Source organism: Pseudomonas sp. FP2335, assembly GCF_030687535.1.
In the GTDB taxonomy this organism is placed as follows: Bacteria; Pseudomonadota; Gammaproteobacteria; order Pseudomonadales; family Pseudomonadaceae; genus Aquipseudomonas.
This window is the reverse complement of the sequence record NZ_CP117437.1, coordinates 5467042-5523159: the sequence shown is the minus strand read 5'-3', so window position 1 is coordinate 5523159 and position 56118 is coordinate 5467042. Positions and strand designations below refer to the sequence as shown.

The window sequence follows — 56118 nt, the reverse complement described above, 5'->3', positions numbered from 1 at the left end:
GGGTTTTCAGTGAGACAACCTGGGCGCCATCGGCTTGCAGTTGCTGGCGCGCCTGGGCGAGGTCGCTGGCTTGCAGGCGCAGGGTCTGCAAATGGCCGTCACGGATGATGCGGGCGTCGATGTCGATCATGGTGCCGGCCTCGCCAGTTGCTCGCGCTGTTGCAGCAACGCGCCGTAGTAGCGCCATACCGCCAGCGCATAGCTGGAACGGCGCGCCTCACGATCCGGCCGGCCCCCCGCGTTGTAGGCCCCGACCGCCTGCCAGCCATAGCCGGTCTGTTGAATAAACCCGGCGAGGACCCATGCGCCGACCATCACGCTGGTGCAGGGCTGGCTGATCAATTGTTGTTCGGTAATGCCCCAGCGGGCGAGGGTGGGCAAGTGGCGGCTGTTGATCTGCATCAGGCCCAGGTCCTGGCTGCCGTCGCCGTTGAGATTGCGTGCGTTGGGGTTGAGGTTGGATTCGACCTTGGCGATGGCGTACAGCAACAGCGGATCGACGTGATAACGGCTGGCCGCCAACTGCCAACAGTCGGCCTGGGCGGTGCCCACGAGGCACAGCAAGGTCAGGGCGATCCGCAGCGTGTGCATGTCAGAGTCCGTAGACGATGTCGGCGTAGGTGTTTACACCGCCGGCCTTGCCATCGCGGCCCAGCGAGATGATCTCGGCATCGTTGGGCGGGGTGCCGGGGTTCTTGAAAATGTACGGGTTGCCCCAGGGGTCTGGCGGCAGCGTTTTCAGATACGGCCCCTGCCAGTTCGCTGCGTTGGCGGGGCGGGTAGTGAGGGCGTTGAGGCCCAGGGTTTCGTCGGGGTAGTTGCCGTTGTCCAGGCGGTACTGGTTCAAGGCATCCGCGATGGACTTCATCTGGCCCTGGGCGGTTTGGACTTTGGCCAGCTCGAGCCGGTCGAACATTTTGGGACCAACGTAGCCGGCGAGGAGCGCGATGATCAGCAGGACGACGAGCAGCTCCAGCAGGGTGAAGCCGTGTTGGGGGTTGTGGATAAGCGTGCGTGTGCGCATGGCGATACCCGACGGTTGTGTGTAACTCTTCCGGCCCGCAGGGGGAGCGGGCACCGCCGGTAGGACTGCGTTAGAACCAGTACTTATTTCAACTGTAGCGTCGGTCGATGTACGGCGCCGAAGGGCACCCTATAACGATTGGCACTTTTCTATATCGTTATTGTGAATAACAAGCCTTTTTGGAAAAGCGCCGCGAGGTTCTCGCGGCGCCTCAATGTTTACGCTAGGTTCTGTATGGCGTTGTCGGTGTGCTTATCTGGCGATCCAGGCATCGTCCCAATTAGATCCGGATCCTGGCTCGTACTGGGTCGCACTCGGCGTCCATATCGCGCACCACCCGGCGACGCTTCCCGGCTTGCATTCGTAAACCTTGCCATTTTTGGGTTGAAGTACGAGGGTTCCCGCTTTGTATGACTTCAATTGATCAGGGAATACGAAGTCATATTTTTGCGCTTCACCCGTGCCGGTCAGTGTGAGAGGGGCTGAGGACTGGCGTGACGTGCGGCCATCTTCGGTTGTTCCTGTCGCAATGAGCGTATGCAGCCCAGGCTGAGAACGGATAGCCATGTCCAGCCAGGCTCCCGTGTTGCCTACAACGCCTTTGGCGGTCCCTACTGCTTTGTTGGCAGCATCAAATAACGTGGTTTCCACGTTCATTGTCGGGTCGGCAATGACGGTGAACTTCAGATCATATTTCCCATCCGTCAGTTGGTTGTCAGCAGGGAGGGCGGATATGGTCATGCGCGCATTAGGATTTTCCTTGATGTCTTTCTCTATTTCGTAATGCGTTATCAAACTTGCCGGGGCGGCGTAAATATCATTTTCACCACTTTCGGGAACAATCGTTCCATCGGCTTGAGGCTTGCCTGCTTTGACCAATGTTTGCGTGTCATTGAATTTTTTCGCGAGAACACGAGGCCATTGCTCCGGCATCCCTTCTTCTGGCGTTCCGATCGTGGTCGAAACGGAATAAGTCTGGCTTTCCCCAGAACTACTGAACGCACGTGCCTTGACCGAATCTCCGGGCAGTAAGGTGTCTACGGGCAAAATACTGCCGATCTTTTTCATGCCCGGTACGCCCGGCCCGATCTCGATGTTCACGTCAATGGGTTTGTGAAATGCCATTGGGGTGTCATCAACGGTCCACTTCGCGAGAATAACGTGGTAGCCACTCTTGCCAGGGGGAATCACACAGTTGTGAGTGAGCCCCGTGGCGGGCACCACGTTGCCCGCGTTGATGCTACAGAACGGTGCGGGGTCGAATGACGCACGGGTGAGGGGTTGGTTCTGATTCCAGCCGTTTTTTGTAACGAAGTACTCATACATGGTGGCCCGGTGTGGCGCGGTAAAGGTCCATGTGAACGAGATATTCGAATCTGAAATATCCGTTTTATTCCATCGAGTGGCTGTCTGGGCGTCCAGGGCCGCGAAGCGCTGATTGCTGCCGCTGGCAATTTCGCCATCAACCGGGCCTTGCCCTGGTGCGCCGCCTTTGCCATTGGGAAAGCCCTTGTATGTTTCGCCTGTGCTTTGTCGCTCCCATTGTGCGCCGCCACAGTTAATGTTCTGTCCCTTGCTGCACTTGTCAGCGCGTGAACCGTCCACATCGCCATGGGCAAAAACGGTCTGTATGGGCATCAACATACAGGCTGCCAGCACGTACTTTTGAAGCACACTCATATATCGAAATAAGTTGTTCATGCTCTATTCCACCTTCAATTCAGATAAACAAGTTCCGAACTGCTGGAACGACCAGTTGTGTAAATGCATTCACGTCATCGATTCAGCTGATCTCCCATGGGAGCGGTGCGGGTTGGAGGGCTACTCTGTACAGAGCCATACAGAAACACCCACCCTTGATAACTGCCTTGCCCTGTAAAACTCTGATTGATCACTGCAAAGTTGCCTTGCTTGAACGGTGTGCCGTGGGCTTTGCTGAATACGCCCATGATGGTGTCACCCGGGCCAGCGACTACGCCCCAGTCTGTGGTGCCGCTCAGGGGGTCGTTGTAGAGCTTGCGCAGGTAGCGTTTGACGGTGGGTTGGCGGCGGTCCTGGACCAAGTCTTCGAGGGACTGGGGAAAGGTGTTGCCCTCGCGGTAATACAGGCCGATCGCCCGACGAATCTCGTTGCCCCGCGCGAGCAATTCCAGCTCACGCTCGCGCTGCAACACGCTGGACCACAGCGTGCCCACTTGCATCAACATCACGGCGACCACCGCCACCGTCACCAGCATGCCCATGAACACCGAGCCATGTTGGCGCTGCTCACCAGTCGGCATAGGCGCTCCCGTCGTTGGCAGTGCCGGGCGCGCCGCTGCGCACGTCACCCAGGCCTTGTTCGTCCGAGGGTTGCAGTTGCCAGGTGTCGCGGCTGCCGGTCACCGGGTCCCGGGGGATCTCACGCAAGTAGCGCTTATCCACCAAGGCTTGCAGGCTGTCGGGGTTGGCGCCGTGGTCTTCGCGGTATTGGTCCAGGGCCTGGCGGATCGACGACAGGTTGTGGCGCAGCACGGTTTCCTGGGCCTTGGCGTGCTGGCGGAAATACTGGGGTGTCACGAGGGTCATGAGGGTCGCGATGATGGCCATGACCACCAGCAACTCGATCAGGGTAAAACCCCGATTACCAGGTGTTGTAGGGCGTTCCATTCAAACTCTCCCGAGTGTTGCGCGATGAAACGTCGAAGACATCTTCCCCCTCTTGCGGGCTGTCGGCGCTGCTCTTGTAACTGCGCAGTTGCCAGGTTTTTTCAGGCGCAAGTTCCGCACACTCGCAGACTGGATCGCGAGGAATGCGCCGCAGGAAATAGAGTTTTTGGCCTTGCAGGTTGGTTTTGTCCGTCACGCCTTCCACCAATGCGTGCAAGGTGGGCGGGTAGCCGCTGTCGGTGACGCTCTTTTCAATGCGTCCGTCGTCGCTGGCTTCCTTGTAGGAATCGATGGCGCGCCGGATCTCCCGCAACGAGCGCTGCAAGTCGAGTTCACGATCACGTTTTCCCATCAGTGCTGTCAGCGGATATGCCACTGTCGCGAGCGTGGCCAGCAGGGCCAGCGTCAGTAGTAACTCAATCAGCGTAAAACCTTTGGCGCAGTGATGGCTGGTTTGACCCTGCCAGATCACCGTGGTCTCTCCTGTTGTTGCGCCAAGGACGTCCGCGTTAACCCAGGCTTGTGAGGTTGGATGCAACAGTCAGTGTAGATGCCGTATGTTTTTTGTACAGTTGCGCGGGTTACCCACAATCGCTGTGAGCGTAGCTGTGGATAAGGTGTTGGTGCTTGTCCACAGCCCACGCCAATCAACGGCTCCAGGCCCTTGTATGAAAACTGACCAGGCTAAGTCACGGTTTTTAAGGCAGTTTTCGTGTGGATAAGGCACCCGCGGGTTCTGGAGTTGCCCCCAAAGTCTGTTGGCGCTTCTGTGGATAAGATGTTTGCTATCGGCTACAGGCCAGGTGGATAGGGCGTTTCACGCATGTGATCATATTTTGATCAATTGCCGATAATTGTGCGCCCAATTCCCTCAAAGCCTCGATTTATGAAGCTTTGAGGTGGTTTTCCACAGCGCTTTCAAAGTTACACCCAAAGTCTGTTGGCGCTTCTGTGGATAAGGTGTTTGCGTACTGCTGCATGCCACGGATTACGTGGCCTGTAGGGTTATGATCAAAAAATGATCAGTGCGTGCTCAAAACCGTCTGACTGAATAAGTCACGGATTTTCTTCGGTTATTTTTGGCTGGGAGGCACAGTTGCCCACAATTGCTGTGGGTGGCTTTGTGGATAAGTTGTTGGGCAAAGGCTGGAGGGCCTATTGCTCGAGGCCTGTAGGCTGTATGGCTAAATTTTGAACAGTGTGCGGATCAAACTGTGGGAGATTCCATGGTTGAGGGGCAGCCTATCTGCCAGCGGCGCCGATCAACTGTGGGAGCGGGCTTGCCCGCGAAAGCGGTGTATCAGTCAACTTCATCCGTGACTGACACTGCGCCTTCGCGAGCAAGCCCGCTCCCATATCAAGCCCGCATGTTTGTTTATTCGTGTGCGGCCACGCCCTTGAGGTAAGGCGCCGGCGCCGCCCCCAGGTTGTTGAGCATGCGCTCGCTGTACCAATCCACGAAGTTCACCACGCCGAACTCATAGGTCTTGGAGTACGGGCCCGGTTGGTAGGCGGTGGAGTTGATACCGCGCTGGTTCTCTTCGGCCAGGCGACGGTCCTGGTCGTTGGTGGCGTCCCACACCTGGCGCATGCGCTCCACGTCGTAGTCCACGCCTTCGACGGCGTCTTTGTGCACCAGCCACTTGGTGGTGACCATGGTTTCCTGGGCGCTGATCGGCCACACGGTGAACACGATGATGTGGTCGCCCATGCAGTGGTTCCACGAGTGCGGCAGGTGCAGGATGCGCATCGAGCCCAGGTCCGGGTTCTTGATGCGGCCCATCAGCTTGGCGCAGCCCTGCTTGCCGTCCAGGGTCATCGACACGGTGCCCTTGAGCAGCGGCATGCGCACGATGCGGTTACGCAGGCCGAAGCTGGCGTGGGCGTACGGAATCTTCTCGGCGTCCCAGGCGGCGGCCGATGCGGCGACGTGATCCTTGAAGGCCTGGTCGGCGCGAGGGTCGGTGACGTCGTCCCATTCCAGCAGGGTCTTCAACAGTTCCGGGTGCGACGCGTTGCAGTGGTAGCACTCGCGGTTGTTTTCCAGCACCAGCTTCCAGTTGGCCTTCTCCATCAAGGTGGTTTGCACCGCCACCTTGGTGTTTTCCATGTCGTACGGTTCCATGTAATGGTTCAGCGTCGACAGGAAGTCATCGATGGCTGGCGGGTTCTCGGCCAGGCTGATGAAGATGTAGCCGCCAGCGGTCTTCACGTTCACCGGCTTCAAGCCATACTGCTTCATGTCGAAGTCAGCACCCATCTCGGTGCCGGCGAACAGCAGGCGGCCGTCCAGCTCGTAGGTCCACTGGTGGTAGTGGCAGACCAGCTTGGCGACCTTGCCCTTGTCGCTGGTGCACAAGCGCGAGCCACGGTGACGGCACACGTTGTGGAACGCATGCACCACGCCTTCGGCGCCGCGGATCACGATGATCGGGTTCTTGCCCACTTGCAGGGTCAGGTAGTTGCCCTTGGCGGGGATCTCGCAGGTCATGCCGGCGATCAACCACTCTTTCTGGAAGATTTCCTGCATGTCGATATCAAACAGTCGCTCATCAGAGTAGAACGGCTGTGGCAGCGAGAAAGTGCGCTCGCGCTCTTGCAGCATTTGCGCGGTGGCCTTGCGTGCGGGTTCCAGCGGATCGCCCAAGCTTAAGGTTGCGGTGACGTCCATCGTGTGTGTCCTCATGGCCATTCTGTGTGGCCGGCGAATAGTGGCTACGGTTGGTGCAGTGCAAGGCGTAAAGAAAGCGTCGTTGTTGGGAGCGAGTGTGGGGCCGCCGATGGGTTGAACCTTATCCATGGGCGACATGGCCCAATCTGTTCCCGACGCGCAAGCCTAGGTAGTTGGGGGCTGGTCGCGATAAGTATGTGAATGTCGCAGATAGGTAAATGGGCGGTTGCGACGTTACGCAGAATCGCCACCATAAAGCCGAACATCGGCAGTGGAGAATCAGCATGTCCAACAGCTTCCTGAATCCGGTAACCACCCAGACCTGGGCCAATGGTCGACACATTGTCCGTTGCGTCAAAGTCATCCAGGAAACCTGGGACGTGCGCACCTTCTGTTTCATGGCCGACCAGCCGATCCTGTTCTTTTTCAAGCCGGGGCAGTTCGTCACCCTGGAGCTGGAAATCGAAGGCCAGCCGATCATGCGCTCCTACACCATTTCCAGCTCGCCGTCGGTGCCGTACAGCTTCTCGGTGACGATCAAGCGCGTGCCGGGCGGCAAGGTGTCCAACTGGCTGCACGATACCTTGCACGAAGGCCAGGAGCTGGCGGTGCACGGGCCGGTCGGCCTGTTCAACGCCATCGATTTCCCCAGCCCGAAAGTGCTGTACCTCAGCGGTGGTGTCGGGATCACCCCGGTAATGTCCATGGCGCGCTGGTTCTACGACACCAACGCCAACGTCGACATGACGTTTATCCACAGCGCCCGCTCGCCCAAAGACATCATCTACCACCGCGAGCTGGAACACATGGCCTCGCGGATCGACAACTTCAGCCTGCACCTGATCTGCGAAAAGCACGGCCTGGGCGAACCATGGGCGGGTTATCGTGGCTACCTCAATCACAAGATGCTCGAGCTGATGGTGCCGGACTTCCTTGAGCGCGAAGTGTTCTGCTGCGGCCCGACGCCGTACATGAACGCGGTGAAACGCCTGCTGGAAGTCGCCGGGTTCGATATGGCGCGTTATCACGAGGAATCCTTCGGTGCCACGCCGGCGGAAGCGCGTGCCGATGCGGTAGAGCAAGCTGAACAAGCGGCGGATGCGCCGGAGATCGACCTGGCGGATCTGCATCAAGTGGAGTTCATTGCTTCGGGCAAAAGCATCCGCGTGGCGCCGGGCGAAACCGTGCACGCGGCAGCGGCCAAGCTCGGCCTGTTGATCCCGAAAGCCTGTGGCATGGGGATCTGCGGCACGTGCAAGGTGATGAAGCTGGGTGGCGAGGTGGAGATGGAGCACAACGGCGGGATCACCGAGGAAGACGAGGCCGAGGGTTACATCCTGTCGTGCTGCAGCGTACCGAAGGGTGACGTGCGCATAGAGTTCTGACAGCGGGCGCAGTTCAGAGTAGGAGCGGGCTTGTGTGGGAGCGGGCTTGCTCGCGAAAGCGGTGTGTCAGATCACTGATCTGGTGACTGATACTGCGTATTCGCGAGCAAGCCCGCTCCCACATCAGTGGTTACTGGGCGTAGATATGCACGACGAAGTGCTGACCAGATGCTGTCAATTCATAGACTTTATCGTAGATCCTCAACGTCCTTGATGGCTCGCGGATGGTGTCGCCGACTCTGGCGGATTTCCTGAACTCATCCCAGTCGATGACTGTGGTGTTGACGCCGTCGTCGCTTTGCAGGGTGGTAAAGCTGCTTTGATATTCCATGGTTTGGCTCTCTGCTGGATTTCCATTTCCGGCCGATGATTCGGCAGGCAGTTGTACCCGAAAGGTGGCCGCTGCAGCGGCCTTTTCCTTGCGGGTTCCAAGAGGCTAGTCAATGAAAATACAGTGTGCTGCTGTCAGAAATATCAAATAACAGACTCGGCATAGCGCCAGTATCCGCCTGGATCAGGCGCCCATCACTTTCCGAATATCCTCAGCCAATTCCCTTACACGTTCCTCTTCTGTGTCCCACGCACACATGAAGCGCGCGCCGCCTTTGCCGATGAAGGTGTAGAAGCGCCAGCCCTTGGCTGTCAGCGCCGCAATCGCCGGCTCCGAGAGTTGCAGGAACACGCCGTTGGCCTGCACCGGGAACATCAACTCCACGCCGGGAATATCCGCCACCAGGCTGCTCAACAGTTGCGCGCAATGGTTGGCGTGGCGTGCGTGTTTGAGCCAGGCGTCGTTTTCCAGCAGGCCTACCCACGGGGCAGACAGGAAGCGCATTTTCGACGCCAACTGGCCGGCCTGTTTGCAGCGGTAGTCGAAGTCTTCGGCCAGCTTGTGGTTGAAGAACAGGATCGCTTCACCCACGGCCATGCCGTTTTTGGTGCCGCCAAAGCACAGCACGTCGACGCCGGCCTTCCAGGTCAGGTCGGCCGGCGAGCAGCCCAGGAATGCGCAAGCGTTGGAGAAGCGTGCGCCGTCCATATGCAGGTTCAGCCCGAGTTCCTTGCAGGTGGCGCTGATGGCGCGGATTTCGTCCGGGGTGTACACGCTGCCGACTTCGGTGGCCTGGGTCAGGGTGACCACGCGGGGCTTGGGGTAGTGGATGTCCTGGCGCTTGAGGGCGATCTCGCGGATCGATTCCGGAGTCAGCTTGCCGTTTTCGGTACGGGCGGTGAGCAGCTTGGAGCCGTTGGAGAAAAACTCCGGCGCGCCGCATTCGTCGGTCTCGACGTGGGCAGTTTCCGAGCAAATCACGCTATGGTAGCTCTGGCACAGCGAGGACAGCGCCAGGGAGTTGGCGGCGGTGCCGTTGAAGGCGAAGAACACTTCACAGTCGGTTTCGAACAGGTTGCGGAAACCGTCGGCGGCGCGGTGGGTCCATTCATCATCGCCGTAGGCACGTTGATGGCCGTGGTTGGCTTGTTCCATGGCGGCCCAGGCTTCCGGGCAAATGCCGGAATAGTTGTCGCTGGCGAATTGTTGGCTCTTGTCAGTCATGGCCCATTCCTGTGGTCGATGTTGGTGCGCACTGTAACCAAGATTGTCGCGGGTGCGCACGCTCTGTAAATGCAAAGTCACTGGGGAATTATGCACGGCACTCACACCTTGCCTGTCGGACCCGTCCGAGATGGCGCTTTGGACTTGCTCAAGTGGCTGGCGCTGCTGTGCATGGTGCTCGATCACCTGCGCTATGTCGGGTTGAGCCTGGATGGTTTGTATGTGCCGGGGCGCCTGGCGTTCCCATGGTTCTGCCTGGCGATTGCGGCGAATCTGCACCGGGTGAAAGGGGCGCCGGTCAGCGGGCGCTACCTGGGCTGGCTGCTGCTGTTCAGTGTGATCAGCGAGGTACCGTATCGGTTGTTTATCGAGGATGCCGATACGTTGAATGTGTTGCCGACCTTGGCGCTGGGAATGCTGGTTGCGCGAGGATGGCAGCAGAAGACGCTTTTTGATCGAGGATTGGCGCTGATTGCCCTCACGATAGCCGGCGTGTTTTCCCCGTACCTGATGTTCGGATTTTTTGGCGTGCTGCTGCCGTTAGCGATGCTGCTGGTGTTTAGCCGTGCCTGGTATTTCAGTGTATTGCCGGGGTTGGTCTGCGTGGCGGCCAATCAATGGCAGGTGTTGCTCGATAGCGGCACGCTGTTGGCTTATTTGGGGCTCGCCACATGCCTGATCGCGCCATTGGCTGGCCTTGTCTTGTTGCGACATGGCAAAAAAGCGTCGCCACCGGCCATGCGCCGCTGGGCCTACACCCTCTACCCTCTGCATTTTCTGCTGCTGTTAACCGTCCGCAAAATCATTGCGTAACCCCCTGTGGGAGCGGGCTTGCTCGCGAATGCGGTGGGTCAGTCAACACATGTATTGGCTGGCCCACCGCATTCGCGAGCAAGCCCGCTCCCACATTTTTTCTGCGGCGCTCAATGAATGTCGTAAACGCACCTTTGCGTGGCGTGCGTAGGCATTTGATCTACAGGCGCCAGCCCTACCATCGCATCAAAGGGCCCTGCACCGGGCCTCAACAATACGAAAGGCTGGGAGAGACGCGATGTTCAGCAAACAAGACCAGATCCAGGGATATGACGATGCACTGCTGGCGGCGATGAATGCCGAGGAGCAGCGCCAGGAAGATCATATCGAGCTGATCGCGTCAGAGAACTACACCAGCAAGCGCGTGATGGAAGCTCAAGGCAGCGGCCTCACCAACAAATACGCCGAAGGCTACCCAGGCAAGCGTTACTACGGTGGCTGCGAGCATGTGGATAAAGTGGAAGCCCTGGCCATCGAACGCGCCAAGCAGCTGTTCGGCGCCGATTACGCCAACGTGCAGCCGCACTCCGGTTCGTCCGCCAACAGCGCCGTGTACCTGGCCCTGCTGCAAGCCGGCGACACCATCCTGGGCATGAGCCTGGCCCATGGCGGCCACTTGACCCACGGCGCCAAAGTGTCGTCCTCGGGCAAGCTGTACAACGCAGTGCAATACGGCATCAACACCGACACCGGCCTGATCGACTACGACGAAGTCGAGCGCCTGGCGGTCGAGCACAAGCCGAAAATGGTCGTGGCCGGTTTCTCTGCCTACTCCAAGACTCTGGATTTCCCACGCTTCCGTCAGATCGCCGACAAGGTTGGCGCGCTGTTGTTCGTTGACATGGCCCACGTCGCCGGCCTGGTTGCCGCTGGCCTGTACCCGAACCCGCTGCCGTACGCCGATGTGGTCACCACCACCACCCACAAGACCCTGCGCGGTCCACGTGGTGGTTTGATCCTGGCCAAGTCCAACGAAGAGATCGAAAAGAAACTCAACGCCGCCGTATTCCCCGGTGCCCAGGGCGGCCCGCTGATGCACGTCATCGCCGGCAAGGCCGTGTGCTTCAAGGAAGCGCTGGAGCCAGGCTTCAAGGCCTACCAGCAACAAGTGATCGACAATGCCCAGGCGATGGCCAGCGTGTTTATCAAACGCGGCTACGATGTAGTGTCCGGCGGCACCGATAACCACCTGTTCCTGGTCAGCCTGATTCGTCAGGGCCTCACCGGCAAAGAGGCGGATGCCGCCCTCGGTCGCGCCCACATCACCGTCAACAAAAACGCCGTGCCGAATGACCCGCAGTCGCCGTTCGTGACCTCGGGCCTGCGTATCGGCACCCCGGCGGTGACCACGCGTGGTTTCAAAGTGGCGCAGTGCATCGAACTGGCCGGCTGGATCTGCGACATCCTCGACAACCTCGGCGACGCCGATGTCGAGGCCAACGTGGCCAAGCACGTGTCTGCCCTGTGCGCTGATTTCCCGGTTTATCGCTGAGCGCGGTTTTGGAGTAATGACTATGCAACGCTACTCGGGCTTCGGCCTCTTCAAGCACTCCCTCAGCCACCACGAAAACTGGCAGAAGATGTGGCGCACGCCCACCCCTAAAAAGGTCTATGACGTGGTCATCGTCGGCGGCGGCGGGCATGGTCTGGCGACCGCCTACTACCTGGCAAAAGAACACGGCATCACCAACGTGGCCGTGGTCGAGAAAGGCTGGCTGGGCGGCGGTAACACCGCGCGCAACACCACCATCGTGCGTTCCAACTACCTGTGGGACGAGTCGGCGCACCTGTACGAACATGCGATGAAACTGTGGGAAGGCCTGTCCCAGGACCTGAACTACAACGTGATGTTCTCCCAGCGTGGCGTCTACAACCTGTGCCACACCCTGCAAGACATCCGTGATTCCGAGCGCCGCGTGAGCGCCAACCGCCTCAACGGCGTGGACGGCGAGCTGCTCAACGCCAAGCAAGTGGCCGACGAGATCCCGTACCTCGATTGCTCGAAAAACACCCGCTACCCGGTACTCGGTGCCACCGTGCAACGGCGTGGCGGCGTGGCCCGTCACGATGCCGTGGCCTGGGGCTTTGCCCGTGCGGCCGACGCCCTTGGCGTGGACCTGATCCAGCAGACCGAAGTGATCGGTTTCCGTAAGGAAAACGGCGTGTGCATCGGCGTGGAAACCACCAAGGGCTTTATCGGCGCCAAGCGCGTCGGTGTGGTCACGGCCGGTAACTCCGGGCACATGGCTTCGCTCGCCGGCTTCCGCCTGCCGATCGAATCCCATCCGCTGCAAGCGTTGGTGTCGGAGCCGATCAAGCCGATTATCGACAGCGTGATCATGTCCAACGCCGTGCACGGTTACATCAGCCAGTCCGACAAGGGCGACCTGGTGATCGGCGCCGGTATCGACGGCTACAACGGCTATGGCCAGCGTGGTTCGTACCCGGTGATCGAGCACACCATCCAGGCCATCGTCGAGATGTTCCCGGTGCTGTCGCGCGTACGCATGAACCGCCAGTGGGGCGGCATCGTCGACACCACGCCGGACGCCTGCCCGATCATCTCCAAGACGCCAGTGCCGAACATGTTCTTCAACTGCGGTTGGGGCACCGGTGGCTTCAAGGCCACTCCAGGCTCAGGCAACGTGTTTGCCGCCAGCCTCGCCAAGGGTGAAATGCACCCGTTGGCCGCACCTTTCTCCATCGACCGTTTCCACAACGGTGCGTTGATCGACGAACACGGCGCTGCGGCCGTCGCCCACTAACAGGAGAAATTCCTATGTTGCATATCTTCTGTCCTCACTGTGGCGAACTGCGCTCCGAAGAGGAATTCCACGCGTCCGGCCAAGCGCATATCCCGCGCCCGCTGGACCCGAATGCCTGCACCGATGAGCAGTGGGGCGACTACATGTTCTTCCGCGACAACCCCCGTGGCCTGCACCACGAGTTGTGGATTCACGCCGCCGGTTGCCGCCAGTATTTCAACGCGACCCGCGACACCCTGACCTACGAAATTCTTGAAACCTACAAGATCGGTGAGAAGCCCCAATTCACCGCCAAGGCCTCTGGAGAGAAGGTATGAGCCAGACCAATCGCCTGTCCAACGGTGGCCGGATCGACCGTAATAAAGTCCTGACGTTTACCTTCAACGGCCAGACCTACAAGGGCTTTGAAGGCGACACCCTGGCCGCCGCCCTGTTGGCCAACGGCGTCGACATCATCGGCCGCAGCTTCAAGTACTCGCGTCCTCGCGGCATCTTCGCCGCCGGTGCCGAAGAGCCGAACGCGGTGTTGCAGATCGGTGCGACCGAAGCCACCCAGATTCCCAACGTGCGCGCCACGCAACAGGCGCTGTACCAAGGCCTGGTCGCCACCAGCACCAACGGCTGGCCGAACGTCAACAATGACGTGATGGGCATTCTCGGTAAGGTCGGCGGCAAGCTGATGCCGCCGGGTTTCTACTACAAAACCTTCATGTACCCGCAATCGTTCTGGATGACCTACGAGAAGTACATTCGTAAGGCTGCCGGTCTTGGCCGCTCGCCGACCGAGAACGATCCGGACACCTACGACAACTTCAACCGTCACTGCGACGTGCTGGTGGTCGGCGCAGGCCCTGCCGGCCTGGCCGCCGCACTGGCTGCCGCACGCAGCGGCGCGCGCGTGATCATTGCCGACGAGCAGGAGGAGTTCGGCGGTTCGCTGCTCGATTCCCGCGAAAGCCTCGACGGCAAGCCGGCTACCGAATGGGTCGCCAGCGTCATCGCTGAACTCAAGGCCCTGCCGGACGTGGTGCTGCTGCCGCGCGCCACCGTCAACGGCTACCACGACCATAACTTCCTGACCATTCACGAGCGCCTCACCGATCACCTCGGTGACCGTGCGCCGATTGGCGTGGTGCGCCAGCGTATCCACCGTGTGCGCGCCAAACGCGTGGTGTTGGCGACGGGCGCGTGCGAGCGTCCACTGGTGTACGGCAACAACGACGTGCCGGGCAACATGCTCGCCGGTGCGGTCTCTACCTACGTGCGTCGCTACGGCGTGGCGCCGGGTAAAAAACTGGTGCTGTCGACCAATAACGACCACGCCTACCGCGTTGCGCTGGACTGGCTCGACGCCGGCCTGCAAGTGGTCGCCGTCGCCGATGTGCGCCACAACCCACGTGGTGCGCTGGTGGAAGAAGCCCGCGCCAAAGGTATTCGCATCCTCACCGGCAGCGCCGTGATCGAAGCCCGTGGCAGCAAGCACGTCACCGCTGCCCGTGTGGCCGCGATCGATGTGAAAGCGCACAAAGTCACCAGCCCAGGCGAATGGCTGGACTGTGACCTGGTGGCCAGTTCCGGCGGCTACAGCCCGGTGGTTCACCTGGCGTCGCACCTGGGCGGCAAGCCGACCTGGCGTGAAGACATCCTCGGTTTTGTCCCGGGCGAAGCGCCGCAGAAACGCGTGTGCGTCGGTGGCATCAATGGCGTCTACGGCCTCGGCGATTCCCTGGCCGATGGTTTTGAAGGCGGCGTGCGCGCGGCCAGCGAGGCCGGTTTTGCGCCGGTCGAAGGCACCCTGCCAAAAGCCCTGAGCCGCTTGGAAGAGCCAACGCTGGCGGTATACCAGGTGCCCCACGACAAGCCGACCGCACGGGCGCCGAAGCAATTCGTCGACCTGCAGAACGACGTCACCGCCGCCGCCATCGAACTGGCGACCCGCGAAGGTTTCGAGTCGGTCGAACACGTCAAGCGCTACACCGCACTGGGCTTCGGCACCGACCAGGGCAAGCTGGGCAACGTCAACGGCCTGGCGATTGCCGCCCGTTCGTTGAACGTGACCATCCCGCAGATGGGCACCACCATGTTCCGTCCGAACTACACGCCGGTGACGTTCGGCGCGGTGGCGGGCCGTCACTGTGGGCACATCTTCGAACCTGTGCGCTACACCGCACTGCAAGCCTGGCACGTGAAGAACGGCGCCGAGTTTGAAGACGTCGGCCAGTGGAAACGCCCATGGTATTTCCCACGCAACGGTGAAGACCTGCACGCCGCGGTGAAACGCGAATGCCTGGCCGTGCGCGACAGCGTGGGCCTGCTGGATGCGTCCACACTCGGCAAGATCGACATTCAGGGCCCGGATGCCCGTGAGTTCCTCAACCGCATCTACACCAACGCCTGGACCAAGCTCGATGTGGGCAAGGCGCGCTACGGCCTGATGTGCAAGGAAGACGGCATGGTCTTCGACGACGGCGTAACGGCCTGCCTCGCCGACAACCACTTCCTGATGACTACCACCACCGGCGGCGCTGCTCGCGTGCTGCAGTGGCTGGAAATCTACCAACAGACCGAATGGCCAGACCTCAAGGTGTACTTCACCTCGGTCACCGACCACTGGGCCACCATGACCCTGTCCGGCCCCAACAGCCGCAAGCTGCTGGCCGAAGTCACCGACATCGACCTGGACAAGGACGGCTTCCCGTTCATGACCTGGAAAGAAGGCCTGGTGGGCGGCGTACCGGCGCGGGTGTTCCGGATCTCGTTTACCGGCGAGCTGTCGTACGAAGTCAACGTGCAGGCCGACTACGCCATGGGCGTGCTCGAACAGATCGTCGCGGCGGGCAAGAAGTACAACCTGACCCCCTACGGCACCGAAACCATGCACGTGCTGCGGGCCGAGAAGGGCTTCATCATCGTCGGCCAGGATACCGACGGCTCGATGACTCCGGACGACCTGAACATGGGCTGGTGTGTCGGTCGCACCAAGCCGTTCTCGTGGATCGGCTGGCGCGGCATGAACCGTGAAGACTGCGTGCGTGAAGAGCGCAAGCAACTGGTGGGCCTCAAGCCGGTCGATCCGAAAGTGTGGCTGCCCGAAGGTGCGCAACTGGTGTTTGATCCGAAGCAGTCGATCCCGATGAAGATGGTCGGTCACGTCACTTCAAGTTATGCGCACAACTCCCTTGGTTATTCGTTTGCCATGGGCGTGGTCAAGGGCGGCTTGAAGCGCATCGGTGAACGGGTGTTCTCGCCACAGGCCGATGGCAGTGTGATCGAGGCGGAGATTGTGTCTTCGGTGTTCTTCGATCCCAAGGGTGATCGTCAAAATATCTGACGGACCGAGTAGCGGCCTTCGCGAGCAAGCCCGCTCCCACATTTGGAATGCGTAAACCCTGTGGGAGCGGGCTTGCTCGCGAAGACGCCAGTAGCCTCACAACAGAATTTGGATAGGTGCTTTATGACAGCAGCCAATGTGTACCAACAACGCCCAACCACCGGGGCCAAGGCCGAGTCGTCGCTGCACCATGCCGACCTCGCCAGCCTGGTTGGCAAGGGTCGCAAGAACGCCGGTGTGACCGTGCGTGAAAAGAAACTTCTGGGCCACCTGACCATCCGGGGCGATGGGCACGATGCAGCCTTCGCCGCCGGCGTGCACAAGGCCCTCGGCATCGAACTGCCCAGCGCCCTGACCGTGATCGTCAAAGGCGAAACCAGCCTGCAATGGCTCGGCCCGGATGAGTGGTTGCTCATCGTGCCAAGCGGTGAAGAATTCGCCGCCGAGAAAAACCTGCGCGAGGCCCTGGGTGATTTGCATATCCAGGTGGTCAACGTCAGCGGCGGCCAGCAGATCCTTGAACTGAGCGGCCCGAACGTGCGCGACGTGTTGATGAAGTCCACCAGCTACGACGTACACCCCGACAACTTCCCGGTAGGCAAGGCGGTGGGCACGGTGTTCGCCAAGTCGCAACTGGTGATCCGCCACACGGCCGAAAACACCTGGGAACTGCTGATTCGTCGCAGCTTCTCGGACTACTGGTGGTTGTGGTTGCAGGACGCCTCGGCGGAATTCGGCCTCAACGTCCAAGCCTGAGGAATCAGCCATGAGCCGCGCACCTGATACATGGATTTTGACCGCCGACTGCCCCAGCGTGCTCGGCACGGTGGACGCGGTCACCCGCTACCTGTTCGAGCAGGGCTGCTACGTTACTGAGCACCACTCGTTCGATGACCGGCTTTCGGGCCGGTTTTTCATCCGCGTGGAGTTCCGCCAGCCCGACGGTTTTGACGAGCAAGGTTTCCGCGATGGCCTGGCCATTCGCGGCGAAGCCTTTGGGATGATCTTTGAGCTGACGGCGCCAAACTACCGGCCAAAAGTGGTGATCATGGTCTCCAAGGCCGATCACTGCCTCAACGACCTGCTGTACCGCCAGCGCATCGGCCAATTGTCGATGGACGTGGTCGCGGTGGTGTCCAACCACCCCGATCTGAAGCCGTTGGCCGACTGGCACCAGATTCCCTACTACCATTTCCCCCTCGACCCCAATGACAAACCGTCCCAGGAGCGTCAGGTGTGGCAGGTGGTGGAAGACACCGGTGCCGAACTGGTGATCCTTGCGCGCTACATGCAAGTGCTGTCGCCGGAGCTGTGCCGCAAACTTGATGGAAAGGCCATCAACATTCACCACTCGTTGTTGCCGGGGTTCAAGGGCGCCAAGCCGTATCATCAGGCGTACAACAAGGGCGTGAAGTTGGTGGGCGCCACGGCGCATTACATCAACAACGATCTGGACGAAGGCCCGATCATCGCCCAGGGCGTGGAGGTGGTGGATCACAGCCACTATCCCGAGGATTTGATCGCCAAGGGGCGTGATATTGAAGGGCTGACGTTGGCCCGGGCCGTTGGGTATCACATTGAGCGGCGGGTTTTCTTGAACGCCAATAGAACGGTGGTGCTCTGACTGACGCCTTCGCGGGCAAGCCCGCTCCCACATTGGGAATGCGTACTCCTGTGGGAGCTGGCTTGCCTGCGATGAGGCCCTGACAAACAACGCAAAAACAGCATCTGTAACCCGAGCACTTAAACGCGCTGCCCAGCCAAAGGGCAACGCAGTTCCATAAAAACAACAGCGAGGTGAAAGCATGTCTGGTAATCGTGGTGTCGTGTATCTCGGCAACGGCAAGGTCGAAGTACAGAAAATCGACTATCCCAAAATGCAGGACCCCCGTGGCAGGAAGATCGAGCATGGCGTCATCCTGCGCGTGGTCTCCACCAACATCTGCGGCTCCGACCAGCACATGGTGCGCGGCCGTACCACCGCCCAGACCGGCCTGGTGCTCGGTCACGAGATCACTGGTGAAGTGATCGAGAAGGGCAGCGACGTCGAGAACCTGAAGATCGGCGACCTGGTTTCCGTCCCCTTCAACGTCGCCTGCGGCCGCTGCCGCTCGTGCAAAGAGCAACACACCGGCGTGTGCCTGACCGTCAACCCGGCGCGTGCCGGGGGGGCCTACGGCTACGTCGACATGGGCGACTGGACCGGCGGCCAGGCCGAATACGTGCTGGTGCCGTACGCCGACTTCAACCTGCTCAAGCTGCCGGACCGCGACAAGGCCATGGAAAAAATCCGCGACCTGACCTGCCTCTCCGACATCCTGCCAACCGGCTACCACGGCGCCGTCACGGCCGGCGTTGGCCCTGGCAGCACCGTGTACATCGCCGGTGCCGGCCCGGTCGGCCTGGCCGCTGCCGCGTCTGCCCGCCTGCTCGGCGCGGCGGTGGTGATCATCGGTGACGTCAACACCATCCGCCTGGCCCACGCCAAGGCCCAGGGTTTTGAAATTGTCGACCTGTCCCAGGACACGCCGCTGCATGAACAGATCGCCGCGTTGCTGGGCGAGCCTGAAGTGGATTGCGCAGTCGACTGCGTGGGCTTCGAAGCCCGTGGTCATGGGCACGACGGCGTCAAGGCGGAAGCCCCGGCCACGGTGCTCAACTCGCTGATGGGCGTGGTGCGCGTGGCGGGCAAGATCGGTATTCCGGGCCTGTACGTCACCGAAGATCCGGGTGCTGTCGACGCCGCCGCGAAAATGGGCAGCCTGAGCATCCGCTTCGGCCTGGGCTGGGCCAAATCCCACAGCTTCCACACCGGCCAGACCCCGGTGATGAAGTACAACCGCGCGCTGATGCAAGCGATCATGTGGGGCCGTATCAACATCGCCGAGATCGTCGGTGTGCAGGTCATCAGCCTGGACGACGCGCCAAAAGGCTACGGCGAGTTTGACGCAGGCGTGCCGAAGAAGTTTGTGATCGACCCGCACAAGCTGTTCAGCGCGGCGTAATCGACAGATAAGGGCGACTCAGGGTCGCCCTTATCTCATGGGTCAGTTTTTTATAAACAACCAGCTGATACACATACTGATGAAAGAGATGAAGCTGATCAGGGTGGGTATGACCATCCAGTACTTGAGATGCGCAGGTATTTTTTCGACATCCTCAACACGTACCAAATGCCTCCATTGAAATAGTGTGGGAACTAGAATGATGAGCGCCATGGCGACGAGACGAGAGGGCCGCCCTTCAAAGGGAGCATTACGAAGTGCACTCTTGTGCACGATGATATAGGCGCTGCAGTCCACATAGCGCTCTGCAGCATCGAGTTTTTTGAACATGGCGTAAAAGATCAGCGGGAAGCTAAGTAGCATGATGGCCCCCGAGCAGATGCCGATGTATTCAATGAACATCTAATCCCTCACAGTCTTGAAGAGAAATCTTCCAGTACTTTCCCCCAACTCGCTCCCCACCTTGCCACCGACCAGTCCGCCTGCTGCACCACCTACAATTGCGCATGCCAAGGCGCCGGCGAGTTCCCTGCGTTTAAACAAGAACTCATCTCTTGCCGCCAGGGTGCCCTTTCTCAAGTACTGCTTATGCAAATCATCGATGTCCTTGAGCGTTTTCTCGAGCTTTGCCAGGTGATTGCTCCAGGCACCACTGGTGCTGACAATGCCAAGAGAGGCCAGGGACATGATTACTTGTAGTTGATCGTAGTTTTTGACCAAGAATTGATCGACGGCAGAGTGCGCCAATAACGAGTGTTTGATGTTTTCGGCTGAGCGCATCAATCGCGCTTCTTCTGCCGTGCAGGACGCTGTTCGGTTATCTCCGATAATGACCAACTGCCCAGGCAACACCACGGTGTTGCGGATGTGCTGATTGAGGAAATCGAACTTTGTGTGCGTGTGCAGGTTGAGTGACAGGCTTAGTTTGAGCAGTGGATAAGGCTGAGGCCTTTCGTTGATGAATGCGTAGGGTCCTTGCATCGCGTACACCTCCAAGATTGTGGCGCACGACTATAAGAAGGCGCCACAGATGGAGTAAGACGCTAACTGGAGCATGGTTAACGTTTCAGAAGCGGACTACTCAAGTGTCCGCTCGTGCCTACAATGGCAGTGTGGGAAGGATCAGCGATTGGCCAACGCCCCTTGGTACACCGTCGGGCCTGTCGGTTGTTTGCTCACCGAGCCGCCTTTGGTTTCCGAACTCACCATCAGCGTGACCGGCTTCTTGATCGACTCTTGCTGGCGCGGGTTGAGGCCGATGATGCCTTTGCCGTCTTCCGGCAACAGGCCAAGGGACACTGGCACGCCGTCTTCGGGGATTGCCCACAGTTCCAGGCTCTGGTCTGGCGCAGGGGTGGCGGCGGCAATCGGTTGCACTTCCAGGTAGTCCTTGTGGGCCATGATCTGCGCAGCGGGCTGCTGGGTCGTGGTCACCAGGGTCGCGGCGGATTTGACCGAGTCTTGGGTGTAAAGGGCACCGCCGATACCAGCGAGCACCACAAGGCAGGCGCCCACGAACAGACGCGGGCCGTTCCAGAATGAGGGTTTGTGCTCAATCACTTGGGGGTCGATCGTAGTCATAGGTCTCTTCCTGACAAATTTTGTAGTCAACTCATGGACCTTGTGCAGGACGATGGGTTCCTGAACCCATCGCCCGTGATCTTCGCTAAAGTGATGCCAATTTGCCTTGATATAGCACTGGGCCAGTGGGCTGGCCGGTCGGTGAGCCGCCTTGTGGCTCCAGGCTCACGGCCAAGGTCAGTGGCGTGGAGAGCAGGGCTTTTTGTGCGTTGCTCAGCTGGATTTGACCTTTACCCGCTGTGGGTACCAAGCCCAGTGAAATCGGTTTGCCACCGGCGGGAATCGCCCACAGTTGCAGGGCACGCGCCGGTTCCACGGCGGCCAGGGCCAGGGGCTCGACCTGCAGTCGGTCACCCACCGCCTGCACCCGCAATGCCGGTTGCTGGCTGGCGTTGACCAGGGTGGCGTCGTACGTCACGCCTGGATCGCGGGGGTACAGCACGCCCACCAGCAGCGCCGCGCCCAGCACGCAAGCGGCCGCGAGCAAGCGCCAACTGATCCTGAACGCTTTCTTCGCCGGCATATGCAGCACCTGCGGTTCGATGCGCGCCTGGATGCCCGCCCAAACGTGATCCGGCACCGGGTGTTCCGGCAGCTCGCCGCTCAGCGTGGCGAGGGCGTCCTGCCAATGGCCGAGCTCGACCCGCAGCGCGGGATCTTCCAGCAGCAACCCATCAAAGCGCCGACGCGCGGTCGCGGGCATCAGACCGATGGCGTAGTCGGCCGCGAGGGCGCGGCGCAGGGTCGTGGTTTGGTAGTTCATGATTCAAGGCACCTGCGTAGGCGCTCCATGCCGCGACGGATCCAGGATTTGACCGAGCCCAGCGGCGCCGCCATGTGCGCGGCCAGCTCTGCGCACGACAGGCCCTTGAAGTAGGCCACGCTGATCGATTGACGCTGCATGCCGTCAAGGCTGTCGAGGCAGCGGTTCAGTGCATGGGTATCGCGTTCGCGGTCGAGTTGCTCGTGGGCGCTGGGGCCGTCATCGAGCAGGGCGTCCTGCTGGCCGTCGGCCAGGGGTTGCTCGCGGTGTTTGCGCAGTTGGTCGATGGCCAGGTTACGGGTGATGTTGACCATCCACGTCATCGGCGCCGCTAGGTGGGCCTCGTAGCGCGAGGCGTTGTACCAGATCCGCACGAAGGCTTCCTGCAGCACCTCTTCGGCCAGGTCCGGGCGCCCCATGAACCGCAAGGCAACGCCGTGCAAGCGCGGCGAAACACTGCGGTAAAGGGTTTCGAACGCCTGGCGATTGCCCTCGGCACATCGGGCCAGCAAGGCGCACAACGGATCAGCGTCGTTGATCGAAATAAGGCATCTCCAGGCTCGTGAACGAGGTCGACGGCACTGCGCACGGTAGGCAAAGGGTAGTTCAGCTTGTGCGTTCATTCCATTTCACTCGCGGCGGCGCATGGTGGATATACGCGAGGGCAGGGGATTCGGATGCAGCCTTTTCTGAACTAACCTCCATGTGGGAACAATCCTTCGGGACAGTCAGTCAAACCCATGCTTTCAGCTCTTACATCCAGAGGTTGTTTCAATGAAGATTTCACGCGGTTTCGCCCTTTCCTGCCTGATGACCCTGGCAGCCGGCCCGGTGTTCGCCGCAGGCTTCAGCCTTGGCGATGCAGCCAATGCGATTTCCGGCATGCAAGGTGGCAACAACAAGGCTGCCGCTGCCGCACCGTCGTCCGAGACGGCCGATTTGCTGAGCACACTGACCTCGCAACTGAACATCACCCCCGAGCAAGCCATTGGCGGCACCGGCGCGATGCTCGGCCTGGCCAAGAACAAGCTGAGTGGCAATGACTACTCGCAACTGGGCAACAGCGTGCCGGGCCTGGATCAGCTGTCGGGCAACAATGCCCTGGGCAGCCTCGGCGCCTTGAGCGGGATGCTCGGCCAGGCCGGTGGCAGCAAGACCAGCGGCCTGGACGGCCTGCTGGGTAACGTGAAGAGCACCAACGACCTGAACACCGCGTTCGGCGCCCTGGGTATGGACAGCGGCATGATCGGCCAGTTTGCCCCAGTGATCCTGCAGTTCCTGGGCGGCCAGGGTGCCAACGAATCGTTGCTGGGCAAATTGGCCCAGGCGTGGGGCACCGGCAGCTAAGAACGCTCTGCGCGCAGTTGTTCGATGCGCGCATCCTTCTCGTTCCAGAGCTGGTTCACCCAGTTCTGGACGGTCTGGCGAAACGCCGGATCGTTCTCGTAATCCCCCTGCCACAACGCCGGGTCCAGTTCACGGGTACGGATGTCGATGATCACTTCTGGCACCGCGCCGCTGATCAAATCCCAGAACCCCGGAATCTTTTGCTGTGGATACACCACGGTCACATCGAGGATCGCGTCCAACTGTTCGCCCATCGCCGCCAGCACGAAGGCCACGCCGCCCGCCTTGGGCTTGAGCAGGCGTCTGAACGGTGAGTCCTGCTGCTGGCGCTTGGCCTCGTTGAAGCGCGTCCCTTCCAGGTAATTGACCACCGTCACCGGCTGGCGCTTGAACAATTCACAGGCCTGTTTGGTGATTTGCAGATCCTGCCCGGCCAGTTCCGGATGCTTGGCCAGGAACGCCTTGCTGTAGCGCTTCATGAACGGGTAATCCAGCGCCCACCAGGCCAGGCCGAGGAACGGCACCCAGATCAGCTCTTTTTTCAGGAAGAATTTGAAGAACGGCGTGCGCCGGTTGAGGGCCTGGATCAGCGCCGGGATGTCCACCCAGGATTGGTGGTTGCTGATCACCAGGTAGGAGGTGTCGCGACGCAGGTCGTCGCCGCCGCGAATATCCCAGCGGGTGGGGATGCAGCGCGCGAAGATCAGTTTGTCGATCTCGGCCCAGGTCTCGGCGATCCACATCACCGCCCAGGACATAGAGTCGCGAGAACGGCCAGGGGCGACCAGCTTGAGCAGGGCAAACACCATCAACGGACCGATCAGGACCAGGGTGTTGAGCAATAGCAGCAGTGTGACCAGACAGCCGGTGAGCAGGCGGCGCATAAGCAACTCTTGGGATCTTGTGGGCGGGCCATGATAAGAGAGCTGAGTCTAGAGACCAAATCGCAAAGTATCGGACGAATGTTTCACAATGTGCCGGGTATGGTTCGGCAGAGCTAACTAAGTGCCGCGCGTGCGGTCTAGAATCCGCCTACTTCTTTCCGAGGACATGCCTTCGTGAAACTTCTATTTGCCTCGCTTGCCCTGGTTGCCTTGCCGGTCATGGCTGCTGAACCGACCCTTTACGGTCGCTACGAATACATCCAGTTGCCGGAGATCGGCCAAACCTTCAAGGCCAAGATGGACACCGGTGCGCTCACCGCTTCGCTGTCGGCCCGTGACATCGAAACCTTCCAGCGCGATGGCGATGACTGGGTGCGTTTCCGCCTCGGCGGCAAGGATGCGTCGGACAAAGTCTACGAGCACAAGGTCGCGCGGATCAGCAAGATCAAGAGCCGCGCCGACGAAGATGACGAGAAGGACGAACCCGCCGTGGCCAAGCGCCCGGTGATCGACCTGGAAATGTGCCTGGGCAACGTCAAGCGCACCGTCGAGGTCAACCTCACCGACCGCAGCAGCTTCAACTACCCGCTGCTGATCGGTGCCAAGGCCCTGCGTGAATTCGGCGCTGCGGTAAACCCGGCCCGTCGTTACACTGCCGACAAACCGGACTGCTGACAGAGCCCCATGCCCCACATCCTGATTGTCGAAGACGAAGCGGCGATAGCCGATACGCTGCTGTTCGCCCTGCAAGGCGAGGGTTTCACCACCACCTGGCTGAGCCTCGGCCAGGAGGCGCTGGCCTATCAGCGCCAGACCCCGGCTGACCTGATCATCCTCGACATCGGCCTGCCGGACATCACCGGCTTTGAAACCTGCAAGCAATTGCGCCGCTTCAGTGAAGTGCCGGTGATGTTCCTCAGTGCCCGTGACGGCGAGATCGATCGGGTGGTGGGTCTGGAAATCGGCGCCGATGATTATGTGGTCAAGCCGTTCAGCCCGCGGGAAGTGGCGGCGCGGGTGCGGGCGATCCTCAAGCGTGTAGGACCCGGTGTTGCGCCGGCGGTGTTTCAGGTGGACCTGGAACGCATGCAGATCAACTATCGCGGCCAGCCCCTGAGCCTGACGCGGCATGAATTCCGTTTGTTGCAAAGCCTGCTGGAACAGCCCGAGCGTGTGTTCAGCCGTGAACAATTGTTGGACGCGGTCGGCGTGGCCGCGGATGCCGGTTACGAACGCAATATCGACAGCCATATCAAAAGCCTGCGCAGCAAGTTGCGCAGCGTCGCCGCCGAGGCCGAGCCGATCCAGACCCATCGCGGCCTCGGCTACAGCTACAGCCCGAGCCACAGCTGATGCGCCTGGGGCTGCGGATCTTCTTGGTGTACGCGCTGTTTATCGGCCTGACCGGTTATTTCGTGCTCAGCACGGTGATGAAGGAAATCCGCCCCGGCGTGCGTCAGTCCACCGAGGAAACCCTGGTGGACACCGCCAACCTGCTCGCCGAGATCCTGCGCGATGACGTGAAAAACGGCACCCTTGGTCAAAGCCACTGGCCCGAATTGCTCAAGGCCTATGGCAACCGCCAGCCAGGGGCGACCATCTGGGGGCTGCCGAAAAACCAGGTCAACCACCGCATCTACGTGACCGATGCCAAGGGCATCGTGCTGCTCGACTCCACGGGCGAAGCGGTGGGCCAGGATTACTCCAAATGGAACGACGTGTACCTGACCCTGCGCGGCGAGTATGGCGCCCGTTCCACCCGCAGCGCAGCGGATGACGCCGCGTCGTCGGTGATGCACGTCGGTGCGCCGATCCGCGACAACGGCCAGATCATCGGCGTGGTCACCGTGGCCAAGCCCAACAGTTCGTTGCAGCCCTATGTGGACCGCACCGAGCGGCGCTTGCTGTGGTACGGCGCCGGCCTGGTGGTGCTGGGCCTGTTGCTCGGGGCGTTGCTGTCGTGGTGGCTGAGCGTGGCCCTGCGTCGGCTCACGGCCTACGCAGAGGCGGTCAGCGAGGGGCGGCGGGCCGAGTTGCCGCATTACCGGGGCGGCGAGCTCAAGCAGCTGTCCACCGCCGTGGAGCACATGCGCACGCAGTTGGAGGGCAAGGCCTACGTCGAACATTACGTGCACACCCTGACCCACGAACTGAAAAGCCCGCTGGCGGCGATTCGCGGCGCGGCGGAGCTGTTGCAGGGCGACATGAGCCGCGAGCAGCAGCAGCGCTTTGTCGGCAATATCGACAGCGAAAGCGCGCGCTTGCAGCAGTTGATCGAACGCCTGCTGAACCTGGCGCAAGTCGAGCAACGCCAGGGGCTGGAAGAGCAGGCGCAGATTCCGCTGGCGACTATGGTCGAGGACGTGCTCAAGGCCCAATGTGCGCGGATCGAAGGCGCGGGCCTGCATGTCGAGCAACGGATAACGGCGGATGTGAAGGTGTATGGCGAACCCTTCCTGCTGCGCCAGGCCCTCGGCAACCTGCTGGACAACGCCTTGGACTTCACCCCGCCCGGTGGGGTGTTGCGGTTCAGCGCGCAGGTGCAGCACAACGCTGTGCACGTCAGCCTGTTCAACCAGGCCGCACCGATTCCCGACTACGCCCTGCCGCGCCTGAGCGAGCGTTTCTACTCGCTGCCACGCCCGGCCAGCGGGCGCAAAAGCACCGGCCTGGGCCTCAACTTTGTCGAAGAAGTGATGAAGCTGCACGGCGGCGCGTTGCAGATCGGCAATGTGCAAGGTGGGGTGAACGTGGTGCTGCATCTCCACACAGTCTCCACAGTGCCCACATAAATCTCCCACACAGGCTGCCCAGACTCTCCCCATCAAAACAGGGAGAGTCCCATGAACCGCAGTCTGCTTTTCAAACTTGGCGCGATTGCGCTGCTGATGCTGGTGTTGCTGATTCCACTGCTGATGATCAACGGCATCATCGGCGATCGCCAAAACACTCGCGATGCCGTGCTGGATGACATCGCCCGCAGCTCCAGCTACAGCCAGCGTCTGACTGGCCCGTTAATGGTGGTGCCGTACCGCAAGACTGTGCGCGAGTGGAAGCTCAATGAAAAGCTCAACAAACGCTACGAAGTCACCCGTGAAGAGCGCGGCCGTTTGTACTTCCTGCCAGACAGCTTCGAACTCGACGGCAAGGTGCAGACCGAACTGCGCGCCCGTGGCATCTACCAGGCGCGGCTGTTCCATGCCGACAACCGTATCAGCGGGCATTTCGAACTGCCGGCACAACTGGGCATCACCGAAGACTTTGCCGACTACCGCTTTGAACCGGCGTTCCTGGCGGTGGGTATCAGCGATATTCGTGGCATCGAGAACTCGCTGAAACTGGAACTGGGCAGCCAGCGCCTGGACTTCGAACCGGGCTCCCAAGTCGACTGGCTGGGCGAGGGCGTGCACGTGGCGCTGCCGGAGCAGGACAGTAAAAAACCTTATGTCGTGACCTTCGCTTTCGACCTGCGCCTGCAAGGCACCGAACAACTGCAAGTGGTGCCGGTGGGCAAGGTCAGCCAAGTGTCACTCGCCTCCAACTGGCCGCATCCGAGCTTTATCGGCAACTTCCTGCCGGCCCAGCGTGACGTCACCGATCAGGGCTTCAGCGCCAACTGGCAGACCTCATTCTTTTCCACCAACCTTGAGCAAGCGCTGCAAAGTTGCCTGGACGGGCAGGGCTGCAAGGACTTCAACAACCGCAGCTTCGGCGTCAACTTCATCGACCCGGTGGACCAGTACCTCAAGAGCGACCGCGCGATCAAATATGCGCTGCTGTTTATCGCCCTGACTTTTGCCGGCTTCTTTCTGTTTGAAGTGCTCAAGAGCCTGGCAGTGCACCCGGTGCAGTACGCGTTGGTGGGCTTTGCCCTGGCGTTTTTCTACCTGCTGCTGTTGTCGTTGTCCGAGCACATCGGCTTTGCCCTGGCTTACCTGATCTCGGCGAGTGCCTGCGTGTTGTTGATCGGTTTCTACGTGTGCCATGTGCTGCGCAGCGTCAGCCACGGGCTGGGGTTTTCGGCGGGGTTGGCGGCGTTGTATGCCTTGCTCTACGGGCTGTTGAGTGCCGAGGATTACGCGCTGCTGATGGGCTCGCTGTTGCTGTTTGGGTTGCTGGGCACGGTGATGGTGCTGACGCGCAAACTGGATTGGTATGGCGTGGGCAAGCGCAAGGTGGTGGAGCCGTTGCAGTTTGATCTGGGGGCGGTGCAATGATTGGGTTAAGGGAAGATCAGCAGATGAAGGCGAGGCTAGTCAACTTCCTCAACCATGCCACTGGACAATGTGGGAGCGGGCTTGCTCGCGAAAGCGGTGGGTCAGTCAATGAATCCGTTACTGATAGACCGCATTCGCGAGCAAGCTCGCTCCCACAGGGGAATGTCGGTGGGGGTTAGGCGGGAGGTTGGGTTTCAAGCATCGACGGACGCTGGCTGACCTCGGCGTACCAGGCGGCGAGCTGCGGGTTGTCGAGGCGCCATTGCAGGTCCGGGTGGCGGAAGTCCAGATAACCCAAGGCACACGCCACGCTTATCGCGGCGATGTCGAAATGGCTGGCCAACTCGGCAATCGCTTCGGCTTCCAACTCGGCGACACTGCGGCGGATCTTGTTGCGCTGCTCATCCAGCCACTGGTCCCAGTGCTTCTGCACCGGGCGCATCGCGGTCTCGTAGCGCACCAGCACGGCGGCATCCATGATGCCGTCGGCTATTGAGGCCAGGGTCAGGCGGCGCCAGCGGGCGGAGCCGTCGCGGGGGATCAGCGGGTTGCCGACGTGCTGGTGGTCGAGGTAATCGAGGATCACCCGGCTGTCGTGCAGCATCGAACCGTCGGCCAGGCGCAGGGCCGGGATCTTGCCCACGGGGTTGCCTTGCACCACTTGCAGGTCGGGCTGGACCGGCGTCGGCAGGGTGGCTTGCAGCGCCACGCGGTCCTGCTGGCCGGTTTCGATCAGCAGCACGCGGACCTTGCGCACGAAAGGGGAAGCGGGGTTGTGGAACAGGGTCATGGTGGGCATGGGCATTCCTCAAGATGGCAGCGGCTAGCCTAGAGGCATTTGTGGTGTTTTTGAAGGCCTCTTCGCGAGCAAGCCCGCTCCCACATTTGACCCCATTTTGTCAGGCGGATCGCGGTCGAATGTGGGAGCGGGCGTGCTCGCGAAAGCGCCATCAGCTACGCCGCTTAAACAACCCCCAAGTGCCAAGCGCCGCCGGCACCCCCAACCCCACCCAACTCAACGCATCCCACCACCCATCCCCCAGCAACGCCGCAAACAACCCGGCCGCACTGAGCAAACCAATCCCCAGCGGAATCCCGAACACTTTCCAGAAACTCGACTGCCTTGGCTTCATGTCTTGCGCCTGACGATCCACAGATAAACCCCGCTGAGCAACACGATGATGGTCAGCACATCCAGCACAGCCCACAAAATCTTCATCGGCATGCCGCCATAGTCGCCAAAGTGCAGCGGCTGGGACATGCCCATGGCGTCCATGTACCACGGCCGCTCGGCGATGGCAGTGACGGTCAGGGTGCTGGCGTCGATCAGCACCGGCGTGAGCAGGTGCGAGGTCAGGTGCGTGCTGCCCTTCATGAACACCGCGTAGTGGTGCTCGCTGGAAAAGCGCGTGCCGGGGAAGGCGATAAAGTCTGGCTGCATGCCCGGTGCGGCCTTGGCGGCGATGGTCAGCAAGTCCGTTGCCGGGGCGCGCTGGGTCAAGGGCGGGGCGTTTTTGTAGGGTTCGATCATCGCGCCGAGGCTGTCCTGGCGCCAGGCGGCGATGATCAGGTCGGCGCAGGCGCTGATCACGCCGGTGACGCCGACCACCAGGGCCCAGGTCAGGGTCACCACGCCGATCAGGTTATGCAGGTCGAGCCAGCGCAGGCGTGTGGATTTGTCGTGGCGCACCGTGGCGAACCTCAGGCGGCGCATGAACGGCAGGTACAACACCGTGCCCGAGATGATTGCCAGCACAAACAGAATGCCCATGAACGCCAGCAACAACTTGCCCGGCAGCCCGGCGAACATATCCACATGCAGACGCAGCAGAAACAGGGTGAAGCCGCCATTTGCCGACGGCATCTGCACCGCATCGCCCGTACGCGCATCCAGCATGAAGGTGTGCGACGAATTGGGTTCGGTACCGGCAGTGGCGGCCATGATCGCGATCACACCGTTTGGGTCGTCCTCGTCCCAGGCCAGGTACTGCATGGCCTCGCCGGGGCGATGGGCCTGGGCCTTGGCCACCAGCTGTTCGAGGTTGAGCTGCGGCGTATCGGCGGGCATCTGCGCCAGCGCCGGCTCGTTGCCCAGCAGGTGGTCGATCTCGTGGTGGAACACCAGCGGCAGGCCGGTGAGGGCAAGCAGCAGCAGGAATACGGTGCAGATCAGGCTGGTCCAGGTGTGGACGAAGGACCAACGGCGGATGGTAGTGCTTTTCATTTTCCAGCCTTCAGACATGCCGAGGCCGCCCACTGGGGGCGGCCCGGCTGTTAACTCAGCCGATCACCACTGGTAGGTGGCGCTGGCAACGACGCTGCGTTGGTCACCGAAGTAGCAATAATTGGCGTCGCAGGTCGACAGGTAGTCCTTGTTGAACAAGTTGGTGGCGTTGAGCTTCACCGATGCGCCCTTGAGGGCGTTGTCCAGGCGGCTGAGGTCGTAATGCACCGAACCGTCGAACACGGTGTAGGCGTTGGCCTTGCCCAGCCAGGTGTTGGCCTGGTCGCCATAGGTGTTGCCGGTATAACGCGCGCCAAAGCCGACGCCGAAACCATCGAGTGGGCCGGTGTGCCACGTGTAGTCAGTCCACAGCGAGGCTTGCTGGTTGGGCATCAAGGTCAGGCGGTTGCCTTTGTAGATGCCTTTTTGCACCTCGGACTTGGCCAGGGTGTAAGCGGCGATGACCTTGAGGTTCTCGGTCACGTCAGACACGGCTTCCAGCTCCAGGCCCTTGACCTTCACTTCGCCGGTCTGGCTGTTGATCTGCTGGTTGCCAGCGCCAAGGGTGGTCACTTGCACGTTCTTCTGGGTCAGATCGTAGACCGCCGCCGTCAGCAGCGTGTTGGAACCGGGCGGCTGATACTTGACGCCCATTTCCCACTGTTTGCCTTCGGTCGGTTTGAAGGTCTTGGCCGCACTGGTATCGGCGTTGCTCGCCGGTTGGAACGATTCGGCGTAGGACAAGTACGGTACGAAGCCGGAATCGAACACATAGCTCAGCGCTGCGTTGCCGCTGAAGTGTTTGATGCGGTCGGTGTTGGTCGCATCGCTGTCGTTGAAGTAAGTGGTGGCCTGATGCACCCAGTCTTCGCGCCCGCCCAGGGTCAGGCGCCATTTGTCCAGGGCCATCTGGTCCTGTACGTAGAGGCCGGTCTGCACGGTTTTCTGGTTGTAGTCGTAGAACGGCCGGACGTCGGTCGGGCGCACCGTCGGCGTGGTATTGACCGGGTTGAAGATGTTGATACCCGAAGCGGTGCCGTAAATCGCGCGGTAGGACGTATCGGTACGCTGGTGGTCCAGGCCCAGCAGCAAGGTGTGGATCACGTCGCCAGTGGCGAAGTCGGCCTGGAAGTTGTTGTCCACCGCAAACTGGCCGATGTTCTCGTCCACATTGGTGGTCGAACGGCTGATATTGCCCGCGGCATCCGCCGGCGAATAGGCATAGGAGCCCACAGTCAATTGCTGGAACGATAATTCCGACTTGGTGTAGCGCAGGTTCTGCTTGAACTGCCACGTATCGTTGAAACGGTGTTCGAAGGCATAACCCAGCGCGTAGTAGGTACGGTCGTAGAACTCGTAGTCCGGGTCGCCCAGGTTCTTGTGATGGGACACTTCGCCCAGCGGCGATTTGATCTTGGTGCCCTGGATCGGCATGAACTGGCTGGTGGTGCCGGTATCGTCGCGGGTGAACTGCGAGAGCAAGGTCAGTTTGGTGTCGGGGTCGACGTTCCAGGTCAGGCTGGGGGCGATGTTGTAGCGCTTGTTATCGATATGATCGACCTGAGTGCCGGCATCGCGCACCACGCCGCTGAGGCCGTAGAGGAACTGGCCTTCATCGTCGATCTTGCCGGTGCTGGCGAAGTTGATCTGGCGGTAGTTGTCGCTGCCGTATTGCACTTGGACGGCATGGCTCGATTCTTCGCTGGGACGGCGGCTGACCATGTCCAGGAGGCCTCCCGGTGGCGTCTGGCCGTACACCGACGACGCGGGGCCGCGCAGCAGGGCGAGGCGGTCGAGGTTCCAGGTCTCGGCCTTCGGGTTGGCGTAGACGCCGCGCGGCAGTGGCAGGCCGTCGAGGAACTGGGTCGGTTCGAAGCCGCGTACGCGCATCCAGTCGTAGCGGGTGTCGCTGCCGTAGCTCGCGGAGACGATACCGGGCATGTATTTGACCGCGTCATCCAGGTTCTGCACGTTGCGGTCTTGCATCTGCTGGCGGGTGGCGACGGAAATCGAGCGCGGCGCCTCGACCAGGGCGGTATCGGTCTTGGTCCCGGCAGCGGTGCGTGTTGCGACATACCCGTCCACCGGGCCCCAGGCGCTTTCATAGCTGCCTTGGCCAATGATATTGGTCTGCGGCAACGCCACTACACCCTCCGGGATTGCCACCAGCGTGTACGTGCCCGCGCTGCTCTGTTCCAACTGCAAGCCCGTGCCGCGCAGGGCTTCGCGCAGTGCACCTTGTGCATCGAACTGGCCTTGGACCGGGGCCGAGGTCTTGCCGGCGGCGAGCGCCGGGTTGAGGGTCAGGGCCAGGCCCGCTTGGCTGGCGATCTGGTTCAGGGTGGCCGCCAGGGGCGCCGCCGGCAGGTTGTAGGCACGCACGCTGGAGGCCTGTTCGGCGGCGATCAGCAAGGGGCTGGCCAGCGGGGTACCGAGGGCGATGGCCACGGCTAACAGGCTGGGGCGCAGCAGGGTGTCTAGCGTGCGGGACATGGGGCGGCTCCTGAATGGAAATATTTCTCAATTGCCTAGGTGCCGAACGAGAATCGAAAAGTGATAGGGCTGGGTGTAATTATTTTTTTGCGCTGTTCTTGGGGGCCTCTTCGCGAGCAAGCCCGCTCCCACACTTGACCGCATTCGTTCAGGTAGAACGCGGTCGAATGTGGGAGCGGGCTTGCTCGCGAAAGCAATCGGCCAGGCACTACAGAACCTAAGGCTTGGCGCTGACAGTCACCCACCACGGCGTATGCTGCTCGATCTGCACCGGCAACGTCGGCAGCAGCGCATTCAACGCCAGGGTTGTGTCATGCAGCGGGAAGCTGCCGGTGATCCGCAGGTCGGCCACATTGTTATCCACGCCCAGGTGCCCGGTGCGATAACGGCTGAGTTCCTCGATCACATCCCCCAGGCGTGCGTTGTCCACCACCAGCATGCCGCGCGTCCAGGCGTCGGTAGCCGGGGTGACGGCCAGCGTCGGGCCCAGCCCGTCGCTGCGCATCAGCACTTGCTGGCCTTCCTTGAACACCTGTTCGTGCGGCGACGTTTCGGGCTGGGCGCCGACGGCCGATTGCAGCACGCTCAAGCGCGTGGCGTGGTCTTCGCGCTTGACGATAAACCGCGTGCCCAGCGCCCGCAGGCTGCCGTCGCGGGTCTGCACATAGAACGGCCGCGCGTCGTTGTGGCCGGTTTCGACGAGGATTTCGCCGTCCTGCAACACAATCAGCCGGCGCTTTTCATCGAAGCGTACGTCGATGGCGCTGTGGGTGTTGAGGTTGATCAGCGTGCCGTCCGGCAACTTCAGCGTGCGCTGCTCGCCAGTGGCGGTGCGTTGGTCGGCCAGCCAATAGTGGATCGGTACGTAGCGCTCGCCGGCGAACAACGCCAGGCCGATGACCAGCGCGATGCTTGCCAGCCCGCTGCCGAGCTTGCGCACCCGCTGGCGAATGCCCTCGCGGGACTGCAACAACGCCACCCGCGCCGGGCCCGAGGCGGCGCTGAAACGCTGGTCGAGCATGCCCAACTGGCGCCAGGCGCGGGCGTGTTCTTCGTCGCTGGCCAGCCATTTGTCGAACTCTTCGCGCTCAACCGCGCTGCCGTCGCCGGAATCGAGGGACAGTTGCCAGGCAATCGCCGCGTCCAGCACGCGGGACGACACCGGTTTGGAGCTGATCGTGTTCACTGCGGCTCGCCATACAGCGCGATGTAGCACTGGCGAATGCCCTGGGCCAGGTATTGGCGCACGCGAGGCACCGACACGCCAAGGCGCTGGGCGATTTCGGCGTGGCCGAGGCCGTCGAGGCGGTTATACAGGAAGGCGGCGCGGGCCTTGCTCGACAGCTTGCCGAGCAGGCGGTCGATGGCCTTGAGGTCTTCGAGGATCAGTTGCTGTTCTTCCGGCGAGGGGTGTTCGCTTTCCGGGATCAGCATCAGTTCGGTGAGGTAGGCCTGTTCCAGTGCGGCGCGGCGGAAGTAGTCGAACAACAGGCCCTTGGCGATGGCCACCAGGAACGCCCGTGGTTCGCGGGGTTCGCGCAACTCGTCACGGCCGAGCAGGCGCATGAAGGTGTCCTGGCTCAGGTCTTCGGCGCGGCTCGGGCAGGCTACGTTGCGTCGCAGCCAGGCCAGCAGCCAGCCGCGATGGTCGCGATACAACGCGCCAACAAGCTCACTGCGTGGGGTCTGGATCGACGACAAGGATCACCTGGCAAACAAAACGTTTAAAATAACGAGAATTATTCGCGATTGTGTCAGAGCCGTAGGGTGGACGCAATTGGCGTCTGTCGGGTGGTGCCATTAAAACGATGGCGCTTGTTTACGCCGTTTCCATTGGCTCAAACGCTCTTGCAGGGCGTGGGGCGTGTCGATGAACTGCTGGCGCGCTCGGCTGAACAAGATGAGCATCAACTCGGCCGTGGCCAGGGCGTCGGCGCTGGCGTGGTGGCGTTCGCCGACCTGCAAATTGAAGTGGCTGATCCAGTCGTCCAGCCCGGCCTCGCGGATATGCGCTTCGGGGCACAGCAGCGGGGCGATGTCGGCCACGTCGAGGAACGGGTGGGTCAGGCGGTAACCCAGGCTGTCCTTGAGCGCCCGGCACAGCATGTGTTGATCGAATGGCGCGTGGAACGCGAGCAACGGGCTGTCGCCGACAAACGCCATGAAATCCAGCAGCGCTTCGACCGGATCACTGCCAGCGGCAATTGCACTGGGGCCGAGGCCGTGGATCAACACGCTGGGGCTGAGTTTGGTCTCGGCCCGTTGCAGGGTGCGTTCAAACATCTGCGAGAAATCCACCGCACCGTCTTCGATCACCACCGCCCCGATGGAGAGCACCTGATCACGGTTGAGGTTCAGGCCGCTGGTTTCCAGGTCGACGACCACCCAGCGTTGCGTGCGCAACGTGTTATTGCCCAGCGTCGCGGGCTCTGGCAGTTGCGCCAGGCGTTGTAGTTGCGCGCTGTCGAGGCCAGGCTTTTTCGCACGCAGCCAACTGAACAAACTCACAGCTGATACCGCAATGTCAGGCTGCTTTGCAGGCGTTGGGCCTGGCGCAGGGATTCGCGCAGGATGCGTCGGTCCAGGTGGTTGAGGCTGTCGGGGTCGACGCGGTTGGAATATGCCTGGTTTTCCCGCGTCTGCAACTGGTGCTGCTGCATGCGGGTCTGCTGGATGAAGTGGTATGCCTCCTCATAGGCGGCGCCGTCCAGCGGCTCGATGATTTCCTTGAGCACCAGTTGGCGCAGGCGCTCCAGGGTGTTGTTGGCGTGAATGCCATTGGCCAGGGCCAGCAGGCGCGCACCGTCGACGAAAGGCGTGAGGCCCTGCACCTTGAGATCCAGCATGGCCTTTTCGCCACCTTTGCGTGTGAGCACAAAGTCGCGGAAACGTCCTACGGGCGGACGCTGGCGCAAGGCGTTCTCGGCCAGCATGCGTTGGAACAGCCGGTTATCCCCAACCTGATCGAGAATGCCCTGGCGCAGTTGTTCACAGCCGCGTTCATCGCCCCACACCACGCGCAGGTCGAAGTAAATACTGGAGCCGAGCAGATTCTCCGGGGTCGCCTCGCGGATAAACGCCGCGAAACGCCGCGCCCATTCGGCCCGCGACAGGCACAGCTCGGGGTTGCCGGCCATGATATTGCCCTTGCACAGGCTGAAGCCGCACAGCGCCAGGCTCTGGTTGATCTGCTGCGCCAACGGCAACAGCTGGGCGCGGATCTGCGCGGCTTCGGCGGCGTCCTTGGCCTCGAACAGGATGCCGTTGTCCTGGTCGGTATACAGCGTCTGTTCGCGGCGGCCTTCGCTGCCAAAACACAGCCAACTGAAGGGCACGCCGGGGTCGCCTCTTTCGGCCAGGGTCAGTTCGATCACCCGGCACACGGTGTGATCGTTGAGCAGGGTAATGATGTGGGTGATCTGGGTGGACGACGCGCCATGGGCCAGCATGCGCTCGACCAACTGGCCGATCTCGCCGCGAATCGCCACCAGGTTGTCGACCCGGGGCGCGTTGCGGATGGTGCGGGCCAGGTGCACCAGGTCTACCCGTTGCAGGGAAAACAGGTCGCGCTCGGATACCACGCCACACAGGCGTTGCTCCTTGACCAGGCAGACGTGGGCGATATGTCGCTCGGTCATGGCGATGGCGGCGTCGAATGCACTGTGGTCTGGCGTCAGATAGAACGGCGCCTGGGTCATATGGCGTTCGATGGCCTGGTTGAAATCACTGGTGCCGTCGGCCACCACCTGACGCAGGTCGCGCAGGGTGAAAATCCCCAGCGGCGCCTTGTGCTCGTCGATGATCACGATGCTGCCGACCTGCTGCTCGTGCATCAGCGTCACCGCTTCGCGCAGCGGCGTGGTGGGGCTGCATGTCACCGGGTGGCGCATGGCCAACTCGCCGAGGCGGGTGTTCAGGGAGTATTGGGTGCCGAGGGTTTCCACGGCTTTTTGCTGGACTTGCTGGTTGACCTGATCCAGCAGACTGCTCACGCCGCGTAGGGCAAAGTCGCGAAACGGGCTGGAAAGCGCGAACAGTTTGATAAACGCCGGTTTGTTCAGCTGTAGGCAGAAGGTGTCTTCGGCGGCTTTATGCTCGGTGCGGGTAGCCCGTTCACCCAGCAGGGCAGCGAGGGGGAAGCATTCGCCGGTGGTGATTTCGAAGGTGGTTTCGGCTGAATCCGGGCGTTCGCCGACCACGCGGCCTTGCTTGACGATGTAAAAGTGTTCGACGGGCCCACCCGACGGCTTGAGGATGCTCTCGCCGGGGCCGAAGAAGCGCAGTTGGCATTGCTCCACCAGAAACGCCAGGTGGGCGTTTTCCATCTGGTTGAACGGCGGGAAGCGCTGCAGGAACTGCAAGGTGCCGTGGATATTCTGTAGTACGGCAGTTTTCCCCGCCTGGGCGAAGGCATCAGCTTTACTCATAACAGTGACCGCAATTTTATTGTCGTTATCGTCCTCCATGGTCGGCTCCTGCGGGGCGGGTGCCCATTGGACGTAAGTCTAGGTCCCGGGAGTCGGTGTAAACCTAGGGAAAAACCCTACATGAAGATTGTGCAAAACCCGTAGAACGCCCACTAGGCAAACTTTCCGACGAAGTGCACATTGTTCGCCCTTCCGCAGATGTCTGACGAGTGTGCTGGGAGATTGATGAGAACTGCTGAGAACCGTATGTCCGACCACGATATTTTGAGTGATGCCGAGCGCGAGGCGCTGAGCGCCGTGATGCTGGAGCCTGATTTACCGCCGCAACGGGTGTTGATCGTCGATGATGACAAGGACGCCCGTGAACTGCTGGCGGAAATCCTCGGGCTGGACGGCATTCGCTGCATGACTGCCGAGAGTGGCGAGGCGGCGTGGGCATTGTTGCAGTCCAGCGGTTCCATAGGTCTGCTCATCACCGATCTGCGCATGGCGCCTAGCAACGGTTTGGAACTGATCCGCAAGGTGCGCGAGTCCACGCGGGCGGCGTTGCCGATCATCATCATGTCGGGAGACGCGGAAGCGTTGGATGTGATCGATGCGATGCATTTGAGTGTGGTGGACTTCTTGCTCAAGCCGATTGATAGCGTGAAGTTGGCGAAACTGGTGAAGCGGGAGTTGGGGATGGTGCCCTGATTTTGTGGCAGCTTTGTGGGCCGCATCGGGGCAAGCTCCCTCCCACCTTTGACTGTGTTCACAAATCCGACGTTGACGGTACGACACAGACACGAGGTCGGTAGTAGGTCGGGTGGCGCAGCTGGCGCCGTTAGTCGGCGATTTGTAATAGCTGTCAATGTTGACAGTAGGCAGTAGAGGCGTGGCGCGTGTTAACTGGTAGTGGAAGCTTTTCCCGAAAACTTCTCCACTGGTAGACAGGAGTTCATCATGGTTACCTCCCCGCACCTTACTCAGCAAGAGTTTCAAGCTGCCTACGCGGATGTCAAAGCAGGGCTGAACCACGCAGAAATCCATTACACGTTAAATAACCAGAACCACTCTTTTACAACGGAAGGCGTCTCCGGCGGATTTAGCCAAACCTTAATATCCCAGGGAACAGGTGTAGCCATGGGGTGGAGGTACCCTGGCGGTCTGCAGGTAGGGCAAAACAGCTTTCTCTTCACGGCTCTTGGGAATGCAGTGTTTTACGCGTCAGTATTTGATACTTACCCACACGTTCTGAAAGGGACGCTAGAGGTGCTGGTCAAGATCACTGGAGAGGGCGATAAGGAAGTCGCCGAGATTACAGGGAAGATTAGGGGGGCAGTATTTAGCAACGGCACTGACGAAGTGACGGTTGATGGCGAGTTTAAGTACCTCTTTCCCTAAGCTCTCCTGAAGAAAAAGCCCCGGTCTCTCGACCAGGGCTTTTTTCATTTACAGGCCATTCTTGGCCTTGAACTCCCGACGCCGACGATGCAACACCGGCTCGGTATAGCCATTCGGCTGCTTCGTCCCTTCAATCACCAACTCCACCGCTGCCTGGAACGCGATGTTGCTGTCGAAATCCGGTGCCAGTGGGCGGTACAACTTATCCCCGGCATTCTGACGGTCGACCACCGGCGCCATGCGCTTGAGGCTTTCCAGCACCTGGGCTTCGTTGACGATGCCGTGGCGCAGCCAGTTGGCGATGTGCTGGCTGGAAATGCGCAGGGTGGCGCGGTCTTCCATCAGGCCCACATCGTTGATGTCCGGCACTTTCGAGCAACCGACGCCCTGGTCGATCCAGCGCACCACGTAACCGAGGATGCCCTGGGCGTTGTTGTCCAGCTCATTACGGATTTCTTCGTCGGACCAATCGGTATTGGTCGCCAGAGGAATGCTCAGGATGTCGTCCACCGACGCGCGTTCGCGCTTGGCCAGTTCGGTCTGGCGGGCGAATACGTCGACCTTGTGGTAGTGCAACGCGTGCAGCGCAGCCGCAGTCGGCGACGGCACCCAAGCGGTGTTGGCGCCGGCCAGTGGGTGGGCGATTTTCTGTTCGAGCATCAAAGCCATCAGGTCGGGCATCGCCCACATGCCTTTGCCGATTTGCGCACGGCCTTGCAGGCCGGTGCTCAAGCCGATGTCGACGTTCCAGTTTTCGTACGCGCCAATCCATTTTTCCGCCTTCATCGCCGCCTTGCGCACCATCGCGCCGGCTTCCATGGAGGTGTGGATTTCGTCGCCGGTACGGTCGAGGAAGCCGGTGTTGATAAACACCACGCGCTCGCTGGCCGCCTTGATGCAGGCCTTGAGGTTGACCGTGGTACGGCGCTCCTCGTCCATGATCCCGACTTTGAGGGTGTTGCGCGGCAGGTTCAGCACCTCTTCGATGCGACCGAACAGCTCGTTGGTGAACGCGGCTTCTTCCGGGCCGTGCATCTTCGGTTTGACGATGTACACGGAGCCGGTGCGGCTGTTTTTGCGAGTGCTGGTGCCGTTGAGGCTATGGATCGCGGCCAGGCTGGTGATCAGCCCGTCGAGGATGCCTTCCGGTACTTCGTTGCCGTCTTTGTCGAGGATCGCGTCGATGGTCATCAGGTGACCCACGTTACGCACAAACAACAGCGAACGGCCGTGCAGGGTTACGTCCTGGCCATTCACGCCGGTGTAGACGCGGTCGGCATTCATGGTGCGGGTGAAGGTCTTGCCGCCCTTGGCCACTTCTTCGGCCAGGTCGCCCTTCATCAGGCCGAGCCAGTTGCGATAGATCACGACTTTGTCATCGGCATCGACGGCGGCGACGGAGTCTTCGCAGTCCATGATGGTGGTCAGCGCGGCTTCCATCAGCACGTCTTTGACACCGGCGGCGTCGGTCTGGCCGACCGGGGTGCTGGCGTCGATCTGGATTTCGAAGTGCAGGCCGTTGTGTTTCAACAGTACGGCAGTCGGTTGTGCCGCGTCGCCGTGGAAACCGATCAGTTGCGCATCGTCGCGCAGGCCGCTGTTGCTGCCGCCCTTGAGACCGACGATCAGCTTGCCATCCACGATCTTGTAAGCGGTGGAGTCGACGTGGCTGCCGGCGCTGAGCGGTGCGGCTTCGTCGAGGAAGGCGCGGGCGAAGGCAATCACCTTGTCGCCGCGCACTTTGTTGTAGCCCTGGCCCTTTTCGGCGCCGTCGGCTTCGCTGATGGCGTCGGTGCCATACAGCGCGTCATACAGCGAGCCCCAACGCGCATTCGATGCGTTGAGGGCAAAACGCGCGTTCATCACCGGCACCACCAGCTGCGGGCCGGCCATGCGGGCGATCTCGTCGTCGACGTTTTGGGTCGTGGCCTGGAAATCTGCGGCTTCTGGCAGCAGGTATCCGATGTCTTGCAGGAAGGCCTTGTAGGCCACCGGGTCGTGGGCCTGGCCCGCGTGGTTCTGGTGCCAGGTGTCGATCCGCGCCTGGAAATCGTCGCGTTTGGCGAGTAGGGCTTTGTTCTTCGGTGCCAGGTCATGGATGACCTTGTCGGCACCGGCCCAGAACTGCTCGGCAGTAATGCCGGTGCCGGGAATGGCTTCGTTGTTCACGAAGTCGAACAGGACTTTGGCGACCTGCAGGCCACCGACTTGAACGTGTTCAGTCATTGCTTGCCTCACTCTGCACAGCTTAAGCGCTTTTTAGATTTTCATTATGTAGTGCCAGGTTGCGCATACTACATGATGACTTGCGGTTGTGAAAATTAGACTAAATACGTCGTTTAGCGACCCACTTTGGTCGTACGGTCACAGCGGAGAACCGGATGTTCTCAAAAAACTATTGGATTGTTCCAGATAAATATAAAAATGGTACACGATTTGTTATCAAGGGCTTCCGGGTCCACCTTGTAGATTGAATTCCAGAGGGCATCGCCATGGACCATCTTGTACTCACAATCATCGCCGCCGACAAACCCGGCCTGGTGGAACGCATTGCACAGAACATCGCCGCCCACGGCGGCAACTGGCTGGAAAGCCGCATGGCGCACATGGCCGGGCAGTTTGCCGGGATCCTGCGGGTCAGCGTTCCTGCAGAAAACCGTCAGGCATTGGTGGGCGCGCTGGAGGACTTATCCACACACGGCATTCGCGTGCTGGTGGGTGAGGGCAGCAGCGGGCAAGCTGCGGCGTCCAAATCCATCATGATGACGCTAGTGGGCAATGACCGTTCCGGCATCGTGCGTGAGATCACCGCGCTGTTGAGCAAGCAAGGGGTGAACCTGGAAAGCCTGAGCACCGATGTGCGCCCGGCGCCCATGAGCGGCGACCCCCTGTTTACCGCCGAGGCGCTGTTGCGGGTGCCGGCAGCGTTATCCCTGGACACCTTGCAGCTCTCCCTGGAAACCCTGGCCGACGACTTGATGGTGGAACTGCACCACGAGGAATAATCTGCCCACAGGGTTATGCATGGAAATCTTGCATGGGCCTGTGGATAACCTGTAGAGACCCGGCGCCAGGCCACGCCGGCCGGGCTTCTGCGCTGCTTGAGCAAAAAACGAGCAATTTCAAAAGCTTGTGCACAAATGGCGGGGATCAGGTTGTGGATAACCTTGGGGTGGATGTCTGCAAGCCACGCCCGCTGTGGCTTGCAGAGTTTTGTACGTTATTTGATCAGCGTTTGCGCACGCTCAGCCACGCATCCACGCTGTAAACCACCAGGCCAGCCCAGATAAACGCGAAGGCAATCAGCGTGCTCGGTGCCAGGTGTTCACCGAACAACAGCACCGCTTCCAGCAGCACCAGGGTCGGCGCGACGTACTGCAAAAAGCCCAGGGCTGTGTAGGGCAGGTGCCGTGCGGCGGCGTTGAAACACACCAGCGGGATCAGCGTTACCGGGCCAGCGGCCACCAGCCACCAGGCTTCGGACGTGCTCCAGAACGCCAACTGTGCACTGTGGGCGGTCGGGTTGAACAGCAACCACGCCACGGCAATCGGCACCAGCATCCAGGTTTCCACCACCAGCCCCGGCAGTGCCTTGACCGGCGCCTGTTTGCGGATCAAACCGTAGAACCCGAAGGTCAGCGCCAACACCAGCGACACCCAAGGCAAACTGCCCACCTGCCACACCTGCTGTGCCACACCCACTGCCGCCAGCCCGACCGCCGCCCACTGCAAGCGCCGCAGGCGTTCGCCGAGGATCAGCATGCCCAGCAACACATTCACCAGCGGGTTGATGTAGTAACCGAGGCTCGCTTCCAGCATGCGCCCGCTGTTCACCGACCACACATAGGTCAGCCAGTTACCCGCAATCAACGAACCGCTGAGGGCCAGGATCGCCAGGCGCTTGGGGTTGTCACGCAGTTCACGGAACCAGCCGGGGTGCTTCCATACCATCAGCAGCAAGCCGCCGAACAGCGCCGACCACAACACGCGATGCACGATGATTTCGGCGGCCGGGACGCTGGCGATGGCTTTGAAGTAGAGCGGGAACAGACCCCAGATGACATAGGCGCTCAGGCCCAGGATGTACCCCTTGCGGGGGTTGGCGGCGTGCATTGCAGAATCCTTGCTTAGGCAGCTAACAAAGGCGCGATTGTAAGTACATTTGCCAGGCAATGGGCGGTGCTTTTCTGTGGGACCCGACAAGCCAGCTCCCACAAGGAGAGGGGTTGGGTCAGAAGAGTTTCAGGGGTTCTTCGTTCAACGCCGACAGTTGCTCGCGCAATGCCAACACCTGGTCCCCCCAATACCGCTCAGTGCCAAACCACGGGAAGCTGTGGGGAAACGCCGGGTCATCCCAGCGCCGCGCCAGCCAGGCGCTGTAATGCATCAGGCGCAAGGCGCGCAGCGGTTCGATCAGCGCCAGTTCGCGCGGGTCGAAGTCGTGGAATTCCTGGTAGCCGTCCATCAATTCCGACAACTGTCCCAGGCATTCCTGACGATCACCGGCAAGCATCATCCACAGGTCCTGCACTGCCGGGCCCATGCGGCAGTCATCCAGGTCGACGATGTGGAACATCTCGTCACGGCACATCATGTTGCCGGGGTGGCAATCGCCGTGCATACGGATGTTTTTGTGCGGCGTGGCCTTGTACACCTCTTCCACGCGCTTGAGCAGGTCGCGGGCCACGGACTCGTAGGCCGGCAGCAGGCTCTTGGGGATGAAGTTGCCTTCGAGCAGGGTGTTGAGGGAGTCGTGGCCGAAGTTCTTCACACCCAAGGCTTCACGGTGTTCGAACGGGCGGGTGGAACCCACCGCATGCAAACGGCCCAGCAGTTGCCCTAGACGATACAGTTGGTCGAGGTTGCCCGGCTCCGGCGCACGGCCGCCACGGCGGGGAAACAGGGTGAAGCGGAAACCTTCGTGTTCGAACAGGCTTTCGCCGTTGTGGATAAGGGGTGCAACCACTGGCACGTCACACTCGGCCAGTTCGAAGGTGAAGCGGTGTTCTTCGAGGATCGCTTCGTTGGTCCAGCGCTGCGGGCGGTAGAACTTGGCGATCAGCGGCTCGGAATCTTCGATGCCGACTTGATACACGCGGTTTTCGTAGCTGTTGAGCGCCAGTACGCGGGCATCGCTGAGGAAACCGATGCTTTCAACGGCGTCGAGGACCAGATCAGGGGTGAGTGTTTCAAACGGATGGGCCATGCGAACTCCTGCGCGCAGCAGGGCGCCGCGTCCGGCCGGGTATGGTAACAGTGATAGGTGGTGACTGTGCGGACGCCTTCGCGGGCAAGCCCGCTCCCACATTCGACCGCATTCTCATGTTGGAACTCGGTCAACTGTGGGAGCGGGCTTGCTCGCGAAGAGGGTTTATCAGGCGCCGACGATGCCACCATCATCCCGCCGAATCGCCATCACCGACGAGCGTGGTTTACCGTTCGGCAAATGCTCCGGCCAGGTCGAGCCCCCGGTTTCCCCCGGATGTTGAATCCCCACAAACAGTGTCTTCTGATCCGGCGAGAAGCTGATGCCTGTCACCTCACATGCCACCGGTCCTACCATGAAGCGGCGGATTTCCCCAGTGGCCGGGTCGGCACACAGCATCTGGTTATTGCCCATGCCCGCGAAGTCGCCCGTGTTGCTGTAGTCGCCGTCGGTAAGAATCCACAGGCGCCCAGCCTTGTCGAAACCCAAGCCATCAGGACTGTTGAACATGTTCTGCGGGTTGATATTGGACGAGCCGCCCTTAGGTGTGCCGGCGTGTACACCCGGGTTGCCGGCCACCACAAACAAGTCCCAGCTGAACGTGGCGGCGCCGTGGTTATCGGCGTCGGCCTTCCAGCGCAGGATCTGGCCGTAGACGTTTTTCTCGCGCGGGTTGGGCCCGCCCACCGGCTGGCCGTCTTCGCCGCGCTTGGCGTTGTTGGTCAGGGTGCAATACACCTGGCCATCGGTGGGGCTGACCACGATCCATTCCGGGCGGTCCATGCGTGTGGCTTTCACCACGCTGGCGGCGAGGCGTGCGTGGATCAGCACCTCGGCCTGGCTGGTGAAACCTGTGCTGGCGTCGATGCCGTTCTTGCCGAAAGTCAGCTCGACCCATTGGCCTTTGCCCTTGGGATGGTCGGCGTTGCCGTCGCCGGCGTCGAAAATCGCCACGTACAAGGTGCCGTGGTCGAGCAGGTCTTTGTTGGCCTTGGGGTTCTTGTGGTTGATCTTGTCGCGGCTGACGAATTTGTAGATGAACTCGCCACGCTCGTCGTCGCCCATGTACACCACGGCGCGGCCGTCGCGGGTTTCGGCCAGCGCGGCGTTTTCGTGCTTGAAGCGGCCAAGGGCAGTGCGCTTGACCGGGGTGGACTTGGGATCGAACGGGTCGATTTCCACTACCCAGCCGTGGCGATTGAGTTCGTTGGGGTTCTTGGCGAGGTCAAAGCGCGGGTCGTGCTGGTGCCAGTTGATGTCTTTGCTGGCGGCCACGGCGCCATAGCGCTTTTGCCCGGCATCGAAGGTTTGTTGTGGGTTGGTGCTGCCGAAGCAGTCGGTGAAGTTCTCTTCACAGGTCAGATAAGTACCCCATGGCGTTTTGCCGTTGGCGCAGTTCTGGAACGTGCCAAGGGCCTTTGTGCCGCTCTTGTCGGCGCCGGTTTTCAGCCAGGCGTGGCCGGCGGCGGGGCCGCTCAGGCGGATCGGCGAGTTGCCGTGGATGCGCCGGTTGTAGCGCGAGTCCTGCACGAACTGCCAGGTATCGCCCTGGCGCCGCACTTCGATCACCGACACGCCTTCGCTGGCCTGGGCCTTGCGCACGTCCTCGGCCGATTGCGGCGCACCGCCGTGGGCGAAGAGGTAGCGGTAGTTGGTGTATTCGTTGTTGATCGCCATGAGCGCACGGTTGTCGTCGCCGGGGAAGGCGAACAGGCTCATGCCGTCGTTGTGGTCGCCGAACTGCTGCTCCTGGGCCAGGGCCGTGCCGTTGCCGGACGGGTTGAACGCCGGTGCGCTCTTGCTCAGCGGCTGGCCCCAACTGATCAGCACCGAGGCGCTATAGCCCGGCGGCAAGGTAATGGCGTCGCTGGTGGCGGCGGCGATGCTGGTGAAACCCAGCAACGGGCTGGCGCTTGCGGCGTTGACGGCCATCGCGCTGCGGCTCAACAGGTTGCCACCGAGGAACATCGCGGCACCGCACAGGGCACCGGCGCCGATAAAGCGGCGGCGGGTGAGGCCGACCATCTGTTCGAGGTCGGTGGCTTGGTTTTCTTCTAATAGGCTCATCGTCAGGCTCCCTGCGGTTTTTGCAGACACCTTAAGGAGCGCGCGTGACGAAATTGTTGCAGTTTGAGGATGGCCGTCGCCTATACCGGTGTGCCCAGCAGCACATTGCTCGGGGCGAATTGCACACGGATCGTCTGGCCTTCGGCGGCGCCCAGGGCCATGAGCTTGCCGGGCGGCGCCAGGGCGCATAAAACCTGGCCGTTGGGCAGGGTGATACGCACTTCGCTGGGGCCGTCTTCAGCGTCGAGAATCGCCTCGATCCTGCCGCTCATGCAATTGTGTCCAGGTGTTGCAGAGGACCCGGGCCCCAGCAATTCCAGCCAGCCGGCCTTGATCAGCGCGACCACTTCCACGCCGCTTTCCAGTTCCAGCCGTTGCGTGCTGTCGTGGGTGATCTGCGCTTGCAGCGTCAGGCCACCAGCGAGTTGCAGGCGGATCAGGTCGTTGCGGCCATGGCTCTCAATCGCCATGACCTGGCCGTGCAACTGGTTGCGCGCGCTGGTGCGCAGCATCAAGCGGCCAAGCAGGTTGAAGTCACTGGCGGCTTCATCCGAACCGAGCAGTTCGGCTTGCAGCACTTGCAGGCGCTGGTAGAGGCGCAGGACCCGCTCGCCCTCTGCCGTCAGCCTGGCCCCGCCGCCGCCCTTGCCGCCGACGCTGCGCTCCACCAGCGGTTTTTGCGCGAGGTTGTTCAGTTCGTCGATGGCGTCCCAGGCGGCTTTGTAGCTCAAACCGGCGCTTTTCGCTGCGCGGGTAATCGAACCCTGTTCGGCGATATGTCCCAGCAAGGCAATGCGCTGGGGGCGGCGGATGATGTGTTGGCTGAGGGAGGCTGGCAGAGACATGGCGATACGCTTGGATGAGATAAACAGAACGTTGCGGGCAAGGCGCGCTTGCGTCAAGTCAGGCCCCCGGTTTGGGCGTGCGGGCCAGGCAATACACATCGACTTGCCGCGCACCGGCGTTGATCAACAGGCGCGCAAGGCTGTGGGCGGTGGCGCCGGTGGTGAGTACGTCGTCGACCAGGGCGAAGTGGCGACCCGTCACCTCGGCATTGGCGGCCACGGCGAAGGCCTTGAGCAAGTTGCGTTTGCGCTGTTTGGCGTCAAGGGCTTGCTGCGCGACGGTTTCCTGGGGCCGCAGCAGCACATGTTCATCCAGTGCGATGTCGAGGTCGTGGCTCAGCCACCGCGCCAGCATCAGTGCCTGGTTAAAGCCGCGTTCACGCTGGCGTTTGCGCGCCATGGGCACCGGCAGCAGGCAGTCGGGGCGCGGGAGTTCGGCGTTGTCGAAGCGGTGTTGCAGGTGCTGGGCGAGCAAGCGCGCGAGCAGGTGGCCGAGCGGCCAGCGTGCCTGGTGCTTGAAGCGGCTGATCAGGCTGTCGACCGGAAAGCTGAAGGTCCAGGGCGCGATCACATGTTTAAACGCCGGTGGCTGTTTGAAACATTGTGCGCAAACCAGGCCGTCCATCGGCAGGGGCACGGCGCAAATCTCGCACTGCTCCAACAGCCAGGGCAGCTCGGTTTCGCAGACGTTGCACACACAATGGGCGGATTCCGTCGCTTCATCGCAGATCAAACAGGTGTGTTCGTTTTTTAACCAGATGTAAACCTGGTGTTTGTAGTCAGGTTGACAGTGCATGAATCTTCCTTAAATATGCCGAGCATCCGTGTCGTGTCTGTGGGTATTGCCCTTCCCACAGCGCTTGCCCAAGCATAATCAAGGAATCGCCCATGAGCGCCAGCACCACCGCCACCTTGCGTCACGATTGGTCCCTCGCCGAAGTCAAAGCGCTGTTCGTGCAGCCGTTCAATGACCTGTTGTTCCAGGCGCAGACCGTGCATCGCGCGCATTTCGACGCGAACCGTGTGCAGGTGTCGACCTTGCTGTCGATCAAGACCGGTGCTTGCCCGGAAGATTGCAAATATTGTCCGCAGTCGGGCCACTACAACACCGGCCTGGAAAAAGAAAAGCTGATGGAAGTGCAGAAGGTCCTCGAAGAGGCCGCCCGCGCCAAGGCCATCGGTTCGACCCGCTTCTGCATGGGCGCCGCGTGGAAGCACCCGTCGGCCAAAGACATGCCCTACGTGCTGCAGATGGTCAAAGGCGTGAAGGCCATGGGCCTGGAAACCTGCATGACCCTCGGCCGCCTCGACCAGGACCAGACCGCAGCCCTGGCCCAGGCCGGTCTCGATTACTACAACCACAACCTGGATACGTCGCCGGAGTTCTACGGTTCGATCATCACCACCCGCACCTACAGCGAGCGCCTGCAAACCCTGGCCTATGTGCGTGAGTCGGGGATGAAGATCTGCTCTGGCGGTATCCTTGGCATGGGCGAGTCGCTGGATGACCGCGCCAACCTGCTGATCCAGCTGGCCAACCTGCCGGAGCATCCGGAGTCGGTGCCGATCAACATGCTGGTGAAGGTGGCCGGTACGCCGCTGGAGAATGCCGAGGACATCGACCCATTCGACTTCATCCGCATGCTGGCCGTGGCGCGCATCCTGATGCCGCAGTCCCACGTGCGCCTGTCGGCCGGCCGCGAAGCGATGAACGAGCAGATGCAGGCCCTGGCGTTTTTTGCCGGTGCCAACTCGATCTTCTACGGCGACAAATTGCTGACCACTGCCAACCCGCAGGCGGATAAGGACATGCAACTGTTCGCGCGCCTGGGGATCTTGCCCGAAGCCCGCGAAGAGCACGCCGATGAAGTGCATCAGGCGGCGATCGAACAGGCACTGGTTGAGCAAAAAAGCAGCGAGCAGTTCTACAACGCGGTGGTTTGACGCCCATCTCTCTATTGGAATGCAATCCATTGTGGAAGCTGGCTTGCCTGCGATAGCGGCCGTTCAGACACATTGATGCTGAATGTGCCGCCGTCATCGCAGGCAAGCCAGCTCCCACATTGAGACCGTGTTCAGTCTGTTTAATCGAGGCCTGCATGTCTTTCGATCTCTCCGCGCGCCTCGCTGCCCGCCGTGCCGAGCACCTTTATCGCCAACGCCCGCTGCTGGAAAGCCCCCAAGGCCCGCAAGTGGTGGTCGACGGCCAACCGCTGCTGGCGTTCTGTAACAACGATTACCTGGGCCTGGCCAATCACCCGCAAGTGATTGAAGCCTGGCGCGCCGGTGCGTCCCGTTGGGGTGTCGGCGGTGGCGCGTCGCACCTGGTGGTCGGGCATGCCACGCCGCACCACGAGCTGGAAGAAGCCCTGGCCGACCTCACCGGGCGCCCGCGCGCATTGCTGTTTACCACCGGCTACATGGCCAACCTCGGCGCAGTCACGGCGTTGGTGGGGCAGGGCGATACGGTGCTGGAAGACCGGCTCAACCACGCCTCGCTGCTGGATGCCGGCTTGCTGTCCGGTGCGCGTTTCAATCGCTACCTGCATAACGACGCCGAAAGCCTGGCCAAGCGTCTGGAAAAGGCCACTGGCAACACGCTGGTGGTCACCGACGGCGTGTTCAGCATGGACGGCGACCTGGCCGACTTGCCCGCGCTGGCCCGTGAAGCCCGCGCAAAAGGCGCCTGGCTGATGGTGGATGATGCCCACGGTTTTGGCCCGTTGGGCGCCAATGGTGGTGGGATCGTCGAGCATTTCGGCTTGAGCCAGGAGGACGTGCCGGTACTGGTCGGCACCCTCGGTAAAGCCTTCGGTACGGCGGGCGCCTTTGTGGCGGGCAGCGAAGAGCTGATCGAAAGCCTGATCCAGTTTGCGCGCCCGTATATCTACACCACCAGCCAGCCCCCGGCGCTGGCCTGTGCGACCTTGAAAAGCCTGGAGTTGCTGCGCACCGAGCATTGGCGGCGCGAGCACCTCGACGGCCTGATCCGCCAGTTCCGCCGGGGCGCCGAGCAGCTTGGCCTGGATTTGATGGCGAGTTTTACGCCGATCCAGCCGATCCTGGTCGGTAGCAGCGCCAAGGCCGTGCGCCTGTCGCAGATGCTGCGCGAGCGTGGCCTGATGGTCACGGCGATCCGCCCGCCCACCGTACCCGCTGGCAGCGCACGTTTGCGCGTGACGTTAACGGCGGCCCACACCGAGGCGCAGGTGCAGCTATTGTTGAGCGGATTGGAAGAGTGTTTCCGCTTGTTAGGCGCCACGGAGCCCGACCATGCGTGATCGACTGATTTTGTTGCCTGGCTGGGGCCTCGGCGTATCGCCGCTGGAGCCGTTGGCCGCCGCCTTGCACGGTCTGGACGAACACCTGCGGGTGCAGATCGAACCGTTGCCGACGCTGGACGCCAGCGACCTGGACGAATGGCTCGATGAACTCGACGCGACGCTGCCGGACGACGCCTGGCTGGGCGGCTGGTCCCTCGGCGGCATGCTTGCTGCGGAACTGGCGGCACGACGTGGCGAACGCTGCTGCGGCTTGCTGACCCTGGCGAGCAACCCCTGTTTTGTCGCCCATGACGGTTGGCCGAGTGCGATGCCTGCCGAGACCTTCGACGCCTTCCTCGCCGGTTGTCATGCCGATTCCCAAGTCACCCTGAAACGCTTCGGCCTGTTGTGTGCCAAGGGCGCCGCCGACCCGCGTGGGCTGGCGCGTTTGCTGGTGGGCGGGGCGCCGAACACTCCGCCCCGGGCGTTGATGAGCGGCCTTGAATTGCTTGCCCGACTCGACACCCGCGACGCCTTGCTGGCCTATCGGGGCCCGCAGATGCACCTGTTTGCCGGGGGCGACGAACTGGTGCCCGCCGAAGCCGCGAGCGACCTGCTGAGCTTGCTGCCCGATGTTGAAATCGGCCTGATTGAACAGGCTGGTCACGCTTTTCTTCTGGAGGACCCCCACGGTGTGGCGGGGGCCATCCAGGCTTTTTTGCATGAGTGCGCTGATGACTGATTTATCCCACGCCCCGTTGCCGGGTGCCCTGCCGGACAAGCGCCAGGTGGCGGCGTCGTTTTCCCGTGCGGCGGCCAGCTATGACAGCGTTGCCGAGTTGCAGCGGGCTGTCGGCGCTGAATTGCTGGCACGTGTGCCGGCCGGTATTGCACCGCAACGCTGGTTGGATATGGGGTGCGGCACCGGGTATTTCAGCCGTGTGCTGGGCGCGCGCCTGCCCGCCAGCCAGGGCATTGCGTTGGACATCGCCGAAGGCATGCTCAACCACGCGCGGCCCCTGGGTGGCGCACAGCACTTCATCGCAGGTGATGCCGAGCGCTTGCCGCTTAAAGCTGAAAGCGTGGGGCTGCTCTTCACCTCCCTCGCGGTGCAATGGTGTGCGAATTTCGGCGCGGTGCTCAGCGAGGCTTATCGCGTGCTGCAACCCGGTGGCGTGTTGGCGTTCGCCAGCCTGTGCGTGGGCACCCTGGATGAGCTGCGCGAAAGCTGGCGGGCGGCGGACGGTATGGTTCACGTCAACCGTTTCCGCACTTTCGAGATGTATCAGCAATTGTGCGCGGCCAGCGGCCTGCGGGTGGTGAGCCTGGAGCGCCAGCCCCATGTGCTGCACTACCCGGATGTACGTAGCCTGACCCATGAGTTGAAGGCGTTGGGCGCCCATAACCTCAACCCCGGCCGGCCGGGAGGGTTGACGGGGCGCGCGCGGATTGTTGCACTGGTGGACGCTTACGAGCAGTTCCGTCAGGCCCAGGGCCTGCCCGCCACGTATCAAGTGGTGTACGCCGTACTGGAGAAACCGCTATGAGCGCCTATTTTGTCACCGGTACCGATACGGATGTTGGCAAGACCACCATCGCCGCCGGCCTGTTGCACGCCGCCCGGCAAGCCGGAAAAAGTACTGCCGCCGGTAAGCCGGTGGCCTCTGGTTGCCAGGTCACGCCCAAAGGCTTGCGCAACGCCGACGCACTGGCGCTGTTGGCCGAATGCTCGCTGCCGCTGAGTTATGCCGAGGTCAACCCGCTGGCGTTCGAGCCGGCCATCGCGCCCCATCTGGCGGCGCGCGAAGCGGGGGTTGCGCTCACGGTGCAAGCGTTGCTCAAGCCGATGCAGCAGATCCTGGCGCGGGATGCGGATTTCACCCTGATCGAGGGCGCGGGCGGTTGGCGCGTGCCGCTGGCGGATCAGGCGAACCTGTCGGACCTGGCCATTGCGCTGAAGCTGCCGGTAATCCTGGTGGTGGGCGTGCGCCTGGGGTGCATCAGTCATGCCTTGCTGACTGCCGAGGCCATCGCCCGGGACGGTTTGTCGCTGGCGGGCTGGGTGGCGAATATCATCGATCCCAAGACCTCCCGTCTGGAAGAGAACCTCGCCACCCTGGCCGAGCGATTGCCTGCACCGTGCCTGGGGCGTGTGCCGAAGCTCAAGCACGCCGGGGCTGAAGCGGTGGCCGAGTACTTGCAATTGGATCTGCTTGACTGATTTTGGCTATCACTAAGGCATTGTGCCATTAGTGTTTTTGACGGGTGTTTTGCCGGTTTCTCTGCTTCAATCAGGGCTCACGATTCTATAAAGGCAGGTTTACGCCATGGACATCTCTGGAAGCAGCGCGTTTTATTCGGGACTGAGCACCATTCAGGCCGGGCAGAACCGTGTCGACCAGGCCGCCGGCAAGATCGCCAGCGCGGCGACGACCCAGCCATCGGATGCACAGCTTGATCGTCTGCGCGCCAACGACCGGGCCCAGCCGTCGAATTCGGCGAGCAATATGGTCGAGATGGCTGAAGGCAAGTTTCAGGTGGAGCTGGGCGCCAAAGTCGCCAAGGCTTCGGATGAAATGCTCGGCACCTTGATCGATACCTTCGCTTGACCCCTCTCCTCCCAGGCGTGCTGGCTCTTCTGGGGGAGCTGGCTTGCCTGCGATAGCTTCTACTTTTTCTTCCTGATGCACCGCGGCGCCTGCATCGCAGGCAAGCCAGCTCCCATATTTGTTCTGCGCCAACCCTCTGAACTTCTACACTTTCCTGTGCAGTGGCATCTCGCCACGTGCGCTGTAGTGCGCGCCATTGATTTGCCGCATGACAAACGGCGTCTTGACATCCCCAAGTCGTAAACGTATGTTTCAAACACCTGTTTGACCGCCACAACAATTCCACGCGGTTGTTCATTCCAGATACATCAGCAGAGGTTTATCGCTATGCCTGACTACAAGGCCCCCTTGCGTGATATTCGCTTCGTTCGTGACGAACTGCTTGGCTATGAAGCGCACTATCAGAGCCTGCCGGCTTGCCAGGACGCTACCCCGGACATGGTTGACGCCATCCTTGAGGAAGGCGCCAAGTTTTGTGAGCAAGTGCTGGCCCCGTTGAACCGCGTGGGTGACATCGAAGGGTGCACCTGGAGTGAGTCTGGCGTTAAAACCCCTACTGGTTTCAAAGAAGCCTATAAACAATTCGTCGAAGGCGGCTGGCCAAGCCTGGCCCACGACGTAGAGCACGGTGGCCAAGGCCTGCCGGAATCCCTGGGCCTGGCCGTGAGCGAAATGGTTGGCACCGCCAACTGGTCGTGGGGCATGTACCCAGGCCTGTCCCACGGTGCGATGAACACCATTTCCGAGCACGGCACCCCCGAGCAGCAAGAGGCTTACCTGACCAAACTGGTGTCGGGTGAATGGACCGGCACCATGTGCCTGACCGAGCCACACTGCGGTACCGACCTGGGCATGCTGCGCACCAAGGCCGAGCCTCAGGCGGACGGTTCCTACAAGGTCTCCGGCACCAAGATCTTCATCTCGGCCGGTGAACACGACATGGCCGACAACATCGTCCACATCGTACTGGCACGCCTGCCGGACGCTCCGGCTGGCACCAAAGGCATCTCGCTGTTTATCGTGCCGAAGTTCCTGCCCAACGCCGATGGCTCGATCGGCACGCGCAACGCGGTGAGCTGTGGCTCGCTGGAACACAAGATGGGCATCCACGGCAACGCCACCTGTGTGATGAACTTCGACCAGGCCACCGGTTTCCTGATCGGCCCGGCGAACAAAGGCCTGAACTGCATGTTCACCTTTATGAACACCGCTCGCCTGGGGACCGCGCTGCAAGGCCTGTCCCACGCCGAGATCGGCTTCCAGGGCGGCCTGAAATATGCCCGTGATCGCCTGCAAATGCGCTCCCTGACCGGCCCGAAAGCGCCGGACAAAGCCGCTGACCCGATCATCGTGCATCCTGACGTGCGTCGCATGCTGCTGACCATGAAAGCCTTCGCCGAAGGCAACCGTGCGATGGTGTACTTCACCGCCAAGCAAGTGGACATCGTCAAGTACGGCACCGACGACGAAGCCAAGAAACAGGCCGACGGCCTGCTGGCCTTCATGACTCCTATCGCCAAGGCGTTCATGACCGAAGTCGGTTTCGAGTCCGCCAACCACGGCGTGCAGATCTACGGCGGCCACGGCTTCATTGCCGAGTGGGGCATGGAGCAGAACGTGCGCGACAGCCGCATTTCGATGCTGTACGAAGGCACCACGGGTATCCAGGCTCTCGACCTGCTGGGCCGTAAAGTGCTGATGACCCAAGGCGAAGCGCTCAAGGGCTTCACCAAGATCGTGCACAAGTTCTGCCAGGCCAACGAGGGCAACGAAGCGGTCAAAGAGTTCGTCGCACCGCTGGCTGCACTGAACAAAGAGTGGGGCGAGTTGACCATGAAGGTCGGCATGGCCGCGATGAAAGACCGCGAAGAAGTCGGCGCCGCCTCGGTGGACTACCTGATGTACTCCGGTTATGCGTGCCTGGCTTACTTCTGGGCCGACATGGCGCGCCTGGCGGCTGAGAAACTGGCGGCCGGCACCTCCGAAGAAGCGTTCTACACGGCCAAGCTGCAGACGGCGCGCTTCTACTTCCAGCGCATCCTGCCGCGTACCCGTACCCACGTGGCCACCATGCTGTCGGGCGCCAACAACCTGATGGACATGAAAGAAGAAGACTTCGGCCTGGCTTACTAAGCCTTACCGGGTCACTTCCTGAGCCGCCGCTTCCTACCGGAAGCGGCGGCTTTTTTTGGGCAATAAAAAACCACAGTACAGCGCTCAGGGATTGCCGTTGGCTGCCGTTAAAGTGATGGCAATGTGATACATGCGTGCCAGGTTATGCTTAACTGTTCGCGCAGAGGCACAGTGCCATCATTCTTTTGCGGGTCGGAGTTTTACCCTTGTCACGCGTGTCCGCTGTACGGTTCAGTCATTTCCTACCTTCGTTGCTGCTGTTGCTGGCCGGGCTCTCGGCTGCGTACGTCAAGGACCTCAACGTCTTCTTTACCTCGCTGTTCAACGTGCTGCCGACCCTGGTGCTGTTGCTCGGCGGTTCGTATTGCGCGGTGTATCGACGCCAGCGCGAACTGTTTCTGATGATCACGGTGTATATCGCCTACTTCCTGCTCGATACCCAGACCGACTACTACCGCGACAATGGCCGCGTGCGTGAAGACGCCGCCGTGGTGTTCCATTTGTGTTGCCTGCTCTTGCCGCTGTTGTTCAGCATCTATGCGTTATGGCAGGAAAAAACCCACCTGTTCCGCGACCTGGTCGCACGCTGTGCTGTGTTGCTTGCCGTAGGCAGTGTTGCGTTGGCGTTGGAGCAAAGTTATCCCCAGGCGCTGTTGAACTGGCTGGCAGAGATCCGCTGGCCGGCGTTGCATGGGGCCTGGATGAGCCTGATCCAGTTGTCGTACCCGATGTTCCTGATCGGCTTCCTGACCCTGGTGGCGCAATACTGGTATCAGCCACGCCCGCTGCACGCCGCGCAACTGGTGGGATTTATCGGTTTGTTCTGGATGCTGCCACAAACCTTCATCCTGCCGTTCACCCTCAACATCATGTGCAGCCAGGTGATGCTGATGATCGCCGCGGGTGTAGCCCACGAGGCCTATCAAATGGCCTTCCGCGACGAACTGACCGGCCTGCCCGGACGGCGTGCGCTGAACGAACGCATGCAGCGCCTGGGGCGCAACTACGTGCTGGCGATGACCGACGTTGATCACTTCAAGCGCTTCAACGACACCCACGGCCACGACGTGGGTGATCAGGTGCTGCGCCTGGTGGCGAGCAAGCTGGCCAAGGTCAACGGTGGCGGTCGCGCCTACCGGTATGGTGGTGAAGAGTTCGCCGTGGTGTTTGCCGGCAAGAGCCTGGATGAGTGCATGCCGCATCTGGAAGAAATCCGCGAGATCATCGCCAACTACGACATCAAACTGCGCAACCCGGATCGTCCCCAGGACGATCAGCAAGGGCGCCAACGGCGGGTGGGCAATGGCGCCAGCAGTGTGTCGGTAACCGTCAGCATCGGCGTGGCCGAGCGTCAGGCTGAGCAACGCACCAGCGAAGAAGTGCTCAAGTCTGCCGACCAGGCGCTGTACGCCGCCAAGGGCGCAGGGCGCAATTGCGTGATCGCGGCCGGGCAGACCCGGCGTGGCGCCGTGCGCACG

55 protein-coding genes (2 of these 55 cut by a window edge) are annotated in these 56118 nt (G+C 61.3%); 25 read left to right on the top strand and 30 right to left on the bottom strand.

Going from position 1 to position 56118, the window contains the following annotated elements; all coding sequences use genetic code 11:
• The 8 genes from PSH81_RS24970 to gbcA all read right to left on the bottom strand — a co-directional run.
• Positions 1–130 carry the 5' end (the start) of a type II secretion system F family protein gene (locus tag PSH81_RS24970; protein WP_226454506.1) on the bottom strand. The gene continues 1055 nt to the left of window position 1, outside the view, so 130 of the gene's 1185 nt are visible here — the first part of the coding sequence; it begins with the start codon at positions 128–130; the stop codon falls past the left edge of the window.
• On the bottom strand, positions 127–591 hold the full coding sequence (locus PSH81_RS24965) for a transglycosylase SLT domain-containing protein (protein ID WP_305391658.1): 465 nt from the start codon (positions 589–591) through the stop codon (positions 127–129). Before PSH81_RS24965 ends, PSH81_RS24970 begins: the two co-directional genes overlap by 4 nt.
• 1 nt (position 592) lies before the next feature.
• Entirely contained in the window at positions 593–1024 is a 432-nt protein-coding gene (gene gspG, locus PSH81_RS24960) for a type II secretion system major pseudopilin GspG (RefSeq protein WP_226454504.1), read from the bottom strand.
• 252 nt (positions 1025–1276) lie between these two features.
• Positions 1277–2725: a lytic polysaccharide monooxygenase gene (locus PSH81_RS24955; RefSeq protein WP_226454503.1), complete on the bottom strand. Its 1449-nt coding sequence runs from the start codon at positions 2723–2725 to the stop codon at positions 1277–1279.
• A 74-nt stretch (positions 2726–2799) separates the two neighbouring features.
• Positions 2800–3306: a type II secretion system protein gene (locus PSH81_RS24950; protein WP_226454502.1), complete on the bottom strand. Its 507-nt coding sequence runs from the start codon at positions 3304–3306 to the stop codon at positions 2800–2802.
• Positions 3293–3673, bottom strand: a complete 381-nt coding sequence (locus PSH81_RS24945; protein ID WP_305391657.1) for a type II secretion system protein — start codon at positions 3671–3673, stop codon at positions 3293–3295. The genes PSH81_RS24950 and PSH81_RS24945 overlap by 14 nt, the downstream gene beginning before the upstream one ends.
• Complete coding sequence (locus tag PSH81_RS24940; protein WP_305392804.1) at positions 3648–4142, bottom strand: prepilin-type N-terminal cleavage/methylation domain-containing protein; 495 nt, start codon at positions 4140–4142, stop codon at positions 3648–3650. The genes PSH81_RS24945 and PSH81_RS24940 overlap by 26 nt, the downstream gene beginning before the upstream one ends.
• A 906-nt stretch (positions 4143–5048) precedes the next feature.
• The gene (gene gbcA, locus PSH81_RS24935; RefSeq protein ID WP_192299868.1) at positions 5049–6344 is read right to left on the bottom strand and encodes a glycine-betaine demethylase subunit GbcA; all 1296 of its coding nucleotides are present in this window, start codon (positions 6342–6344) and stop codon (positions 5049–5051) included.
• A gap of 284 nt (positions 6345–6628) precedes the next feature.
• On the opposite strand from gbcA, the gene gbcB reads away from it, so the two are divergent.
• Positions 6629–7729 (top strand): glycine-betaine demethylase subunit GbcB, encoded by a 1101-nt coding sequence (gene gbcB / locus PSH81_RS24930; RefSeq protein WP_192299867.1) that lies wholly within the window; start codon positions 6629–6631, stop codon positions 7727–7729.
• Positions 7730–7859: 130 nt separating this feature from the next.
• On the opposite strand, the gene PSH81_RS24925 is transcribed toward gbcB, so the two are convergent.
• Together PSH81_RS24925 and PSH81_RS24920 are read right to left on the bottom strand one after the other, a co-directional pair.
• Entirely contained in the window at positions 7860–8060 is a 201-nt protein-coding gene (locus PSH81_RS24925) for a hypothetical protein (protein ID WP_305391656.1), read from the bottom strand.
• A 183-nt stretch (positions 8061–8243) separates the two neighbouring features.
• Positions 8244–9284 carry a low specificity L-threonine aldolase gene (locus tag PSH81_RS24920; RefSeq protein ID WP_226454499.1) on the bottom strand — a complete coding sequence of 347 codons (1041 nt, stop codon included), beginning with the start codon at positions 9282–9284 and terminating at the stop codon, positions 8244–8246.
• A 90-nt stretch (positions 9285–9374) separates the two neighbouring features.
• On the opposite strand from PSH81_RS24920, the gene PSH81_RS24915 reads away from it, so the two are divergent.
• The 8 genes from PSH81_RS24915 (at position 9375) to fdhA (ending at position 19198) form a co-directional block, all read left to right on the top strand.
• On the top strand, positions 9375–10097 hold the full coding sequence (locus PSH81_RS24915; RefSeq protein WP_226454498.1) for a TraX family protein: 723 nt from the start codon (positions 9375–9377) through the stop codon (positions 10095–10097).
• 238 nt (positions 10098–10335) lie between these two features.
• On the top strand, positions 10336–11589 hold the full coding sequence (gene glyA / locus PSH81_RS24910; RefSeq protein ID WP_226454497.1) for a serine hydroxymethyltransferase: 1254 nt from the start codon (positions 10336–10338) through the stop codon (positions 11587–11589).
• Between the two features lie 22 nt (positions 11590–11611).
• Positions 11612–12862 (top strand): sarcosine oxidase subunit beta, encoded by a 1251-nt coding sequence (locus tag PSH81_RS24905; RefSeq protein WP_034115307.1) that lies wholly within the window; start codon positions 11612–11614, stop codon positions 12860–12862.
• Positions 12863–12876: 14 nt separating this feature from the next.
• Positions 12877–13179: a sarcosine oxidase subunit delta gene (locus PSH81_RS24900; protein ID WP_073525868.1), complete on the top strand. Its 303-nt coding sequence runs from the start codon at positions 12877–12879 to the stop codon at positions 13177–13179.
• The gene (locus tag PSH81_RS24895) at positions 13176–16193 is read left to right on the top strand and encodes a sarcosine oxidase subunit alpha (protein WP_192299862.1); all 3018 of its coding nucleotides are present in this window, start codon (positions 13176–13178) and stop codon (positions 16191–16193) included. The genes PSH81_RS24900 and PSH81_RS24895 overlap by 4 nt, the downstream gene beginning before the upstream one ends.
• Positions 16194–16316: 123 nt before the next feature.
• Positions 16317–16949 carry a sarcosine oxidase subunit gamma gene (locus PSH81_RS24890; protein ID WP_192299861.1) on the top strand — a complete coding sequence of 211 codons (633 nt, stop codon included), beginning with the start codon at positions 16317–16319 and terminating at the stop codon, positions 16947–16949.
• Positions 16950–16959: 10 nt separating this feature from the next.
• A complete protein-coding gene (purU, locus tag PSH81_RS24885) occupies positions 16960–17817 on the top strand; it encodes a formyltetrahydrofolate deformylase (RefSeq protein ID WP_226454496.1) in 858 nt (285 codons plus the stop codon).
• Positions 17818–17998: 181 nt separating this feature from the next.
• On the top strand, positions 17999–19198 hold the full coding sequence (fdhA, locus tag PSH81_RS24880) for a formaldehyde dehydrogenase, glutathione-independent (protein ID WP_305391655.1): 1200 nt from the start codon (positions 17999–18001) through the stop codon (positions 19196–19198).
• Between the two features lie 42 nt (positions 19199–19240).
• Here the strand turns inward: fdhA and PSH81_RS24875 are convergent, their stop codons facing one another.
• The 5 genes from PSH81_RS24875 to PSH81_RS24855 all read right to left on the bottom strand — a co-directional run bounded on the left by PSH81_RS24875 (position 19241) and on the right by PSH81_RS24855 (position 22165).
• Positions 19241–19600 carry a hypothetical protein gene (locus tag PSH81_RS24875; protein ID WP_192299858.1) on the bottom strand — a complete coding sequence of 120 codons (360 nt, stop codon included), beginning with the start codon at positions 19598–19600 and terminating at the stop codon, positions 19241–19243.
• Positions 19601–20179: a hypothetical protein gene (locus tag PSH81_RS24870; protein WP_305391654.1), complete on the bottom strand. Its 579-nt coding sequence runs from the start codon at positions 20177–20179 to the stop codon at positions 19601–19603.
• A gap of 141 nt (positions 20180–20320) precedes the next feature.
• Entirely contained in the window at positions 20321–20779 is a 459-nt protein-coding gene (locus PSH81_RS24865; protein WP_226454495.1) for an anti-sigma factor domain-containing protein, read from the bottom strand.
• 85 nt (positions 20780–20864) lie between these two features.
• The gene (locus PSH81_RS24860) at positions 20865–21542 is read right to left on the bottom strand and encodes an anti-sigma factor domain-containing protein (protein ID WP_305391653.1); all 678 of its coding nucleotides are present in this window, start codon (positions 21540–21542) and stop codon (positions 20865–20867) included.
• Entirely contained in the window at positions 21539–22165 is a 627-nt protein-coding gene (locus PSH81_RS24855; protein WP_226454493.1) for an RNA polymerase sigma factor, read from the bottom strand. The genes PSH81_RS24860 and PSH81_RS24855 overlap by 4 nt, the downstream gene beginning before the upstream one ends.
• Before the next feature lie 151 nt (positions 22166–22316).
• On the opposite strand from PSH81_RS24855, the gene PSH81_RS24850 reads away from it, so the two are divergent.
• Positions 22317–22889, top strand: a complete 573-nt coding sequence (locus PSH81_RS24850; protein WP_192299855.1) for a DUF2780 domain-containing protein — start codon at positions 22317–22319, stop codon at positions 22887–22889.
• On the opposite strand, the gene PSH81_RS24845 is transcribed toward PSH81_RS24850, so the two are convergent.
• A complete protein-coding gene (locus PSH81_RS24845; protein WP_226454491.1) occupies positions 22886–23773 on the bottom strand; it encodes an acyltransferase in 888 nt (295 codons plus the stop codon). The genes PSH81_RS24850 and PSH81_RS24845 overlap by 4 nt on opposite strands.
• A 174-nt stretch (positions 23774–23947) precedes the next feature.
• On the opposite strand from PSH81_RS24845, the gene PSH81_RS24840 reads away from it, so the two are divergent.
• From PSH81_RS24840 to creD, 4 genes are read left to right on the top strand one after another with little or no spacing between them, the layout of a single operon-like run.
• On the top strand, positions 23948–24448 hold the full coding sequence (locus tag PSH81_RS24840; protein WP_192299853.1) for an ATP-dependent zinc protease: 501 nt from the start codon (positions 23948–23950) through the stop codon (positions 24446–24448).
• Between the two features lie 9 nt (positions 24449–24457).
• A complete protein-coding gene (creB, locus tag PSH81_RS24835) occupies positions 24458–25126 on the top strand; it encodes a two-component system response regulator CreB (RefSeq protein WP_226454490.1) in 669 nt (222 codons plus the stop codon).
• On the top strand, positions 25126–26565 hold the full coding sequence (gene creC, locus PSH81_RS24830) for a two-component system sensor histidine kinase CreC (RefSeq protein WP_305391652.1): 1440 nt from the start codon (positions 25126–25128) through the stop codon (positions 26563–26565). The genes creB and creC overlap by 1 nt, the downstream gene beginning before the upstream one ends.
• A gap of 51 nt (positions 26566–26616) precedes the next feature.
• A complete protein-coding gene (gene creD, locus PSH81_RS24825; RefSeq protein ID WP_305391651.1) occupies positions 26617–27990 on the top strand; it encodes a cell envelope integrity protein CreD in 1374 nt (457 codons plus the stop codon).
• Positions 27991–28165: 175 nt separating this feature from the next.
• Here creD and PSH81_RS24820 read toward each other — a convergent pair whose 3' ends face one another.
• The 8 genes from PSH81_RS24820 to PSH81_RS24785 all read right to left on the bottom strand — a co-directional run bounded on the left by PSH81_RS24820 (position 28166) and on the right by PSH81_RS24785 (position 37134).
• On the bottom strand, positions 28166–28795 hold the full coding sequence (locus PSH81_RS24820) for a glutathione S-transferase N-terminal domain-containing protein (RefSeq protein WP_305391650.1): 630 nt from the start codon (positions 28793–28795) through the stop codon (positions 28166–28168).
• Between the two features lie 145 nt (positions 28796–28940).
• Positions 28941–29123 carry a hypothetical protein gene (locus PSH81_RS24815; protein WP_305391649.1) on the bottom strand — a complete coding sequence of 61 codons (183 nt, stop codon included), beginning with the start codon at positions 29121–29123 and terminating at the stop codon, positions 28941–28943.
• Complete coding sequence (locus PSH81_RS24810) at positions 29120–30214, bottom strand: PepSY domain-containing protein (RefSeq protein WP_305391648.1); 1095 nt, start codon at positions 30212–30214, stop codon at positions 29120–29122. The genes PSH81_RS24815 and PSH81_RS24810 overlap by 4 nt, the downstream gene beginning before the upstream one ends.
• A 63-nt stretch (positions 30215–30277) precedes the next feature.
• Positions 30278–32707 carry a TonB-dependent siderophore receptor gene (locus PSH81_RS24805; protein WP_305391647.1) on the bottom strand — a complete coding sequence of 810 codons (2430 nt, stop codon included), beginning with the start codon at positions 32705–32707 and terminating at the stop codon, positions 30278–30280.
• A gap of 217 nt (positions 32708–32924) precedes the next feature.
• Complete coding sequence (locus PSH81_RS24800) at positions 32925–33893, bottom strand: FecR domain-containing protein (protein WP_226454484.1); 969 nt, start codon at positions 33891–33893, stop codon at positions 32925–32927.
• Positions 33890–34408: an RNA polymerase sigma factor gene (locus PSH81_RS24795; protein ID WP_226454483.1), complete on the bottom strand. Its 519-nt coding sequence runs from the start codon at positions 34406–34408 to the stop codon at positions 33890–33892. The genes PSH81_RS24800 and PSH81_RS24795 overlap by 4 nt, the downstream gene beginning before the upstream one ends.
• Positions 34409–34507: 99 nt before the next feature.
• Positions 34508–35215, bottom strand: coding sequence for a PolC-type DNA polymerase III (locus PSH81_RS24790; RefSeq protein WP_305391646.1), 708 nt, complete (start codon positions 35213–35215; stop codon positions 34508–34510).
• The gene (locus PSH81_RS24785; RefSeq protein ID WP_305391645.1) at positions 35212–37134 is read right to left on the bottom strand and encodes a putative nucleotidyltransferase substrate binding domain-containing protein; all 1923 of its coding nucleotides are present in this window, start codon (positions 37132–37134) and stop codon (positions 35212–35214) included. Before PSH81_RS24785 ends, PSH81_RS24790 begins: the two co-directional genes overlap by 4 nt.
• Before the next feature lie 246 nt (positions 37135–37380).
• Between PSH81_RS24785 and PSH81_RS24780 the strand changes: the two genes are divergently transcribed.
• A complete protein-coding gene (locus tag PSH81_RS24780; protein ID WP_305391644.1) occupies positions 37381–37827 on the top strand; it encodes a response regulator in 447 nt (148 codons plus the stop codon).
• Positions 37828–38076: 249 nt separating this feature from the next.
• The gene (locus PSH81_RS24775) at positions 38077–38517 is read left to right on the top strand and encodes a hypothetical protein (RefSeq protein WP_305391643.1); all 441 of its coding nucleotides are present in this window, start codon (positions 38077–38079) and stop codon (positions 38515–38517) included.
• A 48-nt stretch (positions 38518–38565) separates the two neighbouring features.
• Here the strand turns inward: PSH81_RS24775 and PSH81_RS24770 are convergent, their stop codons facing one another.
• Positions 38566–40743 (bottom strand): malate synthase G, encoded by a 2178-nt coding sequence (locus tag PSH81_RS24770; RefSeq protein ID WP_305391642.1) that lies wholly within the window; start codon positions 40741–40743, stop codon positions 38566–38568.
• 266 nt (positions 40744–41009) lie between these two features.
• Between PSH81_RS24770 and PSH81_RS24765 the strand changes: the two genes are divergently transcribed.
• Entirely contained in the window at positions 41010–41522 is a 513-nt protein-coding gene (locus tag PSH81_RS24765) for a glycine cleavage system protein R (protein WP_305391641.1), read from the top strand.
• Positions 41523–41745: 223 nt separating this feature from the next.
• Here the strand turns inward: PSH81_RS24765 and rarD are convergent, their stop codons facing one another.
• The 5 genes from rarD to PSH81_RS24740 form a co-directional block, all read right to left on the bottom strand.
• A complete protein-coding gene (rarD, locus tag PSH81_RS24760) occupies positions 41746–42630 on the bottom strand; it encodes an EamA family transporter RarD (protein ID WP_226454477.1) in 885 nt (294 codons plus the stop codon).
• Positions 42631–42748: 118 nt separating this feature from the next.
• Positions 42749–43723, bottom strand: a complete 975-nt coding sequence (locus PSH81_RS24755) for a serine/threonine protein kinase (RefSeq protein ID WP_305391640.1) — start codon at positions 43721–43723, stop codon at positions 42749–42751.
• 168 nt (positions 43724–43891) lie between these two features.
• A complete protein-coding gene (locus tag PSH81_RS24750; RefSeq protein ID WP_305391639.1) occupies positions 43892–45790 on the bottom strand; it encodes a PhoX family phosphatase in 1899 nt (632 codons plus the stop codon).
• An 80-nt stretch (positions 45791–45870) separates the two neighbouring features.
• Positions 45871–46635, bottom strand: coding sequence for a TOBE domain-containing protein (locus tag PSH81_RS24745; RefSeq protein ID WP_305391638.1), 765 nt, complete (start codon positions 46633–46635; stop codon positions 45871–45873).
• Between the two features lie 58 nt (positions 46636–46693).
• Complete coding sequence (locus tag PSH81_RS24740) at positions 46694–47431, bottom strand: ComF family protein (protein ID WP_305391637.1); 738 nt, start codon at positions 47429–47431, stop codon at positions 46694–46696.
• A 92-nt stretch (positions 47432–47523) separates the two neighbouring features.
• Between PSH81_RS24740 and bioB the strand changes: the two genes are divergently transcribed.
• From bioB to PSH81_RS24700, 8 genes are all read left to right on the top strand, one after another.
• Complete coding sequence (gene bioB / locus PSH81_RS24735) at positions 47524–48579, top strand: biotin synthase BioB (protein WP_192299833.1); 1056 nt, start codon at positions 47524–47526, stop codon at positions 48577–48579.
• A 155-nt stretch (positions 48580–48734) separates the two neighbouring features.
• On the top strand, positions 48735–49916 hold the full coding sequence (bioF, locus tag PSH81_RS24730) for an 8-amino-7-oxononanoate synthase (protein ID WP_305391636.1): 1182 nt from the start codon (positions 48735–48737) through the stop codon (positions 49914–49916).
• The gene (locus PSH81_RS24725) at positions 49909–50640 is read left to right on the top strand and encodes an alpha/beta fold hydrolase (protein ID WP_226454473.1); all 732 of its coding nucleotides are present in this window, start codon (positions 49909–49911) and stop codon (positions 50638–50640) included. The genes bioF and PSH81_RS24725 overlap by 8 nt, the downstream gene beginning before the upstream one ends.
• Entirely contained in the window at positions 50633–51445 is an 813-nt protein-coding gene (bioC, locus tag PSH81_RS24720; protein ID WP_192299830.1) for a malonyl-ACP O-methyltransferase BioC, read from the top strand. Before PSH81_RS24725 ends, bioC begins: the two co-directional genes overlap by 8 nt.
• Positions 51442–52119 (top strand): dethiobiotin synthase, encoded by a 678-nt coding sequence (gene bioD, locus PSH81_RS24715; protein WP_192299829.1) that lies wholly within the window; start codon positions 51442–51444, stop codon positions 52117–52119. The genes bioC and bioD overlap by 4 nt, the downstream gene beginning before the upstream one ends.
• A 106-nt stretch (positions 52120–52225) precedes the next feature.
• A complete protein-coding gene (locus PSH81_RS24710; RefSeq protein WP_192299828.1) occupies positions 52226–52507 on the top strand; it encodes a pyrroloquinoline quinone biosynthesis protein PqqE in 282 nt (93 codons plus the stop codon).
• Between the two features lie 327 nt (positions 52508–52834).
• The gene (locus PSH81_RS24705) at positions 52835–54640 is read left to right on the top strand and encodes a phenylacyl-CoA dehydrogenase (RefSeq protein ID WP_305391635.1); all 1806 of its coding nucleotides are present in this window, start codon (positions 52835–52837) and stop codon (positions 54638–54640) included.
• Between the two features lie 206 nt (positions 54641–54846).
• A protein-coding gene (locus PSH81_RS24700; protein WP_192299826.1) for a diguanylate cyclase crosses the window boundary here: on the top strand, positions 54847–56118 show its 5' portion. Its footprint extends 18 nt past the window's final position; 1272 of the gene's 1290 nt are visible here — the first part of the coding sequence; it begins with the start codon at positions 54847–54849; its stop codon lies beyond the right edge, outside the window.

Bases quoted from the DNA above. Each gene is read 5' to 3' on its own strand.
- PSH81_RS24965 (WP_305391658.1), bottom strand. From the start codon at position 591: ATGCACACGCTGCGGATCGCCCTGACCTTGCTGTGCCTCGTGGGCACC.
- gbcB (WP_192299867.1), top strand. From the start codon at position 6,629: ATGTCCAACAGCTTCCTGAATCCGGTAACCACCCAGACCTGGGCCAAT.
- PSH81_RS24850 (WP_192299855.1), top strand. From the start codon at position 22,317: ATGAAGATTTCACGCGGTTTCGCCCTTTCCTGCCTGATGACCCTGGCA.
- PSH81_RS24890 (WP_192299861.1), top strand. From the start codon at position 16,317: ATGACAGCAGCCAATGTGTACCAACAACGCCCAACCACCGGGGCCAAG.
- bioB (WP_192299833.1), top strand. From the start codon at position 47,524: ATGAGCGCCAGCACCACCGCCACCTTGCGTCACGATTGGTCCCTCGCC.
- PSH81_RS24865 (WP_226454495.1), bottom strand. From the start codon at position 20,779: ATGACTACGATCGACCCCCAAGTGATTGAGCACAAACCCTCATTCTGG.
- PSH81_RS24905 (WP_034115307.1), top strand. From the start codon at position 11,612: ATGCAACGCTACTCGGGCTTCGGCCTCTTCAAGCACTCCCTCAGCCAC.
- PSH81_RS24870 (WP_305391654.1), bottom strand. From the start codon at position 20,179: ATGCAAGGACCCTACGCATTCATCAACGAAAGGCCTCAGCCTTATCCA.
- PSH81_RS24810 (WP_305391648.1), bottom strand. From the start codon at position 30,214: ATGAAAAGCACTACCATCCGCCGTTGGTCCTTCGTCCACACCTGGACC.
- PSH81_RS24725 (WP_226454473.1), top strand. From the start codon at position 49,909: ATGCGTGATCGACTGATTTTGTTGCCTGGCTGGGGCCTCGGCGTATCG.
- PSH81_RS24765 (WP_305391641.1), top strand. From the start codon at position 41,010: ATGGACCATCTTGTACTCACAATCATCGCCGCCGACAAACCCGGCCTG.
- PSH81_RS24920 (WP_226454499.1), bottom strand. From the start codon at position 9,284: ATGACTGACAAGAGCCAACAATTCGCCAGCGACAACTATTCCGGCATT.
- PSH81_RS24805 (WP_305391647.1), bottom strand. From the start codon at position 32,707: ATGTCCCGCACGCTAGACACCCTGCTGCGCCCCAGCCTGTTAGCCGTG.
- gbcA (WP_192299868.1), bottom strand. From the start codon at position 6,344: ATGGACGTCACCGCAACCTTAAGCTTGGGCGATCCGCTGGAACCCGCA.
- PSH81_RS24945 (WP_305391657.1), bottom strand. From the start codon at position 3,673: ATGGAACGCCCTACAACACCTGGTAATCGGGGTTTTACCCTGATCGAG.
- bioC (WP_192299830.1), top strand. From the start codon at position 50,633: ATGACTGATTTATCCCACGCCCCGTTGCCGGGTGCCCTGCCGGACAAG.
- PSH81_RS24855 (WP_226454493.1), bottom strand. From the start codon at position 22,165: ATGAACGCACAAGCTGAACTACCCTTTGCCTACCGTGCGCAGTGCCGT.
- bioF (WP_305391636.1), top strand. From the start codon at position 48,735: ATGTCTTTCGATCTCTCCGCGCGCCTCGCTGCCCGCCGTGCCGAGCAC.
- PSH81_RS24955 (WP_226454503.1), bottom strand. From the start codon at position 2,725: ATGAACAACTTATTTCGATATATGAGTGTGCTTCAAAAGTACGTGCTG.
- bioD (WP_192299829.1), top strand. From the start codon at position 51,442: ATGAGCGCCTATTTTGTCACCGGTACCGATACGGATGTTGGCAAGACC.
- PSH81_RS24915 (WP_226454498.1), top strand. From the start codon at position 9,375: ATGCACGGCACTCACACCTTGCCTGTCGGACCCGTCCGAGATGGCGCT.
- creB (WP_226454490.1), top strand. From the start codon at position 24,458: ATGCCCCACATCCTGATTGTCGAAGACGAAGCGGCGATAGCCGATACG.
- PSH81_RS24775 (WP_305391643.1), top strand. From the start codon at position 38,077: ATGGTTACCTCCCCGCACCTTACTCAGCAAGAGTTTCAAGCTGCCTAC.
- PSH81_RS24925 (WP_305391656.1), bottom strand. From the start codon at position 8,060: ATGGAATATCAAAGCAGCTTTACCACCCTGCAAAGCGACGACGGCGTC.
- creC (WP_305391652.1), top strand. From the start codon at position 25,126: ATGCGCCTGGGGCTGCGGATCTTCTTGGTGTACGCGCTGTTTATCGGC.
- PSH81_RS24820 (WP_305391650.1), bottom strand. From the start codon at position 28,795: ATGCCCATGCCCACCATGACCCTGTTCCACAACCCCGCTTCCCCTTTC.
- PSH81_RS24950 (WP_226454502.1), bottom strand. From the start codon at position 3,306: ATGCCGACTGGTGAGCAGCGCCAACATGGCTCGGTGTTCATGGGCATG.
- creD (WP_305391651.1), top strand. From the start codon at position 26,617: ATGAACCGCAGTCTGCTTTTCAAACTTGGCGCGATTGCGCTGCTGATG.
- PSH81_RS24860 (WP_305391653.1), bottom strand. From the start codon at position 21,542: ATGAACTACCAAACCACGACCCTGCGCCGCGCCCTCGCGGCCGACTAC.
- PSH81_RS24705 (WP_305391635.1), top strand. From the start codon at position 52,835: ATGCCTGACTACAAGGCCCCCTTGCGTGATATTCGCTTCGTTCGTGAC.
- PSH81_RS24900 (WP_073525868.1), top strand. From the start codon at position 12,877: ATGTTGCATATCTTCTGTCCTCACTGTGGCGAACTGCGCTCCGAAGAG.
- PSH81_RS24750 (WP_305391639.1), bottom strand. From the start codon at position 45,790: ATGAGCCTATTAGAAGAAAACCAAGCCACCGACCTCGAACAGATGGTC.
- PSH81_RS24845 (WP_226454491.1), bottom strand. From the start codon at position 23,773: ATGCGCCGCCTGCTCACCGGCTGTCTGGTCACACTGCTGCTATTGCTC.
- PSH81_RS24710 (WP_192299828.1), top strand. From the start codon at position 52,226: ATGGACATCTCTGGAAGCAGCGCGTTTTATTCGGGACTGAGCACCATT.
- gspG (WP_226454504.1), bottom strand. From the start codon at position 1,024: ATGCGCACACGCACGCTTATCCACAACCCCCAACACGGCTTCACCCTG.
- purU (WP_226454496.1), top strand. From the start codon at position 16,960: ATGAGCCGCGCACCTGATACATGGATTTTGACCGCCGACTGCCCCAGC.
- PSH81_RS24785 (WP_305391645.1), bottom strand. From the start codon at position 37,134: ATGAGTAAAGCTGATGCCTTCGCCCAGGCGGGGAAAACTGCCGTACTA.
- fdhA (WP_305391655.1), top strand. From the start codon at position 17,999: ATGTCTGGTAATCGTGGTGTCGTGTATCTCGGCAACGGCAAGGTCGAA.
- PSH81_RS24745 (WP_305391638.1), bottom strand. From the start codon at position 46,635: ATGTCTCTGCCAGCCTCCCTCAGCCAACACATCATCCGCCGCCCCCAG.
- rarD (WP_226454477.1), bottom strand. From the start codon at position 42,630: ATGCACGCCGCCAACCCCCGCAAGGGGTACATCCTGGGCCTGAGCGCC.
- PSH81_RS24895 (WP_192299862.1), top strand. From the start codon at position 13,176: ATGAGCCAGACCAATCGCCTGTCCAACGGTGGCCGGATCGACCGTAAT.
- PSH81_RS24770 (WP_305391642.1), bottom strand. From the start codon at position 40,743: ATGACTGAACACGTTCAAGTCGGTGGCCTGCAGGTCGCCAAAGTCCTG.
- PSH81_RS24755 (WP_305391640.1), bottom strand. From the start codon at position 43,723: ATGGCCCATCCGTTTGAAACACTCACCCCTGATCTGGTCCTCGACGCC.
- PSH81_RS24740 (WP_305391637.1), bottom strand. From the start codon at position 47,431: ATGCACTGTCAACCTGACTACAAACACCAGGTTTACATCTGGTTAAAA.
- PSH81_RS24780 (WP_305391644.1), top strand. From the start codon at position 37,381: ATGTCCGACCACGATATTTTGAGTGATGCCGAGCGCGAGGCGCTGAGC.
- PSH81_RS24875 (WP_192299858.1), bottom strand. From the start codon at position 19,600: ATGTTCATTGAATACATCGGCATCTGCTCGGGGGCCATCATGCTACTT.
- glyA (WP_226454497.1), top strand. From the start codon at position 10,336: ATGTTCAGCAAACAAGACCAGATCCAGGGATATGACGATGCACTGCTG.
- PSH81_RS24815 (WP_305391649.1), bottom strand. From the start codon at position 29,123: ATGAAGCCAAGGCAGTCGAGTTTCTGGAAAGTGTTCGGGATTCCGCTG.